The following is a 56,559-nucleotide window of genomic DNA, read 5'->3' on the forward strand; positions in this document are numbered from 1 at the left end:
GAAAAGGGGCCTCCCTTCCCCCGGACGCCCATCCCTCTCCGAAAACTTTTGTTCCGGTCCCTGACGGGCAACGTGGTGCGGGAGGATGTGTCCGTGGCTTCTGTCTCCCGCTGACGCTGAAAAAACAATCCATATGTTTTTTGCGCTTGTCTGCTCTCCCGCCGCTGCCATGCAAAAAGCCCCGCACTGTGCGGGGCTTTTTTGTGGGCGGGTTTTGGGGAAGGAGGGGGTACGGGGAGGGAACCCCTTTTTGCCGCGAGCAAAAGGGGTTCCCTCCCCCGTGTGCCCCTATGCCAAAATCTCCAGACGGCCCTGATGCATGCGCGCCCGGCGGTTGATGCAGGACGGCGCGTCGCCCTCGAAGTGGGAGACGAAGACCAGCGAGATGCCGCGGGCGGCCAGCTGGTCCAGCAGATCCAGATACTGGCGGCGGGAGTCTTCGTCCAGGGCGGAGCAGGGTTCGTCCAGCAGCAGGATGTCCAGTTCGCCCATAAGGGCACGGGCCAGGAACAGGCGGCGCAGCTGGCCGGTGGAGAGCAGGCGGATGGAGCGTTCCGCCAGATGGCCCACGCCCAGTTCGCGCATGACGCGGCGGGCCTGCTCCTGTTCGGCCTTGCTGTAGTCGCGGTAGACGCCCACGGTGTTTTCCAGACCGGTACAGACCAGTTCCAGCGCCGTGATGCTGTAGCCGTAAAGGGCCTGGGAGAGGTCGGAGACCAGACGCACGCCCTTGCGGATCTCTTCCAGCAGCACGGTCTCGCCGCCGTGATGGGGCAGATGACGCACCAGCGTACCGCCCACGGCCACGAATTCGTCCCCGGCCAGCAGACGCAGGAAGGTTGACTTGCCCGAGCCGTTCTCGCCCTCGATGCGCCAGTGCTCGCCCTTGCGCAGTGTCCAGTCCACATCGTGCAAGATCTCCTGTCCGTCGATGAAGACCGTGGCATGGCGCACGTCCAGCAGCGGCGCGGAGGGTTCCGGGGCGGACGTCACGGCGCCGGCCAGGCTGATGTCCTCATATTCGCCTTCCTGCGGCGGCAGGGTGCTTCCCGGGGCCAGCAGACGGCCCTGATGGATGACGCGCGTCTTGCGGCACCAGTCCGGCACCTGTTCCGGGCGGTGACTGCTCATGATGACCGTGCAGTGTTCGCGCACGCTGTCCAGCACTTCATAGAAGCGGCGGCTGTGGTCGGCATCCAGACCGTCGCTGCATTCGTCCAGCAGGAGCAGGTCGGGCTGCCGGACCAGGGCCCGGCCCAGCAGGAGCAGGCGGAGCTGGCCCTGCGAGACTTCCGGCACCATCCTGTCCAGCAGGTCCAGGGCGCGCAGGCGCCGTGCCATGTCTTCCACCTGCGCATGACGCTGCTCGGAAGTGTTGGTGTAGAGCAGGGGGGTATCTTCAAAGGCCGTGAGCAGCAGTTCCCGGCCGGTGATGTACCAGCGCTGGCGCTGGTAGTTCTCCTGCTGGTCGGGCGAGACCAGGGCGCTGACGGCGCGGCCCGCGATGGGCGAGGTCTCCGCGCCTTCGCTGGTGTGCCAGACGATGCGGCCTTCCGCCGGCCAGAGCAGGCCGTGCATGAGGCGCATGAGCGTGGTCTTGCCGGCACCGTTGTGGCCCAGCAGCAAATGGTGCTCGCCGCGGCACAGATGCCAGTCGATGTGGTGCAGGATCATTTTCTGCCGGGCATCGCCGGGCAGGAACAGGCTCAGGTCTTCGATGTCCACCAGGGGACTGCCGGGAAGGAGGGGAGACTGGGTTTCCATGAGAGGCTCGTAAAACTGGCGGTGCGTATCCGTCCTGCGGACCGCTGAGAGATGGGAACTGTCCGAAGCCCGGACAGACTGAAAACATATGCACGCAAGCGGGCGGGGCCTGTCCCCATCGGGCTCAGGGAGCCTGGAGACGGACGGATCATCGACCTGGCAGGGGAACGGGCTTGCCAGGGGTGACCGGGGAATCCGGGCTGAAGGAAAGTCCGGACCCTCCCGCACGCCATTATTGGATAAAGCGCGCTGGGGAAGGGACAGAGCTGGAGGGAAGGGAAACTCCTTTCGTGCGGGCGGTAGCCGAAGGCGGCCCACAGAGCCGTGCCCTTTAGCGACGAAGCAGCGTTACGGGCATCGACAGCGGAGAGGGGCTCCCCTTCCCCCGGAAAAATATCCGGGCGCCGTGTCCCTTCCTACAGCGGCAGCACGTACTGTCGGCCCTGTTTGTACCAGACGCTCTGGGTGAAACCAAAGGCGCGGGCGTAGCTTTCCAGGCGGGGGAAGGCAAAGGCCACGTCGGTGGTGATGTGGGCGTCGGAGGCGAAGGTCACGGGCACGCGGAGCTCGGCGGCCAGCTGCATGATGGGCGCGCAGGGATAGATCTCGCGGCAGGGCTTGCGCAGCCCGGCGGACGAGATCTCCATGGCCATGCCCGCATCGCGCAGCTCGGTGAGGGCCGTGCGGATGAGGTCGAGGCTGCCGGGCTTGTTGAGCCAGATGTGGAAGCGGTCCACGGAGAAGATCTTGATGAGGTCGGGATGGGCCGCGATCTGGAACATGCCCGAGGCGATCATCTCGCGCCAGCTCTGGAAGTAGCGCACATAGTTCCGCTCGCACTCTTCCTGCGAAAGGATGTCCCAGTCCGAGGCCTGGTCGTCGAAGCCCCAGTGACCGATGAAATGCACGCTGCCCAGCAGATAGTCGAAATCATAGGCGGTGCAGGCCTGGCGGGCAAAGTCCGTCTGTCCTTCCAGCCAGTCCATCTCCATGCCGAACAGCACCTGGCAGGCATCGGGAGCGGCGTTGTCGCGCAGCTCGCAGACCTCGCGGGCATAGGTGGGCATGAAGCGGCTCAGCTGTTCGCGGTATTCGTTGGTATAGTCGAAGCCCAGCGGACGCGGGGAATGTTCGGTGAAGCCCAGCAGTTTGAGCCCGGCCGTGCAGGCGGCGGCGTACATCTCCTGGGGCGTGCTGGCGCCGTGGGAATAACGGGTATGGCTGTGGAGGTCGGCGGTGATCATGATGGTCTCCGGGAGCGCCCCGGCCTGTCAGGGACAGACGGGATGGCCGTGATGACGGCAGGTCGCGGACGCGCTGAGATGGGGGCAGGGCCCGAGGGAAAAAAACGGGGAGGGCGGACCCTCCCCGTGATGTGCTGACGCTATGGACGTTTAGCCGAGCAGACGGCGGCAGATCTCCTGACCGGCCCGGCGTCCGGCGCCCATGGCCAGGATGACCGTGGCCGCGCCGGTGACGATGTCGCCGCCGGCGAAGACGTTGGGCAGCGAGGTCTCGCCCGTGGCTTCATCCACCTTGATGTAGCCGCGTTCGGTCTTTTCCAGGCCTTCGGTGGCTTCCAGCAGGATGGGATTGGAACGGGTGCCCAGAGCCACGATGGCCAGGTCGGTGGCCAGTTCGTAGGTGGCGCCTTCCACGGGCACGGGGCGGCGACGGCCGGAGGCGTCGGGCTCGCCCAGTTCCATCTTCTGCAGGGTCACGGACGTGAGTTTCATTTCGGCATCCCCGTTGAACTTCACGGGGGAGGCCAGCATCTCGAACTTCACGCCTTCTTCCTCCGCATGTTCCACTTCCTCGCGGCGGGCGGGCATCTCGGCCTTGGTGCGGCGGTAGACGATATGCACGCTTTCCGCGCCCATGCGCAGGGCGGTGCGGGCGGCGTCCATGGCCACGTTACCGGCGCCGAATACGGTCACATGCTTGCCGAGGTAGGCGGGGGTGTCCTGTTCGGGGAAGGCATAGGCGCGGCCCAGGTTCACGCGGGTCAGGTATTCGTTGGCGGAGAAGACGCCCACCAGGTTTTCGCCGGGCACGCCCAGGAAGACCGGCAGACCGGCGCCCACGCCGATGAAGACCGCGTCATATTCCTTGCGCAGTTCGTCCACGGTGAAGGTGCGGCCGCCCACGCTGTTGAGGTGGAAGTCCACACCGGAACGGCGCAGGCCGTCCACTTCGGTGGCCACCACGTTCTTGGGCAGACGGAAAGAGGGGATGCCGTAGATGAGCACGCCGCCGGGCTCGTGCAGGGCTTCGAACACATCCACCTTGAGGCCGTTGGCGGCGCAGACGCCCGCACAGGTCAGGGAGGAAGGACCGGAGCCGATGCAGGCCACCTTCTTGCCCTTGACGGGCATGGCACAGGAATTGGTGCCGGTCACCTGTTCACAGGCGCTGGTGGCGATGTAGGTGTCGGCCACGAAGCGTTCCAGGCGGCCGATGGCGATGGGCTGGCCCTTGGCGTTGAGGATGCACTTGCCTTCGCACTGGTGTTCCTGCGGGCAGACGCGGCCACACACGGCAGGCAGGCTGTTGGTGGTCTTGATGATGCGGTAGGCGGCGTCGAAGTTGCCGCGGGCCACTTCACCGATGAAGTCGCGGATGGGCACTTCCACGGGGCAGCCCTTCATGCAGAGGGGCTTTTTGCACTGCAGGCAGCGGGAGGCTTCCTGCATGGCCATCTCTTTGGTGTAGCCGGTGGCCACTTCGTCGAAATTGTGAGCGCGCACGTCCGCGGGCTGGCAGGGCATGTCCACGCGCGGAGCAATGGTCTTTTTGGGCTTAGTTTCCATGGGTGCTCCTGTACTGGTCGATGGAGACCTTTTCCTGATCGCGGTAGGCGCCCAGACGGCGGCGCAGTTCGTCGAAGTCCACCTTGTGGCCGTCGAATTCGGGGCCGTCCACACAGGCGAACTTGGTCTTGCCGTCCACGGTCACGCGGCAGGCGCCGCACATGCCGATGCCGTCCACCATGATGGGGTTGAGGCTGACGGTGGTGTGCACGCCGTAGGGACGGGTGGTGTTGGCCACGGCGGCCATCATGGGCACGGGGCCCACGGCCACCACTTCAAAGACGTCCTTGTCGGATTCCAGGCGGTCACGGAGCAGGTCGGTGACCAGGCCCTTGTGACCGTAGCTGCCGTCGTCGGTGGAGATGAGCAGCTCGTCCACGAAGCTGGCCAGTTCCTTTTCGAACAGGAGCAGGTCCTTGTTGCGGGCGCCGATGATGCCCACGACCTTGTTGCCGATGCGCGAATGGCCCTTGGCGATGTGGTGCATGGCGGCAATGCCGGTACCGCCGCCCACACAGATGACGGTGCCCTTTTTCTCGATGTGGGTGGGCTTGCCCAGGGGGCCGCAAACGTCCAGGATCTCGTCGCCGGCCTTGAGGTCCTCAAGGATGGCCGTGCTCTTGCCCATGACCAGATAGACGATGGTGATGGTGCCCTTTTCGGGGTCCGTATCAGCGATGGTCAGGGGGATGCGCTCGCCCGTGGGGCTCATGCGCAGCATGACGAAATGACCGGGCCGGGCGTGGCTGGCAATGGCCGGCGCATGCAGCACCAGTTTGCTGGTCTTGCCCGGGATGAGGCTTTCTTTTTCCAGAATGGGGGTTGGCATGATGTTCCTGCACTCCTGCTGCGGGATAATGGAAAGTGCCAGCTTACCCAAGCTTTTTGCCGCTTGCAAGCATTGCGGTATGAAATGAGGAATTGTGAAAAGAGGGGCGTCCTGTGGGCGTGGGGCATGGGTACCCTCAACATATGCCACGCAGGCTGGGCAGGGACGCGGCCATAGCACGCTGCCGTGCCTGGCTGGTGACGGATGGGAAGGAAGACTGAGAGAGGAATGATCCGGGAAAGGCCAGGGCACTTTCCCGGATCGTGTCAATCGTGATCGGTATGCGGGCCGCAGGTACGCGGCGCCGGGGCGTCTTCTCCCTCGCCGGGCAGGACGAGGACCACGGTCTGGCGGGAGAGGCCGTTCTTTTCGATAGTCTCGGCCAGCAGGTCGAGGCGGGTGCGGATGAGCTGCTGATCGGGCCAGCCCAGGCGGAAGGCGCAGATGACGGGCGTGGCGGCGGGCAGGGATTGTTCCAGTTCTTCCTGCATGGCGCGGGCCTGCATGGCGGAAAGGTAGACGGCCAGCGTGGTGCCGTGCTTGGCCAGATGGCGCAGGGCCTCCTGCTCGGGCATGGGCGTGCGGCCGGGCATGCGGGTCATGATCAGGCTCTGGGTGGCGCCGGGCACGGTAAAGCTGCATCCGGCAGCGGCAGCGGCGGCGCTGGCGGCCGTGATGCCGGGCACCACCTGCCAGGGGATGCCGTCCCTGTCCAGCAGGGCCAGCTGTTCGCGCAGGGCGCTGTAGACGGCAGGGTCACCGGTATGCAGATGCACCACGGGCTGACCGGCGCGGGCGAACTGGAGCATGAGGGAATGGCATTCTTCCAGATCCAGCGGAGCGGCGTCGATGACACTGGCCCGGGGCGATGCCAGATCCAGCAGGGCGGGCGGGATCATGGAACCGGCGTAGAGCAGCAGGGCCGCCTCTTCGATAAGGCGCTTCCCCTTGAGGGTGAGCAGCTCCGGGTCACCGGGACCCGCGCCGACGAAACTGACCATGCCTGGCTGCTTTTCCATAGTCTCCTCCAGTAGGCGGGGCCTGTTATCGCCCCCCGCGTTCCTGTCATGTCATGCCGGGGGAACGGCGTCCAGAAGGAGGGCTGCCTCCTTCATAAATATATGCCCCCAATGTCCTTTTCTAGGCTTCGTCCTTCTCCTGTTCGGGCTTGTCCACAGCCAGCAGGAAAACAGGGTTGGCGGCGGCCAGGAAAATGTCCTGCCCCAGTGGCCGGGAGTGGGCGGACTGTATCTGCATCACCTCGGCGGGCCAGCCCAGGCCCTCGAAGAAGGCACGGCAGCGGGCCAGCGTGTCCAGCAAGATGCAGCTCACCACCAGCCGTCCGCCGGGCAGCAGGCGACGGCAGACCTGTTCCAGCAGGTTGTGGGCCCCGTCGCCGGAAAGACCGCCGCCGATGAAGACCCGGTGCGGGTCGGGCAGGCGCGGCAGGCACTGGGGTACCGTACCCAGACAGACGTCCACCGAGGCGGCCCCGAAGCGGCGGCGGTTCTCCTGGATGTCCAGCGCGCGGGAAGGGGTCCGCTCCACGGCCACCACGCGGCCTTCGTGGGCCAGGCAGGCCGCCTCCAGCGCCACGGAACCGGAGCCGGCGCCCAGATCCCAGACCGTATGCCGGGGCTCGGGCCGCAACAGGGCCAGGGCGGCGGCACGCACGGCGGGCTTGGTCAGCAGGCCGTCCTCGTGCCGCAGTTCGGCAGGCAGCAGGCCGGGATGCGGACGGCGCATCTCGCCCGCGGGCGTCAGCAAAACGGTACAGACAGTGCCGAAGCGGGCAACGGCGGCTTCGGCCAGCGTAAGATGATGTTCCTGTTCCTCGTCGCTCCCCATGTGTTCAAAAACATGCATGGCGAACCAGTCCACGCCCCTGTCCAGCAGGTGACGGGCCAGCAGGTCGGGCGTCATGCGGGCATCGGTGAGCAGGCTGATGGGCCGCTGCCGGTGCACGGCGGTGTGGAGGGGCGTCAGATCGTCGCGGCCGTGCAGGGAAAGGCAGATGACGTCATGCCAGGGCAGGCCCAGACGGGCGCAGGCCTGCTGCAGGGAGCTGACCCCGGGCAGGATGCGCACGGCTTCGGGGCCCAGCTGGCGCAGGAGCGTGGTACCGATGCCGTAGAACAGGGGGTCGCCGTCGGCCAGCACCACCACTTTTTTGCCGCCGGCACGCAGATGGCTGATGCGGGCCAGCACCGGTTCCAGCGGTGCGGTCAGGGGCAGCTGCCGGGCGGGGAGATCCTCGAAGGCCGCCAGCAGGCGACGGCCGCCGCACAGGACGTCAGCCTGCTCGATAAGGCGCAGGCGTGCGGGGGCGAGCCCCTCGCGCAGGGGCTGGGCGCAGTCCAGGCCCAGGATCAGGACGGGTTCGGCCGCCGTACCGGCAGGTTCGAAAACGAAGGCGGAGTGCAGCAGGCTCTCCTGCGGGGACCAGGTATCCGTATCGGGCACGGCCGGAGCGGCCGGGGACGGTGCCGGCGGGGTATCGGCCGGACGGGAAGGACGGGGAGCGGGCAGGCTGATGCCGGGGAGGAGGTTCTGCTGTTTCATGTATCTCTGGTTGAAAAGGAGCGGAGACAGGACGCGCGAAGCGCGCAAAAAAGGGCAGCCGCAACGACCGGACGCGAGCCCGGCGGGCGGCCGCCCTGAAAAATCAGGCCTGCGCGTCGGGCAGCCAGACGCGGCCGCGGGCCACGAGGTCCACAGGGCCGTCGATGAAGGCCTTGCCCTGGTCATCGTCGGGGATGTGGACATGCAGGGAGCTGCCGCCGGGCTGCATGATGTCCAAAGGTTTGCGGTTGCCCTTGGCGGCCAGCAGCAGGGCCAGGGCCAGGGCGCCGGAACCGCAGGCATTCTCGATGCAGGTGGTGTGGGCATCGCGCACGTGGACCACGGGCAGCATGTCCAGCAGGCCTGCGCGGCGGCCCCACCAGATGACGCCGCTGGCCACTTCGCCGGTCATGCCGTACTGGCGGCGCAGCATGCGCGAGGCGGCGATGCAGTCCTCGGGCTGCATGTGGACCTCGCCGTCCAGCAGCAGGTGGCAGATGCCGGGCAGGCGCACCAGATGGATGCCCTGTTCCGGGTGGGTGATGGGGCAGGGCGGCAGCTGCAGCTCGGCGCGCACTTGCCAGGAAGGGGACGTGCCGCGTACCTGGAGCCGGATGGGGGTCTGCCAGCCGGAGACCTGCACCTCATAGCGGTGCTCGTTGGTCAGTTTCTGGCGGGCGATGCCCTGGAGCGTGGCTTCGGGCGAGGCACTCTCGCGGAAGGCCAGCAGGGCGCCGAAGGCCCGGGTGGCATTGACGCAGAACTCACCGCCCGCCATGCGCAGACGGCGTTCCTCCACTGAGACGAAACCGGCCTGTTCCGCCCCCAGGCTGTCAGGACGCATGGCCTGCCGGGCCAGCTCCGCCTGCCGGGCCGCATCCAGGCCTGCGGCGGGGAAAAAGAGCGTCGTGTTGCCGCCGGGGCTCCATTTGGAAAAATCGAGTGCTGGCATAACCCATCCTTTTGTATCTATTCAGTATGCTACAGGCGGGCCCGACTGTCCAGCCACCGGGCATGCCCGGCAGGTGCCGGGTGACTGCCGGGCGACTCCGCTCCCTGCCGGGAGCTGCGGTACAGAGGACGCTGAAAGAAAGAACGCTTGCCCTTTGCTGCGAAACGCGCTAATTTTTAAAGGTGTCAATACCCTTTCCCATAAAGGAAAAAGGTAGCTGGCGCATATTGCCTGGCATGTTGCAGGCAAAACAATAACTTTTTTGGGAGGCATCATGAAATCTTTCCGCCTGCTGGCCCTTACCGCCGCGGTTCTTCTGAGCTTCGCCGTGGCTGCCGTGGCCGCTCCTGTCTGCAGCAAGAAGGTCAACAGCTTCGACTTCGTCGTGGACTACTCCGGCTCCATGATGATGAAGAATGACAAAATGAAGCAGGACAAGATCGAAGTGGCCAAGATCGCCCTGAAGCGCGTCAACGCCGCCATCCCCGCCCTGGACTTCAAGGGCGGCCTGCACACCATCGCTCCTAACGGCACCGTCATCGAACAGGGCCCCTGGAACCGCGCCGCCATGGATAGCGGTATCGACACCCTGCGCAGCGGCTTTGCCACCTTCGGCCGCATGACCAACATGGGCGACGGCCTGCAGACCTACGAGCCCTTCCTGAGCTCCATGGAACGCAGCGCTGCCCTGATCCTGGTGACCGACGGCGACAACAACCGCGGTATGGATCTGGTGGAAGTGGCCCGTCAGGTGTACGCCACCCAGCGTAACATGGTCATCCACGTGATCTCCCTGGCCGACACCCCGCAGGGCGAAGCCACCGTCAAGGCCATTGCCGGTATGAACCCCGCCTCCGTGCTGGTTCGCGCTGAAGACCTGGCCACCAGCGACGCCGAAGTGGAACGCTTCGTGCTGGCCGTGTTCTGCCAGGAAGAAACCGTGATCGTGCTGCGCGGCGTCAACTTCGCTTTTGACTCCTATGCCCTGGACAGCAAGGCCATGGGCATCCTGGACGAAGCCGCCGGCCTCATCAAGTCCAAGCCCAACACCAAGATCGTGCTGACCGGCTGGACCGACTCCCGCGGTACCGACGCCTACAACGCCAAGCTGTCCAAGAACCGCGCCGAAGCCGTTAAGGGCTACCTGGCCAAGCAGGGCGTGCCCGCCAGCCGCATGACCGCCATCGGCAAGGGCAAGTCCTTCAAGTACAGCAACGACAGCGAAGAAGGCCGTTACATGAACCGTCGTACGGAGATCTCCTTCGACTAAACGGCGCCCCTTTCCCCCTTTGAATGAAACCCGGCGGAAACGCCGGGTTTTTCCATTAAGGAGTGATAACAGATGAAAAAGATCCTGGCAGTCAGCCTGCTGACCAGCCTGCTGTGCGGCGGCTGCGCCCTGTTCGGCGGGGACGAGGGCTCCAGCCCGGCCACGGCCGCCCCTGCTGAAGAAAACGCCACCGAGACCGCCAAAGCCCCTGAAAAGGCTCCGGCCAAGGCGGCCCCCGTGTCCCAGTCCAAACTGGAAGCCGATCTGTACAAGACCGGTCAGAGCCTGGTGGGCCGTGCTTCCCGCACGGTGATGCCCTCCAAGGCCCACAAGGAAGTCCGCAAGGTGGGCAAGGAATACGTGGCCACCTATGTGGAAGTGGATACCGACAGCCTGACCACCGAAGTGCGCAAGGGCTCCCGTGGCTATGTGGGCTTCATCCGCTATTCCGAGCATGTCTATGAATGCCGTGGTGCCAGCAAGAGCGGTGCCCTTTCCGCTCCCTGCGAAAAGATCAAGACCCGCAATCTGAATGAAATGATCCGTTACGACGGCAAGAAGTGGCAGTACTAGTCTGCCGCATCCTGTCTGATGCCACAGCCCTCTTCCCTGCATGGGAAGGGGGCTTTTTTTCTGGGCTGTGGGCGCCCTGCGGCGGCAGGAGGCCGCTTTGGCGCGGGTACCTCGGGCAGCGGGAAGCGTCCGGGCCGTGGAGTTCCGGCAAAACTTGAGGGCAGGAAGTCTGGGGAAAGAGGCCGGGAGCACGCGCAGCCAGGCGTAAGGCGGTACCCGCGCCTGGAAGGGGAGGAGACCAGCCGTTTTTTGCCGATGCATTCTGCACTGCCCTCGGCAGCTGGTTCCCGGCTCAGGCTCCTGTCTGTCCGCTGCCGGTGTCGATGCGGGTGATGACCGACATACCGGAGCGGATCTCCGGCAGACGCTCCTGCCCGGGCTCGAAGGCGATGCGCACCGGGATGCGCTGGACGACCTTGGTGAAGTTGCCGGATGAGGTGTCCTTGGGCAGCAGGGAGAAGGTGGCCCCGGTGGCGGGCGAGATGCTCTCCACATGGCCCTTGAAGGTATGGCCGGGGAAGGTGTCGATGAGGATCTCCACAGGCTGGCCTACCCGGATGTTGCCGATCTGGGTCTCTTTGTAGTTGGCCACGATATAGGGGGGCATATCCAGCACCAGAGAGACGACCTGCATGCCTTCCCTGACCAGATCGCCCACCTGTACCTTGCGGGCACCGGTGTGTCCGTTGCCGGGGGCGGTGATGATGGTGTGCCCCAGGTCGATAAGGGCGCTCTGCAACTGGGCTTCCGCAGCCCGGAGGTCAGCCTCGCGCAGCTGCCTGTCCGCCTTTTGCAGTTCGAGCTTGCGCTCCTGTACCCGGACTTCGGCCAGGGCCTCGCGGTGGCTGTGCTGGGCCGTGCGCAGGTTGATCTCGGCCGAGTCCGCCTCACGCGTGGAGACGGCATTGCATTTGAAGAGCTTCTGCACGCGGGCATTCTCGCGGCTGGCCAGATCGAGGCGGGCCGCCGCGTTCTCCGCAGCTACGCGGGCCTGCCGTATGCAGGCTTCCTGCAAGCCTATCTCCAGATCAAGACGCTCCAGGTTTGCGGCGCTTTTGTCCCTGACGGCCCGGGCCTGATCCGTACGGGCCCGGTAGTCGGCGTCCTGCACGCGCAGGAGCACGTCCCCGGCCTTCACCTGTTGGAAATCGCCAAAGCCCACCTGGGCCACATAGCCGTTGACCTTGGCCTCCAGCACCACACGGTCAAGCTGGGTGTAGGCATTGTCCGTTTCCTGGATGCGCTTGCCGCTCTCCAGCCGGTTGAAGTTCAACAGGAAGAAGAGGATGACGAGCAGCAGCATGCCCAGGATGATCCACGGCGAGAGCCGGAAAAGGGCCAGCAGGCGGTCATACAGAGCCAGCTTCAGCAGTTCGTCGGCAAAACCGGGTTTGAGGCTGTTCATGACGGTCCCCGTGCGTTCAGTTTTCCGGCGTGCCCAGATCCACGGGGCTGACCGGCGTTGGTTTCATGGCCTTGACGAAGGCCAGCAGCAGCATGGTGCCCAAAGCGATACAGACACAGAGGGCAAAAACATCGTTGATCCCCAGGATGAAGGCATCGGTCTGCAACTGTTGCCTGAGCTGGTCCAGCGAGCCGCCGCTGTCCAGAAAACGGGCCACGGCCGGGGCGTCGCCGGTCAGGCGGCTGCCTGTCTGGCTGAAGTACAGATCCTCCCGCTGCCGGATGAGCAGCAGGAACAGGGCATTGCCCGCGATGGGCGTGGAGATGCGTGAGACCTGGATATAGGCCAGCAGGCCCACGGCGGTCTTGGCCGTGAAGCAGGCCATGCAGAAGGCCATCAGGGAAAGGAAGACCAGCGGATGCCCGATGGCGAACAGGATGGCCATGGGGAAAAAGTCGGCGGCCACCCAGTCCGCGGTGATGAAGGTGCCCTGATAGCAGGCCAGCCCCATGAGCAGGACGCCCGTGGCGCAGAGCAGGCGTGTGTCCGCCTTGAGCACCAGAAAGGCGCAGAAGGGCGTGGCCAGCAGTTGCAGCAGGGCCACCAGCAGCAGGGGCAGGCCGCTTTGCAGGGGCCGCAGATCGTGCACCGTGTCCAGGAACAGGGTGATAAGCAGAGAATTGGCAGACAGGATGAATATATAGATGATGACCATCCCTACGGACATGATGATGTTGAAGTCCGCGAACAGCCGGGGCGGGGCCCAGGGGCGTTCCACCAAGGCCTCGTTGGCGAGGAAGAGGAGAAAGCTGACGATACCACCGGCCAGGAACACCGTGATGATGCCGGAATCGAACCAGCCCAGGCGTTCGCCCTGATCCAGCCCGGCATAGATGAGGACGGCGCTCAGGCAATAGAAGGCCATGCCGGAATAGTCCGGCTTGTGCAGCAGTTCCTTGATGGGCGTATCCGGGGGCAGATGGCGCTGGAGCAGGACGAAGTAGACGAACATGATGAGCCCGGACTGCCAGTAGATCCATTGCCAGCCCATATATTCCAGATAAAAGGCTCCCAGCGAGACGCCGGAATTGATGCCCAGGGAGACACGGAAGGTAAAAAAGGCCAGCACCACCACCCACCACGGCGGCGGCAGATGCTTGAGCATGATCTGTATGGTGGCCGTCACGAAGGAACCGATGAGCAGCCCCATGAGGGCATGGGCCACGAGCAGGTTCTCGTAGCCGGAGATGAAGGGGATGCAGAAAGCGACGCAGACAAAGCCGAGGGAAAGCGGCAGGAGCAGACGCCGCAGGCCCAGTGCTGTCAGGAAAAAAGGCAGTATGGGCGCAAGAATGAGCTGTGATGCTGATGCAACAGTACTGATGACGGAGCCTTCATCATAAGATAATCCCCATATACCACGCAAATCAGGCAGTGATGAGATAAGAAGACGGCCGTGAAATGTCGTCATGGCTGCGGCAAGACAGATGGCAACAAGTATCCCTGCCTGACTTCCGCTCAGTGGAGGAAGGAGATATTTGCGTGTATCCATATCTTTACATGGGTTCAAAAGGCTTCCTGCAGATAAAAGTGCCTATTGACCGATGATACATCGGAAACATGCGTCCGGAAAAATGTCAAGCGGAAAGTGCTATCAGCCCGTGGCGGACGTTGGAGGCAGGTCGGGGCGCAATGCGCCATCCCGGTCATGGGAAAAGGGCATAAAAAAAGCCTCCGCCCGGAAAGGCGGAGGCCCGTCATGCGAGGATGGTCGCGGAAAGCGGCAAAGAGGATCAGGCCGTGGGCAGGCCGGGCAGGGGAGGCAGATGCTCGGCGATCCAGCGGGCACACTGCTGGGGCGTCTTCTGGCGGGCGTCACAGCGCAGAGTGGCGTAGTGGTTGTAGAGGGCCTCGCGCTCATAAAAAATGTCGGCCAGGGTCTGCCCCGGGGCGATGGCCAGGCCGCGGTCTGGGTTGCGGGCGATGCGCTCTTCGATGGTCTCCAGCGGTACGTCCAGAAAGACCACGGGCCCCAGCGTGGCCAGATGCGCCATGGCCTGCGGCCGGTAGACGGCGCTGCCGCCCGTGGCGATGACCGTGCGCTGGACGCGGATGGAGCCCAAAACAACGGCTTCCAGATCCAGAAAGGCTTCCTTGCTCAGGGCGTCGGTGACGGCCTGCAGGCGGTCGGCGTACAGGGCTTCCATAAGATAGTCGCTGTCCATGAAGGCCCAGCCCAGGGTCTGGGCAAGGGCCATGCCCACAGTGGATTTTCCCGCGCCGGCCATGCCGATGAGGACCACACAGGGGCAGGCGGGCGGCGGGGGCAGCAGATGTTCTGGCGTGGACATGCGGTCTCCTTGGTGATAATGGAAGAAAAATTGTGCCGTCGCAGGCACATCCTGTCAAGGCGCAAAAGGCCTTTACCGACAGGCAGGGAGCGGTCCCGCCGGCGTTTTTTTGTTCATTGTCCCGCCCGGGGATGGTGAACAAGCCTTGACGGCGGGCCTTATGCCGTGTATGTAACCCTTTCAAATTTACAGGCTGCAAGGCGTATTCCGTGCAGCGACAGTGCTGCGGGCACGGGCAAGCCTTCCCGCTTATGTCGCGCAAAACTCGCGCCGGGCCACTTGGCCTGCTGTCCGTCGCCGCAGCCACACGCAAGGAGCTAGAGCAATGAAGAGAACATACCAGCCCAGTAAAGTCAGAAGAGCCCGCACCCACGGTTTCCGCGCCCGCATGGCCACCCCCAGCGGCCGCGCCATCCTGCGCCGTCGTCGCGCCAAGGGTCGCAAGCATCTGAGCGCCTAGTCGATTGGGGGCTGCGCCCCGCGATCCCAGAAGCGAGCCATCATGGCCGAACGCCTTTTTCTGCCCCGCCAGAGCCGCATCCGCAAACAAGCGGAGTATTCCGCGTGCTACGAGCGGGGCAGGCGTTACCATACGGAGCATTTCCTTGTTTTTGTACGGCCCCGCGAAAACGGGGCCTGTACGCGTATGGGCATGGCTGTATCCCGCAAGGTGGGCAAAGCGGTCACGCGCAACCGGGTCAAACGTCTGCTGCGGGAATTCTTTCGCCTGCACCGGGCACTTTTGCCCGAACATCTGGATATCGTCGCTGTGGCCAAAAAGCACACCGGCGCGGCGGACCTGAGCCAGGACCGCGTCAACGCCCAGTTGCTGCCGCTGCTGCAGCGCCTGCCGGGCCTGCACCCGGCCAGGAACAACGGCGGCCGGAACAGGGACTAGCCATGCTGCGCCGTCTCTTTGTCCTGCCCATCCGCTTCTACCAGCTGTTCATCTCTCCGGTCCTGCCCCCTGCCTGTCGTTTTTACCCCACATGTTCCGCCTACGCCCTGGAAGCCATCATGACCCATGGCGTATTGCGCGGCGGCTGGCTGGCCTTGCGTCGTCTGGCCCGCTGCCACCCCTGGGGCGGCTCGGGATATGATCCCGTGCCCCCTGCGCGGCGTCACCCGTAGTCTCTGCTTCATGGAGTACCTCCCCGCATGCAAGACGGCAAAAATCTTATCATGGCAATTGTCCTGTGTCTGCTCGTGGTCGTCGGCTGGAGCTATCTGGCCGACTATATGGGTTGGGTGGTCAAACCCGATCCGGCCGAGATAGCCAAGATGGAGGCTGCCCAGGCCGAGCAGGCCCAGAAGGCCCAGGCTGAAGCCGAAGCCAAGCAGAAGGCCCAGGCCGAGCCCCTGCCTGCCTTCACTCCCGCCCCCGGCGTGGACGTGACGGTGGATGCCCCCCTGTACAAGGCCGTGCTGCATTCCGGCGGCGGTGTACTGCGCTCCTTCGAGCTCAAGAAGTACACCACCGGCCTGGACGAGGATTCTCCCCGTATCAATATGGTGGACCCCCAGACCGCCGCTGTGGCGCCTCTGGGTCTGGTCATCAACGGTCAGCCTTCGTGGAGCACCGGCAAGTGGGCCCTGGAGTCCGACAGCGGTGTGACCGTGTCTGAAGGCGGCAAGGGCGTCGTCCGCCTGGTGGGCGAAGTCGACAACCTGCGCGTGACCCGTGAACTGACCTTCAATTCCGACAATTACCTGATTTCCGAAAAGGTGAGCCTGGCCACCCTGGGCACCGACACCCGCAGCGTGCGCGTGCGCTACACCGTGGCCGCCGACACCAGCAATGCCGCCAACACCAACTACGACGCCATGCGCGTGGCCTGGGACAACGGCGGTTCGCTGGGCGAAGAAAACTCCACCGACAAGCTGACCAAGGAAGGCGTGGAAGCCAGCGGCAAGCTCTACTGGGCCGGTCCCATGAGCACCTACTTCCTGTCCGCCGTCATGCCTGGTGACGCCGATGAGGCCCGCATGGTGGGCCGCATGCAGGGCAGCGTCTACCGTGTGGCCCTGGAGCCCAAGGAAGTGGTGGTGGCCCCCGGTCAGGAGACCACCCTCGAAGTTTCCTACTGGATGGGTCCCAAGGAACGCAAAATGCTGGCCGCCGTGTCCGATCAGCTGGCCCTCAGCGTGGACCTGGGCATGTTCAGCATCATCGCCAAAGGCCTGCTGTGGCTGCTGGAATTCTTCCAGCAGTACACCCACAACTGGGGTCTTTCCATCATCATGCTGACCATCGTCATCAAGGCCGTGTTCTGGCCCCTGACGGCCAAGAGCTATTCTTCCATGGAAAAGATGAAGAAGCTCCAGCCCATGATGGCCAACATCCGCGAAAAGTATAAGGACGACAAGGAAGCCATGAACAAGGAAGTCATGGCCCTGTACAAGACCTACGGCGTCAACCCCGCCAGCGGCTGTGTGCCCATCCTGGTGCAGCTGCCCGTGTTCTTCGGTCTGTATCAGGCGCTGCTGACCTCCATCGAGCTGCGTCACGCGCCCTTCATCACCTATCTGCCCGGCACGGACCTGATCTGGCTGGCTGACCTGTCCTCCAAGGACCCCTATTACATCACGCCCATCATCATGGGCATCACCATGTTCCTGCAGCAGAAGATGAGCCCGCCGGCCACCGATCCCACGCAGCAGAAGATCATGATGTTCCTGCCCATCGTCTTCACCGCCCTGTTCCTGAGCTTCCCCTCCGGTCTGGTGGTGTACTGGCTGGTCAACAACATCCTGTCCATTGCCCAGCAGTGGCGGATGGGCCGCAGAAGCAAGCTGCTGGCCCAGTAGGGTCACGGCCCATGACCGCGTGAGCGGTCTTGCGACACGGAAAAGAGTCCATATGTGGTGGCAGCGGGGTCTCCCCGCTGCCGCCCCTTTTGGGAGAGTTTATGGACGGATTCAAAGAGTTTCAGGGTAAGAATCTGGATGCCGCCATTCAGGAGGCCTGCAGCTATTACAATGCCGCCCGCGAAAAGCTGGAAATTGAGATAGTTCAGGACGCCAAGAGCGGCATTTTTGGTATCGTGGGGGCCCGCAAGGCCAAGATCCGTGCGCGCCGTGCCGCTCTGCGCGAAGCCGTGGAAAGCGTCCTCGGCAAGAAGCGCTGCGATGTCCGGCTGGAACGGCCGTCCCTGGGCCGTGAGGACGCGCCCCGTCGCCCTGCCGAAAAGATGTCCCCTGCCGCCCGTGAGGAAAGCGTGACCGCACCGGCCGCGCCCGCCCCGGAAGAGGCGCGCAAGGAGGCCGCTCCTGCTGAAGAACGGCCCGCCCGCAAGGACGAGAAGGCTGAGAAGAGCGAAAAGACCGAACGGGCCGAAAAGCCCGCCCGGGCCGACAAGGCCGAACGGCAGGAAAAGCCCGCCGAGAACGCCCGTCAGCCCCGTGGTCGCGGTCGTGGCCGTGACCAGGCCCGTGCCGCCGCTCCGGCCGAAGCCCCGGCCGAGGAAGCCCCTGCCGAAAATGCGGCTCCTGAAGCCGGCAACCGTCGCGGCGAGGGCCGCCGTGCCCGTCCCCGTCCTTCCGTGCGCGGTGAGGGCGAAGGTCGCCGTCGCCAGCGTCCGCAGGCCCCGGCCGTGTCCGCGCCTGTCGAGAACACCGAAGACGTGCTGGACGAAGTGGAGGAGAGCCTGCCCTTCACACCTGTGGAGGAACTGGATCCCCAGCGTCTCGAAGCCCTGACCAAGGAAGCCGTGCGCCAGCTCGTCCGCCCCATCGTGGGCGAGGAAGTGACGCTGGAAGTGACCGTGGCCGACGGCCGTGTGCGCGTGGCCGTGGACTGTGAGGAAGATTCCGGCCTGCTCATCGGGCGCGAGGGCCAGACCCTGGCCTCCCTGCAGTATCTGGCTTCGCGCGTGGTCTCGCGCGGCATGAACGCCGCCGTGCGCGTGCAGCTGGATGCCGGACGCTACCGCCAGCGCCAGGATGAGAAACTGCGTGAGATGGCCCTTGCCCTGGCCGAGAAGGTGCGCCAGACCGGCCGCTCCTATTCCACCCGGCCGCTCAGCTCCTATCACCGTCGCATCGTGCATCTTTGCCTGCAGGATGCCGAGGAAGTGCAGACCCGCAGTTCCGGTGATGGTCCCATGAAGCGGGTCGTCATCATGCGTCGCCGTCCCGAGCGTTCCTGATGCCTACCATCGCCGCCATAGCCACGGCTCCCGGTGCGGGGGGTATCGGCATCGTCCGCATCTCCGGCCCGCAGTCCCGGGAGATCCTGTCCCGCATGTTCAGCCCCGCGTCGGCAAAGTTCTCGGGCTTCCGGCCCTGGGTGCTGCACCGCGGGCGTGCCCTGGACCATGAAGGCGCGCCGCTGGACGATGTGCTGGCCGTGTTCATGCCCGGCCCGCGCACCTTCACCGGGGAAGACGTGGCCGAGATCCATTGCCACGGCGGCCCCTTCATCGTGCAGGCCATCCTGGAGACGGCCCTGCGCCTGGGGGCACGGGCCGCGGAGCGGGGCGAGTTCTCGCGCCGGGCCTTCGTCAACGGCCGTATGGACCTGAGCCAGGCCGAGGCCGTGGCCGAACTCATCGCCGCGCCTTCGCGCGAGGCCCTGCGCTACAGCCTCAACCGTCTGGACGGCCTGCTGGGCCGCAAGGTCACGGCCCTGCGTCAGCGTCTGGAAGAGCTGCGCGTGCAGATGAGCCTGGCCGTGGACTTTCCCGACGAAGAGGTGGAATGCCTCGCTCCCGAAGCTTTCGCCGCCGTGGTGGAGGACGTGGCCGCCGCCGTGCGCGGCCTGCTGACCGGCCAGCGCCGTGCGCAGGTCATGCAGCAGGGCGCCGTGGTGGTACTGGCCGGTGCCGTCAATGCGGGCAAGTCCAGCCTGCTCAATGCTCTGCTGGGCCGCAACCGCGCTCTGGTCACGGACATCCCCGGCACCACGCGCGATTTCCTTGAGGAAAGTTGCCAGCTGGACGGCCTGCCCGTGCGCCTGACCGATACGGCGGGCCTGCGCGAGACCGACGAGAGCGTGGAAGAGATGGGCGTGGCCCTGAGCCGCCAGAAGGTGCGTCAGGCCGACGCCATCCTGCTGCTGGTGGACGGCGGCCGTCTGGGTCCTGCCGGGGCCGCTGCCGACATCTGTCCCGATGAGGCCGTGCGCGAAGTGCTGGAACAGGCCGGCGACATCCCCGTGCTGCTGGTCTGGAACAAGGTGGACCTGGCCGAGCCCGCCGTCTGGCCGCCTGTCTGGGGCCATGGCCGTCCCTGCGTGCGCATCAGCGCCAGCACCGGTCACAACGTGGATACCCTGGCCCGCCGTCTGCGGGCCCTGCTGTTGGACGACGGCAGCCATACGCCGCCCTCCGACGGGTTGGCCCCCAACGCGCGCCAGTCGCTGGTGCTGGAGCGTGCCCTGCACGAGCTGGACGCCCTGCTGGCGGACATCGCCGCAGGCAGTCCTTATGACTGCTGCTCCGTCCGTCTGGACGCCGCGGCGGCCCTGCTGGGCGAGGTCACCGGCCTGGACAGCCCGGAAGAGGTCTTGAATCGCGTCTTTTCAAGCTTTTGCATCGGCAAGTGATTTGTGTTATAAGGAGCAGGTATGCGCGTGCCGCAGGTACGCGGTACCTCCCTTAGGACACAAACCCCCGAACGGCATGAATCTGGAAAGTCTGCGTCGCCGCCTGAGCAGCGACGAAATCAACGCCCTGCCCCTGTGCCATTACGAAGGGCCCATCCATCTGGTGCGCAGTCTGGAAGACTGGGAAAAAGCCCTGCCGGATCTGCGGCAGGAACAGGTGCTGGGCTTCGATACCGAGACCCGTCCTTCCTTCCGCAAGGGCCGGGTCAACACCCCTTCCCTGGTGCAGCTGGCCACGGCCCGGGCCGTGTATCTGGTGCAGCTTTCCTGGTGGCCTTTCGGGCCCGAACTGGCGGGCCTGCTGGCCGACCCCGCGGTCATCAAGGCCGGGGTGGCCATCGGCGACGACATGCGCGAACTGGCCCGTCTGTATCCTTTCAAACCTGCGGGCATGGTGGATCTGGGCATGGTGGCCCGGGCCCATCAGTTAACCACGCAGGGCCTGCGCACCCTGGCCGCCAACCTGTTCGGGCAGCGCATCTCCAAGGGGCCCCAGTGTTCCAACTGGAGCGTCATGGAGCTGAGCAAGCGCCAGGTCATCTACGCCGCCACCGATGCCTGGATCGGCCGCGCCATCTACCTCAGGATGCGCGAACTGGGCATGACCGGAGAAGCGGCGTGAGCGTCCTCCTGCCCGCCCTTGGTCCCCGGCTGGTCTTCTTCACCGGCGGTACGGCCCTCAGAGGCCTGAGTCGCAGTCTTACCCGTTACACCCACAATTCCGTCCATCTGGTGACGCCCTTCGATTCGGGCGGCAGCTCCGCCGCCCTGCGCGAAGCTTTTGCCCTGCCCGCCGTGGGGGACATCCGCAATCGTCTGGCCGCCCTGGCAGACAGCATGATCCCGCAGAGCGTGCTGGACTTCTGGGAGATGCGCCTGCCCGCGGAAGGAGATTCCGAGGCCCTGCGTGCCCGTCTGCGCGCCATGGGCAGCGCCGGGCATCCCTGCTGGCGTCCCCTGCCGTCGGTCATGGCCGATGTGATGCGGGTGCATCTGGGCTATTTTCTGGAGCGCATGCCCGATGATTTCCGCCCCCAGAAAGCCAGCATGGGCAACCTGCTGCTTGCCGGGGGCTATCTGCATTTCCAGCGCAATTTCACGCCGGTGCTGAGCCTGTTCAGCCGTCTTTTGCAGGTGCGCGGCGTGGTCCTGCCCATCGTCAATGCCTGCCTGCATCTGGCTGCCGAGCTGGCCGACGGCTCCGTCCTGGTGGGACAGCACCACTTCTGCCGCCTGACCCAGCCGGTACGGCGCCTCTACCTCACGGTCCACGAACCGGGGCGCACCTCCACGGCCCTCACGCCCTGCCGTCCGCCCCTGTCGGCCACGGCGGCCACCTATCTGCAAAGCGCCGGGGCCATCTGCTATCCCATGGGCAGTTTTTACACCAGCGTGCTTTCCAATCTGCTGCCCGACGGCGTAGGCCGTGCCGTGGCCGCGGCGCGCTGCCCCAAGATCTACATCCCCAATTCCGGCAAGGATACCGAGGCCCAGGGGCTGACCCTCACCGCCCAGGTGGACATGCTGCTGCGCCATCTGCAGCAGGACGCGCCGCAGGCGGGCCCCGGCGACCTGCTGCATGCCGTGCTGCTGGACAGCCGTCACGGCCGCTATCCCGGCGGCATCGAATGGAAGGAACTGGAACGCCGCGGCATCGAGGTGGTGGATCGTGAGATGGTCTGCCCCGGCGACCCGCAACACCACGACCCCGAGCGGACGTCCGTGGCCCTGCTGGAACTGGTGGAAGAGTTGCGTGCCCGTGAGCGTGCCCCGGAAGTGGAGACGGCCGTGATCCCGGAAGAGGATGCCTGATGGACGCCCTGCACCAAGACTGTCATGTGGCCGATGCCGCTCTTGCCGGCCAGCGGCTGGACGCGGCCCTGGCTGTGGTACTGGAGGCCCTGGGCCAGCCCGTGCCCGGCCTGCGCGGCCGTCGGCGCCTGCTGGAAGAAGGGCGGGTGCGGGTCAACGGCCGTCAGGCTCCCGCGGCCTACCGTGTCCGCCAGGGCGACAGTATCAGCCTGTCTCCGGCTTTCCCGGAAGTTTCTCCTGATCCTTCTGCCGATGGGGACGCTCCCCGGGCCCTTTCCCGTCAGGGGCGCTGGCAGGCTTTTTTCAAACCCGCAGGCTGGCACAGCGTCAGCCTGGCCGGGGGCAGCGGCCGCAGCCTTGAGGCCGCCATCCCTTCGCTGTGGCCCGAGGGCGCCGTCCCTTCGGCCTGGACTCTGCTGCAACGCCTGGATGCCCGGACGTCGGGCATCGTCTGTGCCGCCGTGGCGGATGATGCGGACAGCCTGGCCGCCACGGTGCAGGACTTTCGTCAGGCCGAAGCCGGGGGGCGGTGCTGCAAGGGCTATCTGGCTTTGTTGTCCGGTTCCCTGGAGCAGGAAGCCTGCGTGCGCCGGTCCCTGGATATGGCGCAGCGCCGTGTGGTCCGTGTGCTGGACAGCGAAGCCGCTGACGCTGCCCGCTGGACCTGGTTCCGGCCCCTGTACCGCTGGCAGGGCGAGTCCTGCCGTGCTTTCGCCCGCGAACTGTGCCGACGCTTTTCTTTGTCCGTCCCCTCTTTGCCCGACAGTCTGACCCTGGCGGGCTGCACCATCCACCGAGGCGCCCGACACCAGATCCGGGCCCATGCTGCCGCTCTGGGCCATGCCTTGTGGCTGGATGGCCTGTATGCTTCCTCCCTGCCGCAGTCCTCAGAAGACGGGCAGGGATATTTTTTTCTGCACCACGGCGCCCTGCATCTGCCGGAGGCCCGCTGGCTGCTGTCGCCTGACTGGCTGCCGGAAGGGGAAATCGCAGCAGCAGGCCGGAAATGGCTTGAAAACGATTTCATGGACACCGTATAATCACTACAAAGATAATAAACAGGTATCATTATCTATTGTAACAAAAGGCGGTACCCGCCCGGGAACAGGTATGCCGGGCGTACACGATAAGGAATGAAGTCAGGGGATCCCGATAATACAGTCCCTTATGGCCGTCTGCCGCAGGGACAGGGAACCCCGTCCAGGGATCTTTCACATCAAGAGGAGGGCGCATGTTCGCATCCCTGCTTCCCAAATCCGCTCCGTTCTTTGAAATGCTGCTGGAGCAAAACAGCCATTTGCGCCACATGTCGCGACTGTTGCTCGACATGCTGGAGGACCTGTCCAAGATGGACGAGGCCCACAAGGAGATCGCCCTGATCGAGGAAGAGGCGGACAAGCTCCATGTGCGCATCATCCGCGACCTGTCGCAGACCTTCATCACGCCCATCGACCGTGAGGACATCCTGCGCATCAACCAGGAACAGGAAGAGGCTCTGGACGGCCTGCACACCCTGAGCACCCGTCTGCACATCTTCGAGTTCCCCACCATGCGCTTCCCCGCCGTGCAGCTGGTGCGCACCATCTGCTCCATGCTGGAGCTGACCGGCGAGATGCTGGACGGCCTGACCCGGCGTGAGGACTGCCACAAGACGCGCGCCTTCCGCTACCTGCGCGGCGAGTGCGACATGCTGCTGGCCGTGGGACTGGCCGAGCTCATGGACGACCAGCAGGAGATCACCCCCGCCCGGCTCATGAACATCATGAAGTGGAGCCAGGCTTACGACCGCATCAGCATGCTTCTGGAAAACGTCAATAATCTGGCTGAAACCATCGAAGAAGCGGTGCTGAAGAATGTTTGAGATCCCTCTCCTGCTCATTCTGATCGTCCTTGTCGCCCTGGTATTCGACTTTACCAACGGCGCGCACGACTGCGCCAATGCCATCGCCACCGTGGTCTCCACCAAGGTGGTGACGCCCCGCTTTGCCGTGGGCATGGCGGCCGCCCTCAACCTGGCCGGGGCCCTGCTGGGCACCGAGGTGGCCAAGACCCTCGGGGCGGGCCTTGTCCTGCCCGAAGTGGTCCAGGGCAGCCATATCCTCGTGCTGGCGGCCCTGCTGGGCGCCATCTTCTGGAACTGCCTCACCTGGTATTTCGGCATCCCCTCGTCGTCCTCCCATGCGCTCATCGGCGGCCTGGTGGGTGCCGCTTTGGCCCATGCCGGGCCCGAGGCCCTCAATTTCGCCGGCATCGTCAACAAGGTGCTGCTGCCGCTGGTGCTCTCGCCGTTGGCGGGCTTTGGGGTGGGTTTCCTCATCATGTGGCTCATCTACTGGATCTTCGCGCGGGTCATGCGCAGCAAGGTCAACCGCATCTTCCGCAAGATGCAGCTGGTGTCCGCGGCCTTCATGGCCACCAGTCACGGCCTCAATGACGCCCAGAAGACCATGGGTATCATCACCTTGGCCCTGTTCATCTTCGGCGAGATCGACGAAGTTGCCGTGCCCCTGTGGGTCAAGCTGGCCTGCGCCATGGCCATGGCCGCCGGTACGGCCATCGGCGGCTGGAAGATCGTCAAGACCATGGGCCACCGCATCTTCAAGCTGGAGCCCGTGCACGGCTTTGCCGCCGAGACCTCGGCCGCTCTGGTCATCTCCGGGGCATCCGTGCTGGGCGCTCCCGTGAGCACCACGCACACCATCTCGGCCTGCATCTTCGGTGTGGGTTCCACCAAGCGCCTTTCCGCCGTGCGCTGGACCGTGGCCGGACAGCTGGTCACGGCCTGGGTGCTGACCCTGCCCGCTGCGGCCACCGTGGGCTTTTGTTCCTACTGGTTGCTGCACCTGATCTGGAACTAAACGGATACCGCCTTGCGGGCCTGTTGTTGAAAAGCCCCGTGCTGTCGTCATGACGGCGCGGGGCTTTGGTCGTTTCGGGGGCAGGGGGGCGCATCTCGGGACGCGGCCCGGTTGCGGTCAGGCTTTTTTGCGGCGCAGGGGCAGACGGCCTTCGGAGATGACCAGACCGAGGATAATGAGGACCATGCCGGTAAGGGCCAGGCCGGTCAGGCGCTCGCCCAGCAAAAGGGTGGCGGTGATGACCGAGACCACGGGCACGGCGTAGATATAGACGCTGGTCTTGATGGCGCCCAGGATGCGGATGGTGAAATTCCAGGTGGCGAAGCACAGGGCCGAGGCTCCCAGACCGAGGAAGAGCAGGTTGGCCAGCATCTCGGGCTGCGCCAGACGCTCCAGGCCCCAGCGGAAGCCGGACAGCGGCAGGGTGGGCAGCATGAAGATAAGGCCCCAGCAGAAGATACGGCGTGTCACCTGCAAGGTATTGTAGCCGTAGTCGCCTATCTTGCGGGTCAGGATGGAATAGAAGGCCCAGGTCAGGGCCGCCAGCAGCGCCAGGACATCGCCCAGCGGATTGAGCCGGAGCACGGCATTGCTGTTGACGGCGATGCAGATGATGCCGGACATGGCGCAGACGAAGCCCACGAAAAAGCCGGGATGCAGGCTCTCTCCCAGGACGATGCGGGCCAGCAGGGCCGTCAAAAAGGGCGATATGCCCACCAGCACGCCCACGTTGGACGCCGTGCTGTAGCTCAGGGCGATGTTTTCCAGCAAAAAATAGAGGGTCACGCCGCACAGGCCCGCCAAGGCAAAGGTCACTTCCCGGCGCCGGTCACGCACATGCAGCAGGCGGGGACAGGCCAGCAGCAGGGCACAGGCCCCCAGCAGAAAGCGCAGGAAAAGGATCTCGATGGGCGCAAAGGCCTGCAGCAGCACCTTGGTGGAGGTGAAGGTGGCGCCCCAGATGAGGATGGTCAGGATGGCGGCCGCGTGGGCGGCAAGAGTGGGATTCATGGGGCTGCCTCCTTGGGCAGACGTGCGCCGGGGGCGCTCGAAACAGGGGCGCTCCCGGACGGGCCGGAAACGAAAAAGCGCGCTGCCCGGGGACAGCGCGCCTGAAGGCAAACAGTGGGGGCAGGGATCAGGCTTTGGCGTGCTGTTCCATGCCCAGCTCGATGAGTTTTTCCAGCAGCTGGCCAAAGTCCATGCCCAGCTGGGCGGCCTCCTGCGGCACGAGGCTGGTGGGCGTCATGCCGGGCAGGGTGTTGACCTCCAGCAGGTGCAGGCTGTCGTCGGGGCCGAGGATGAAGTCGGCGCGGCTGTAGCCCTTGAGGCCCAGGGCCTTGTGGGCGGCCAGGGCCAGGCGCTGCACCTCGGCGGTGACGGCCGGGGAAACGGGCGCGGGGCAGAGCTCGCGTGCGCCGCCGCTGGCGTACTTGCTCTCGTAGTCGAAGTAGTCGCCCGCCACGGGCTCGATGAGGATGGGCGGCATGGCTTCTTCGCCCAGGATGCCGCAGGTGATCTCCTTGCCGGGCAGCTGGGGTTCGATGAGCACACCTTCACCGGCGGCGAAGATCTCGTCCATGAGGGCATTCAGTTCCTGCCGGTTGGTGGCACGGCCCAGACGCAGGGAAGAACCGCCCGTGGTGGTCTTGACGAAGAGCGGCCAGGGCAGGCGCGGTTCCCAGCCTTCGGCGGGACGCACGGGCAGGAATTCCCAGTCGGCCGTGGGCAGGCCTGCCATGCGGAAGATCTGCTTGGCGGCGGCCTTGTTCAGGGCCAGGAAGGAACCGGAAGGCCCGGAGCCCTGGTAGGGACAGTCGGCCTTTTCCAGCATGGCCTGCACCAGACCGTCTTCGCCCGGCGAGCCATGCAGGTTGATGAGGGCAAAGTCATGCTGCCGGGCGGTCTCCAGCAGCTCGTCGAAATTTTCCAGCAGGTCGAAGAAGGTCACGGCATGGCCGCGTTTGAGCAGGGCTTCCTGCATGCCGCGGGCACCGGTCAGGGAGACCTCACGCTCGCTGGACCAGCCGCCCGCTATCAAAAGAATCTTCATGGATGGCATACCCCAAATGCGCCTCGAAGGCGCGTTCGATACATTCGCCCTGCTGCCACGAAAGGCGGATGCCCTTGCGGGCTTTTTCCGTATGGCCGTAACGCACCAGCAGGTCTTCATAGCGCTGGCGCAGGGGCACGCACTGGTCGTGCTTGACCCGCTTGTCAGCGTAGATCACGAAAAACGGGATGGAGAACAGGCGCTCGGGCTCCTGCTCCGGGACGGCCCAGGGCCAGTGGACGTGCAGCAGCACGCCCTGCGCCAATGCATGGTTGCGGGTCTCGGCCACCACCCAGCTGGCCCCCAGCTGGGCATGGCTGCCGCCGTGCAGGACGCTGTAGGTCTTGGCGATGTCGTGCAGCATGGCGCTGGCGCGCACGGCGGCCACATTGACCGGGAACCCGGCCGCGCGGGCCCGCTGGGCCAGCTCGGTGGCGATATGGGCCACCATGCGCGAATGGGCGCGGATATTGTCCAGCATGCCATATTTGTCCCAAAGGGCCATGCAGGCGGCATCGTCGGGGATGCTGCCCTGCGTGGGGGACTCCAGGGCCGGTTCGGGCAGGCAGGCCAGCGGGTGCACCAGAGGCCATTCGCCGTTTTCCGGCGCGCCGATGACGGGAGTGGATGTGGTGAAGATGGACATGGCGGCAGTATGCCACCGGCCCGGGGGGAAGGCAACGTAAAAGAGGTTCGTCGCTGCGGCAGGAGGGGCCGGGGAAGATCCGCAATTTTTTATCTGCCCCGCAGAACAGAATAAAACGCGCTGGGGAGGGGAGTTTGAGGGGAGGGGGAAGCCCCTCTCGCGTCAGTAGAGGGGGTCCCCCTCCCCTCATCCATCTTTTACAGCACGTCTTTTTCCGACTTGAGGCGCAGCAGGCCGTCGAGGATGCTCCAGGGGCTGGGCGGGCAGCCGGGCACGAAGAGCTGCACGTCGCACAGGGGCGGCAGACCGCCGCAGCATTCGTCGCTGTCGTCGAAGAGGCCGCCGGAGATGGCGCAGGAGCCCACGGCGATGGCGATGCGCGGCTCGGGCACGGCGGCCCAGGTGGCCAGCACGGCTTCGCGCATATTGCGGCTTACGGGGCCGGTGACCAGGATGCCGTCGGCATGACGGGGCGAGGCCACGAAGTTGATGCCGAACTTGCCCAGGTCGTAGACCAGGGTGCCCAGCACGTTGGTATCGGCTTCACAGGCATTACAACCGGCGGCGCTGATCTCGCGCAGCTTGAGCGAGCGGGAGAACAGGCCGTTGCAGGCCTTGGGCTTGTGCAGGGGGCGGGGCTGGGCCGTGACGATGAGGTCCTCACGGGCAAAGGCGGCCACGCGATAGTCCTTGGTGAAGCGGATCAGGCCCTCACCGCGTGCCGCGGTACAGGTACGGGCACAGGCTCCGCAGAACAGGCAGCGTCCCATATCCAGGGCGATGCCGCCGGTCTCGCCGGCAGGGCCGGGCTCGGCGGGCGAGAGTTTGCGCAGGGCCCCGGTGGGGCAGACGTCGAGGCAGGCGCGGCAGGAGCCGCAGTCCCCGGCCGCGATCTCGGGGCGTCCCATGTAGCGGGGCGAAAGGCCCGGCGCCTTATGGGGGAAATCCAGCGTCCTGTATTTCTGGTGCAGGCGTTCCTTGAAGATGTCCAGCATATCAGTCCTCCTGCCTACAGGTCGTGGCCGCAATAGGAAAGGTTGAAGCTCTTGTTGCAGAGCGGGAAGTCGGAGATCTGTTCACCGCGCAGGGCCATCTCCAGACCGCTCCAGTTGTGCCACGAAGGATCGTAGATCTTGTAGAGGCCGAAGCGGCCTTCCGCATCCGTGACGGCCACATGGCACAGCTCGCCGCGCCAGCCTTCCACCTGGGCCACGGCCAGCATGCCGCCGGGCAGGGTATCGGGCATGGGCGCACGCCAAAGGGCGGTATCGCTTTCGCCTTCGTTGAGCTTTTCCTCCTCGCCCAGACGGGCCAGATGCTGGAGGTCGGCTTCCACCAGACGCACGGAGTCGGCCACTTCCAGACGGCGCACCGTGGCGCGGCCCAGCACGTCGCCGCCCTGGGCGGTACGGATGTCGGTATCTTCCAGCGGCAGGCGGGAAAGGGGCGCATGGCGCCGGGCATCACGCGGCAGGCCGCAGGCACGCGCGGCCACGCCCACCATGCCGAAGTCCTCGGCGGTGCGCAGGCTGACACAGCCCGTGCCGGTCAGACGGTCCAGCACGCTGGGCGAGGCGAACATCACGTCCACGGCGCCCTTGACGTCACGCCAGCCCGCACGCAGGCGATCCAGCAAGCCGCGGCAGGCAGCGGGGTCCAGATCCCAGTTGACGCCGCCGGGGCAGACCAGGCCGCGCCCGAAGCGGTTGCCGCAGATCTCGGCGGTCATGTTGAGGAAGTCGCCGCGGATGCGGCCGTTCCAGGACGAGGTGGGCAAAAAGCCCGTATCGCCCGCGATGGCGCCCAGATCGCCGGTGTGGTTGGCCAGGCGTTCGAATTCCAGGCCCATGCGCCGCAACAGTTGGGCGCGCAGCGGTACGCTGACGCCCGCCAGTCGTTCCAGCACCACGCTGTAGGCCGTGCAGTGGCCCACGCTGGTATCCCCGGCCACGCATTCCATGAGCGCGGCATCACGCAGATGCGGGCCGCCGGCCAGCATTTTTTCCACGCCGCGGTGCTGGAAGCCCAGGCTGATTTCCAGATTGAGCACGTTCTCGCCGTAGCACTGGAAGCGGAAGTGGCCGGGCTCGATGATGCCCGCGTGTACGGGGCCCACGGCCACTTCGTGGACCTGGCCGCCTTCCACACGGTAGTGGTCGCACTGGGCCGGGCCGGGGCGTTCCGCGCCCGAGGCGGGCGTGGTGTAGCGCACGGGTTTGAGCCAGGGGTGGCCCTCGGGCATGATGCCCCAGGCCTCGTAGACTTCACGCTCGAAGCGTTGGAGCTGCGGGCATTCCTGGCTCATGGACGCATAGCGTTCCAGCGGCAGGCAGCGGGAGGCCCACAGTTCCTGCTGCTGGTCATGGGCCATGACGCAGCACAGGCCGGCGGCGGCCGTATTGCCCGCCACCAGCGCCAGTTCGCCCTGGGCGTACAGGGCCCGGGGCAGGCCAAAGAAGGCCAGCACGCGCCAGCCGTGCGCCACCTGCGTCAGGATGGCGGCCCGCAGGGAGGCCGCGTCAAGACAGGGGATGTCGGCCAGTCTGGCCGGGGAAGCATAGGAAAAACGCATGGTCTAGCCTCCAATGAGGGCCGCGCTGGCGCGCAGCAGCTTTTCGACGCCGTCGGGCATCCAGAAACCCAGCAGCAGCACGCACAGGCCCAGGGCCATGGGCGGCAGCACGCTCAGGGCGGACTCACGCGGGCACTCGGGCATGTCGGTGGGGCGGGTGCCCTGGAACATGCGCAGCACGGCCACGGACATGCCCACGAAGATGATGGCCAGGGCCAGCATGTACAGGGCGGCCACCAGCCACTGGCCCTGCTGCAGGATGCCCTTGAGGATCAGGAACTCGCTGACGAACAGGCCGAACGGCGGCGAACCCACGATGGCCAGGAAACCGCCCATCCACAGGGCGCCGGTGACGGGCATGGTCCAGCGCAGGCCGTGCACGTCGTAGCTGGAATAGGTGTGGTAGCGGGCCAGGATGTTGCCGGCCAGCAGGAAGAGCATGCACTTGGTCAGCGAATGGCACATGGCGTGCAGCATGCCGCCGAAGGCCGCGGCGCCGCCCAGGCCCACGGCCAGGGCCAGGATGCCCATGTGCTCCACGCTGGAGTAAGCCAGCATGCGCTTGTAGTGGCCCTGTCCCACGATGAAGATGGCGGCCACGAACATGGAGACCAGGCCGAAGAAGACCAGCAGCGTGCCGCTGAACCCGCCCAGGCCCGCGCCCAGCATGATCTGGTGACCGCGCAGGATGCCCAGGAAGGCACAGTTGAGCAGGGCGCCGGACAGCAGGGCCGAGACCAGCGAGGGGGCCTGGCTGTGGGCGTCGGGCAGCCAGTTGTGCAGGGGGGCCAGGCCCATCTTGGTGCCGTAGCCCACCAGCAGGAAGATGAAGGCCGCCTTGAGCCAGGGCAGGTAGGTGGCTGCGCTCTGGGGCGCATCCAGCACGGCCAGGGCTTCGGCGCGCTGCTGGGCCAGATGGCGGAAGGCCTCCACCTGGTCCATGCTCTCCACCGGCGGCACACCGGGCTCGTAGAACGCCACGGAAAGCAGGATGTTGCCCAGCAGGGCCAGGGCGATGCCCACGGAACAGATGATGAGGTATTTCCAGGTGGCTTCCAGCGACTGCTTATGGCGATGGAAGTAGATCAGGGGCGCGCTGGACAGGGTGGTGATCTCGATGCCCACCCACAGGGCGCCCAGATGGCGCGTGGTGGTGACCAGCGTCATGGCCGAGAGGAAAAAGCACAGGCAGGCCGTGAAACGGCGTTCCGGGGCATTGGTGAAGGCCCGGCCGTCCAGGATGCTGGTGCGTTCGGTGATCAGGGCCTCGTCGCGCAGGTAGCCCACGCCGTAGATCGAGGCCACCAGGAAAAGCACGCTGGCCAGCACGAGGAAGAGCGTGCCCAGCGCGTCAGGCGCCAGCAGACCGGCCAGGGCCTGCGGATGCAGGCCGCCGTTCACGTCGGCAGCCAGTTTGACGGAAAGGACCGTGTGCAGCACGGCGGTGAGCACGAGCAGGCCGCGGCAGACGGTGGTATTGCCCAGCAGCAGCATGAGCAGTCCGGCGCACAGGGGCGCAAACAGCAGACATTCCAGCATGGTCGCCCCCTAGTCGCGCAGGTCGTGGAAGCCCACGTCGATGGATTCGAACGTGTGGCTGATGTGGTTGATGGCGATGCCCATGACGAAGACCGCCACGAAGATATCCAGCAGCAGGGTCAGCTCGAACCAGACGGCACCGGCCGTCATGAGCGGGATGCCCAGCAGGAAGATGCCGTTTTCGGCCACCAGATAGCCCATGACCTGCGAGAGCGCCGTGGCACGGCCCACTACCAGCAGCAGACCGCAGAACAGCGTGGTCAGGCCGGCGGGCAGGAGCAGGGGCGGGAAAAGGCCGGGCGTCATGGGCAGGCGGCCTTCTAGCCAGAGCGAGAAGACCAGGCAGGCCAGACCGGTGAGCACGGCCAGGCCAAAGCCCAGACGGGGCTTGATGTGCGGATCGGCACCGATCTGGCGCCGGGTGCGGTGCAGCAGCCAGGGCAGCAGGCCGCCCTTGATGAGCAGCACGGCCACGGCCAGCAGAGCATGGTCATGGATGAGCAGCAGGCCGCCCAGCAGGATGCCCTGTGCGGTCACCAGATTGATGAGCGTGCGCAGGCGGCCCATGCCCAGCAGGGCCAGGTTGTTGAGCGTCAGCAGGAAGAGGAAGAACTGGAAAAGAGCGCTCATGATTTACCTCACCTGGGTCAGGATCAGGGCCAGGGCCGAAAGCACGGCCGCGCCGCCCAGCAGCACGGGCACCTTCTGCATGCGCAGACGGGCCATGACGGATTCCACGATGCCCACCAGCACGGCCACGGCAAAGATGCAGGCCAGCCAGCACAGGCTCTGCTGCCACAGGGGCAGGTCGGGCACCAGGATGCCCGCGGGCAGGGCCGCGAAGAACCACAGCTTGAGGGCCGCGCCGTACTCGATGAAGGAGAGGCTGGGGCCGGAGTGGTCCAGGATCATGACTTCGTGGATCATGGTCAGTTCCAGATGGGTGGTGGGGTCATCCACGGGGATGCGGCTGTTTTCCACCAGCAGCAGCACGAAGAAGACCACCGGCACCAGCAGCAGCTCGGCACGTCCCAGCAGCCATTCGTGGGCCGGACGGCCGCCCAGCATGCCGGAAAGGGAAAGCGCATCGTGCATGCCCAGGGTGGAACCCACGCCCACCAGGGTCAGCAGACAGAGGAAGAGCACCGGCTCGGACAGGGCCGAGAAGGCCGCCTCGCGGCTGGCACCCATGCCTTCAAAGGACGAACCCGTGTCCAGGGCGGCCAGCATGGTCAAAAAACGGCCCAGGCCCAGCAGGTAGGCGGCCAGCAAAAAGTCGCCGGAAAAACGCAGCGGCGAGGCCATGCCGCCCAGGGGCAGCAGGGCAAGGGCGCAGAGCACCGTGGCCAGGCCCACCACCGGGCCAAGGGTGAAGACAGGCGTGGTCACCTGGCTGATGACCTCGCCCTTGCGCAGGCCCTTGAAGATATCGAAGTACAATTGCAGCACAGGCTTGCCGTGCCTGCCTGCCACCTTGGCCTTGATACGGGCTATGATGCCCGGCAGCAGCGGCGCCAGCACCAGGGCCAGCGCATACTGGAAACAGTAGAAGGCGAGATCGCTCATGCGTGCAGCCCCCAGGCCAGCAACGCCACCAGCGTGGCGAGGATGTAAAGGATATAGAGATGGATCTTGCCGTGTTGCAGGATCTTGCACATGTTGCAGAGCTTTTCCACGCCTTCGAACAGCGGCGTGAACAGGCCCGTACGCAGACGGTCAGGGGCGGAGATGGCCACGGACGCCTTGCCGGGGAAGTAATGGGCATCCAGCTCCTGATGCACCTTCAGGCCCATGGCGCCGCCGAAGATGCGGCCCAGCGGCTCGGAGAAAGAAGCGTCCGTGTACTGCACGCGCGGGGTCCCGTACTGGTAGCCGCAGCCCCAGGTCTCCTCACGGCGCAGGCGACCGGCGATGCAGACCTTGCGCAGCAACCACAGGGCGGCCACCAGGGCCAGCAGCACCATGCCCACCAGCGAGACCGTGCCCAGCATGTCGGCCACACGCAGCATGACCTGCTGTCCGGCTACCGGATCGGGCAGGGGCGCGTTGACCGTGCTGATGAGCCAGCGGAAGCAGTGGCCGGAGGCCAGACCGCCGGCCACGCAAAGGAAGGCCGGGATGGCCAGGGGCCAGAGATCGCGGGGACGGGGGCGGTGCGCCTCTTCCACGCAGCGGCTGCGCGGCGCGCCCAGGAAGGTGATGCCGTAGGCCTTGGCATAGGTGGCGGCGGCCAGACCGGAGACCAGGCCCAGCACCACCAGCGCCATGAGCAGGCCCAGCTGCTGTTCCACACCGGGCAGGCTGGAGCCGTCCAGCAGGGAAAGGGCCAACACGAACTCACCGGCAAAGCCGTTGAAGGGCGGGAAACAGGCGATGGAGACCGCGCCGATGCCGAAGGCGGCGCCCACCAGGGGCATGCGCTGTTGCAGGCCGCCCAGCAGTTCCATGCGCACGGTGCCGGTGGCGTGCAGCACTTCACCGGCGGTGAGGAAGAGCAGGCCCTTGAAGGCCGAGTGGTTGAGCATGTGGAACATGGCACCGGCCAGACCCAGGGTACCGATCCAGCTGTTGCCGCTATGGCTGCCGATGAGCCAGGCGCCCACACCCATGAGCATGAGGCCCATGTTTTCCACGCTGGAGTAGGCCAGCAGGCGCTTGAGGTTGCTCTGGGCCAGGGCCTTGAGGATGCCCATCAGCGCCGTGCCCAGACCCAGGAACAGGGTCAGCCAGCCCCACCAGGCCGGAGCGGCGCTCAGGGGAGCCACGAATTCGCAGCTGCGGATGATGCCGTACAGACCGGCGTTGATCATGGCGCCGGAGAGCAGGGCCGAGATGTGGCTGGGCGCGGCCGGATGGGCCTCGGGCAGCCAGACGTGCATGGGCGCGATACCGGCCTTGGCGCCGAAGCCCAGCAGGGACAGCACGAACAGGACCGAGGCCAGCGGCACCACGGGGCCTTCCTTGAGGGCCAGGGTCGCAAAGGCCGTATCGCCCGAGTTCTGCCAGAGCAGGCCGAAGAAGGCCAGCAGCAGCACGGCGCCCAGATGGGCGGCCACCAGGTAGACCCACGAGGCGTCGCGCACGTTGCGGTCGCTGTCGTTGAAGTCGATGAGGAAGAAGGGCGACAGGGACATGACTTCCCAGGCCAGCAGGAAGAGCACGGCGTCACGGGCCATCATGACCACGGCCATGCCCAGCACCAGCAGCAAATAGAAGAGCCAGTGGGCGGCCAGGTTATGTTCGCTGGCGCGGGTATGGCGCAGCGAGATGCCCCCGGCACAGGCACAGACGAAGCCCAGGCCGAAGACCGGCAGCAGGAAGACGCGGGAAAGGGCGTCCAGCCCCAGACTCAGACTGCCCACGGGCAGGCCCCAGGCTTGGGTCCACAGCAGGCTGCCTGTCCAGCTGTCCGTGAACAGGCCCGCCATGCCCAGGGCGCAGCCGCAGGCGGCCCCCAGAGGGCCGAACAGATCGGCCAGCCGGGTCGTGGCGGGCGTGGGGCGGGCAAAAGCCAGCAGCCCCAGACCGGCGGCACTGACCGCCAGTACACACAGAGCCAGTAAAATCAAAAACATGAGCACACTCCGACATTCAGACCGTCAAAGTACACGATGCGGCCCTGCCGTGGGCAGGACCGCATCTGTGAAAACTTTTCTGGCGGCATGGTCCGAGCGCTCCTTCCCCGGAGACTTGCAGCGCCCATGCCGGACGGACAGACGGACTCCCTGTCCGTCAAGGGTTGTGGTTGCGCGTCCGTACCGGCCGGTACGGATTCCCCCTTGCGTCGCCTTCCCCGGGCGGCGCATCCATATATGAGTTCGACCGGAACAGGGCGGCGACGCACTGTCCGCCCAAAGGCGGTTTTGCGCTCGTCGGTATTCCCTGCTCCGGACACGGGCGTTTAGGCCAGACCCTTGCGGATCTGCTCGTCGAAATAGGCGATGGTCTTTTTCAGGCCTTCTTCCAGCTGGACCTTGGGCTCCCAGCCCAGGACCTCGCGGGCCAGGCTGATGTCGGGACGGCGCTGTTTGGGGTCGTCGCCGGGCAGGGGCTCGCAGATCAGCTTGGAGCTGCTGTTGGTGAGCTCGATGACCTTTTCGGCCAGTTCGCGGATGGTGAATTCACCGGGATTGCCCATATTCACGGGGCCGGTAAAGTCGTCGGGCGTGGCCATAAGGCGGCACATGCATTCCACCAGGTCATCCACATAGCAGAAGGAGCGGGTCTGGCTGCCGTCGCCGTAGATGGTGATGGGCTCGCCCTTCAGGGCCTGCACGATGAAGTTGGAGACCACGCGGCCGTCGTTGGGATGCATCTTGGGCCCGTAGGTGTTGAAGATGCGGCCCACCTTGATGTTCACATTGTTCTGGCGGCGGTAGGAGAAGAACAGGGCCTCGGCGCAGCGCTTGCCTTCGTCATAGCAGGAGCGGATACCGTTGGGGTTCACATGGCCCCAGTAGCTCTCGGGCTGCGGATGCACGTCGGGGTCGCCGTAGACCTCGCTGGTGGAGGCCTGGAAGATGCGCGCCTTCAGGCGCTTGGCCAGGCCCAGCATGTTGATGGCGCCGTGGACGCAGGTCTTGATGGTCTGCACGGGGTCGTGCTGGTAGTGGACGGGCGAGGCCGGACAGGCCAGGTTGTAGATCTCGTCCACTTCCACGAACAGGGGGAAGGTCACGTCATGGCGCAGCAGTTCGAAGCGCTTGTTGTCCATGAGCTCTTCCACATTGGAGCGGGCGCTGGAAAAGAAATTGTCCACGCACAGGACCTCGTGCCCCTCGTCCAGCAGACGCGCGCACAGATGCGAGCCCAGAAAACCCGAACCACCAGTGACAAGAACCCGTTTTCGCAAATGCATGATAGCCTCTCAACGTAAAATGACCAATAGGCGCAGAGAGTGTACGCCCTTGTTTCGGGACTGGCAATGCCTGAAACAGGGCTTTTTCGCGGCGGGGCAGGGGCTTGCGTCCCGTGCCTGCCCCTGCTAGAAGCCATGCCAGACGGGCGCCCGGCCGGGGATGGGGCGGTGCCCGTCCACGGGGCAGTTCTGCCCGCATCCCGCATCCTCTCCATCCCGGATCCGCCATGAGCCACAAGAAAGTTGAACGTATCGATCCCCTGACCCAGGCCCTGCCCTGCGTGGGCTGCGACAGCCACGCCCACCTGGACGGCGAAGAATTCGACGCCGACCGCGAAGACGTGCTGGCCCGTGCCCGTGCCGCCGGTGTGGCCACCATCGGCAATATCTTCCTGCATCCCGATACCTGGCGGCAAAAGCGGGCGTATTTCGCAGCGCATCCCGAAGTCTTTTTCGTGCTGGGCATCCATCCCTGTGACGGGCAGCAGTGCACGCCCGAGGTGATGTCCGCCATCCGGGACGCCTTTGCCGAGGATGACCGGCTGCGTGCCGTGGGCGAGATAGGGCTCGATTTCTACTGGGACGATTGTCCCAAGGAGATCCAGTACCAGGCCCTGCACGACCAGCTGCAACTGGCCCGCGAGCTGGAAAAGCCCGTGGTCATCCATTGCCGCAACGCCGAGGCCGAGACCCTGACGACCCTCGAAGCCCGCGGCTTTGCCGGGTATCCGCTGCTGTGGCACTGCTTTGGCGGCGATGCCGACATGGCCCGGCGCATCATCCGCAACGGCTGGCACATCTCCATCCCCGGCCCGGTCAGCTATCCTGCCAACAAGGCCGTACGCGAGGCCCTGGCCGTCATCCCCGACGACCGCCTGTTGCTGGAGACCGACAGCCCCTATCTTTCGCCCGTGCCCTGGCGCGGCAAGCGCAACGAGCCCGCCTTCACGGTCTTCACCGTACGCCATATGGCCGCCGTCCGCGGCATGGAGCCCGAAGAGCTCTGGCAGCTCTGCGGCGACAACGCCCGCCGTTTCTTTGGGGTCTAGCCGGACACTGTTGCCGGGCACAGCCCTCCGGGCTGCCTTACGGTCCTTGTTCATGAGGAAAGAGCCTTCCCCGGCCCCTTTCCCGGCGAACTTGGCAGGGAGGCTGGGCGATCTGCCGTGGACGGTTGGCACACGATGCTGTTCCCCGGCCTTACGTAAAAATGGTATTTGAAAAAAAGGCGGGCGGTCGCTCAACTGGCGGCCGCCCGTCTTTTTTATGTCTGGGTGATGCGGGCCGGAAAGAGAGGACCGCCAGTTTTTGTTCTTGCCATTATGTATAACTAACATGTTATTATTGCAGAACAAATTAGTTGCGACGAAGGGGGGAAACATCCCTTTATCCGTGTGTGGTTTCCCCTCCCCTTAAAAATCCCTTTCTAGTCCCAGCTGTAGGGGATGTCCTTCGTATCGGCGGGCAGGCGTTCGCCTTCCTCGGGATCGTGGGGCAGGTCGGCGCAGTTGCAGATCAGGGCCGGTTCGTCCGTGGCGGCGGTGAAGCCGTACCAGACCCCCGTGGGGATGCGCAAAAGGCCGTAATGGTCGGGGCGGCCCAGATATAGTTCCCGCAGCACGCCACAAGTGGGCGAATCGGGGCGGGTGTCATAGAGCACGAGCTTCAGCAGGCCGTGGGGCACGGTGTAGTACTGGGTCTGGCGGCGGTGGCGTTTCCAGGCCTTGATGGCCCCGGGCAGGACCTCGGAGAAATAGACCTCGCCCAGATGCAGTTCTCCGTCCGCCGTCTCGGCGTGGGGGCGCAGAGGAGAGTCGGGGCGCAGCATGTGCAGAACCGGGCCGCCGGGAGTGTCAATGACCTTCAGGGGCTGGAAGCTGACACCGTCGATGCCCAAGTCCGGGCATGAAGTTTCGGAACGTTCCATGGGGATGTCCTTTCTGGACAGCGGACCCGCCCGGAAGACCGGGCGGGCGGCCTTATTTCGTCCAGAGCTGCTCGCGCTGTTCGGCGGCGTTCACATAGGCCGCGATCTGGCCCAGGCTGAAGTCCAGCATGGAGCCCTGCTTGGCGCCGTCGCCGCGATAGAAACGGTGATACCATTCGGCGGTGAAGCGGATGGTCTCTTCAAAGGTCAGGGTGGCTTTCCAGCCCAGATGGGCCAGGGCCTTGTCGCAGCAGAGTTTGAGCAGGGTGCATTCTTTCATGCCCGCCTGTCCGGCCTTGTCCATCTCGCTGCGGAAGCCGGGCCAGTGCAGGGCCAGGGCCTCCACCACTTCCGCCACGGTATTGTTGACGTTGGCGGCAGGGCCGAAGTTGTAGGCCTCGCCGCGGGTCTCGAAGGGCCCCTTGCGCGCACCCAGCAGATGGGCGCCCAGCCACAGGTAGCCGGACAGAGGCTCCAGCACCAGCTGCCAGGGACGGGTGGCCCAGGGGCTGCGGATCTGCACGGCCTGACCGGCGGCCCAGGCGCGGGCGCAGTCGGGCACGATGCGGTCGGCGGCCCAGTCACCGCCGCCGATGACGTTGCCGGCACGCACGGTGGCGCAGGCCGGGCCGTCCTTGAAAAAGCTCTTGAAATAGGAGTGGGCGATGATCTCGGCGCAGCCCTTGGAGGCGGAATAGGGGTCATCACCGCCCAGATGGTCGGTCTCGCGGTAGCCCCAGACCCACTCGTCGTTGCGGTAGCACTTGTCCGAGGTGATGAAGACCGCGGCTTCCACGCTGGGGCACTGGCGCACGGCCTCCAGCATGTTGAGGGTGCCCAGCATGTTGGCTTCGAAGGTCAGGGGCGCGTCTTCGTACGATTTGCGCACCAGGGCCTGGGCGGCCAGATGGAAGACCACATCGGGGCGGAATTCCTTCATGGCGCGGATCACGGCATCACGGTCGCGGATGTCGCCGCGCATGTCCTGCACATGCTGTTCCAGATGCATGGCCTCGAAATGGGACGGGCTGGTGGGCACGCAGTCGGCAAAGCCGCAGACGGTAGCGCCCATCTGGCTCAGCCACGCGGCCAGCCAGGAGCCCTTGAAACCGGTATGGCCGGTGATGAAAACACGGCGGCCTTTATAGCAGTTGGCAAACATGGTCTTCTCCTGCCGGTCGTGTTCGCGCCGGCGTCATGACGGGAAAAGGGAGGGTCGCCGGACGGCGCCCTGAAGGAAGGCGGGGCCGCAGCCCCGCCGGGAGGATCTATTTCCAGAAGGCCTTGCCGCTGTCCCACAGCTCGTTGAGCTTGATGGAGTCGCGCAGGGTGTCCATGCACTGCCACTGTCCGGGATGCGGGTACATGGAGAGCTGGCCTTCGGCGGCCAGGCGCTGCAGGGGCTCTTTTTCCAGATCGCAGGATTCGTCTTCGTCCAGATAGTCCAGGAACTCGCGCTTGAAGACGAAGAAGCCGCAGTTGATGTACTCGTTGAGCACGGGTTTCTCTTCCCAGGACAGGATCTTGCCGTTCTCGTCGGTGCGCACGGTACCGAAACGCGAAGGCATGCGCACGCCGGTGAAGGTCCCGATGGTGCCGGACTTCATGTGGAAATCGATGAGCTTGTCGATGTCGATGTCGGCCACGCCGTCACCATAGGTGACCATGAAGCGGTCGGTATCGATGTAGCGGGCCACGCGCTTCAGGCGGCCGCCCTTGAGGGTCTCCTGGCCGGTGTCGCACAGGGTCACGCGCCAGTCCTCGATCTCGCGGGGATGGTGGGTGATGGCGCCGCTGCGCAGGTCCACGGTGAAATCCGTATTGCGGATGTTGTAGTCGTGGAAATATTGTTTGATGTATTCACCCTTGTAGCCCAGGGGCAGGATGAAGTCCTTGAAGCCGAAACGGGCATAGATGTTCATGATGTGCCAGAGTACGGGCCGCCCGCCGATCTCGACCATGGGCTTGGGTTTGATGACGGTCTCTTCCCGCAGCCGGGTGCCCTTGCCGCCGCACATGATGATAACTTTCATACAGCCTCCGCCTGTCCGCCACGGGGCGGGACAGCAGTTGCCAAAGGTTTCGTATCCCGACCGGCCGGGATGGCACGGTCAGCCGGCGGCGATGCTAGCAAAAGGCGTGACGGAAAAAAAGCCCTTGTTTCCCGGCCATTGGCGGCGGGACGAACGCTTGGCAACCACCGGCGTCTGCGCTATCTTGTATGTCGCCCAAAAGTCATTTTCTGCATGGAGGCTCCTATGCGCAAGAATTGCAGATCCCTGTTATTGGCGTCGCTCGCCCTGACCTGCGGCCTGCTGGCGTCCTGCCTTTCGTCCGGCCCGGAAAAACCGCTCGGCGCCATGGCCGACGCCATGGAAAAGAACGACAGCGCGGCTTTCCTGGCCCAGATGGACATGCCCCTGTTCGCCGCCAACGAGGCGCGGAACATGACCAATGAGAACGAGGCCCTTAACATGCTGGATTCCCTGGGCCAGGACCTGGGGCTGGGCGGTATGGACCAGCTGCTGGGCAGCGCCCTGAACATGGAGGACAAACTCCGCAAGAGCCTGACCCGCGGTGTCTCCACCGGTGAGCTCATGGCCCATTGCCGCAAGGCCGAACGCCCCGACTGCCCGTGGGTGCCGGAATCGCTCAGGAACGCCAAGGTAGTGGAGCTGGGCCCTGATGCGGCCGTAGCTTCCGTGACCACGCCTGCCGGCATGACTTCCTGGCTGGCTCTGCGGAAGCAGGGCGAGACCTGGCGCGTGGTGGGGCGGGCCGTCATGGAAAATATGGCCCGCGCCTTTGCCCAGGCGGGATCGCAGACCAAGGCCGCGCCCGCCGCTCCGGCCAAGACGCAGCAGCCCGCCGCCAAGCCTGCGCCTAAGCCCGCCCCCAAGGGAGACGGCGCTGTCACTTTGTAGACAAGCAAGATCACCGTCGTGTGACGGCAGAACATCGTTATGATGCCATAAGGGCCGCTGGGAAGCGGCCCTTTTTTATGGCGTCGGCACCTTGGATGCCACACACGAAAAAAACAAAAATACCGTGCAGCGACAGCGCGTTGCACTTTGCCTGTCAGGAGGGATGGCCGATCTCGGAAAGATGGCGAAAGAAGATCCGTAACGGCAGGCCGTACGACGGTCGCCCCAGTGCGGGGCACAGCATCGGTCGGTATGTCGGGGGGGCTACTGCAGGACGGGGCCTTCTTCTTCGAAGGGGATGAGCAATTGGCTCTGCTGGGTGCTGAGCAGCATGTTCTCCAGCACTTCCAGCAGGCGCTTGAGGCCGTCGCCGGTACGGGCGGAGACAGGGATGGCGTGCGGGAAGGCATCGGCCAGTTCGGCGCGGGCGGGCACGTCCAGCAGGTCCCACTTGTTGAGCAGCAGGATGCGCGGCATATGTTGCAGCTCCAGCTCCTCGAGGATGGTCTCCACAGAGGTGATCTGCTGCAGCAGATCGGGATGCGAGGCGTCGGCCACATGCACCAGCAGGTCGGCGGACTCCAGCTCTTCCAGCGTGGCGCGGAAGGCATCCATGAGCTCCTTGGGCAGATTGCGGATGAAGCCCACGGTGTCGGCCAGGATGATTTCGCGTTCGGCCGGGAAGCGCAGTCGGCGGGTGGTGGGGTCGAGGGTGGCGAAGAGCTTGTTCTCGGCCAGGACCTCGGAGCGGGTCAGGTTGTTGAGCAGGGTGGACTTGCCCGCGTTGGTGTAGCCCACCAGCGCGGCCATGGGGATGCCGCGACGGGCGCGACGAGAGCGGGTGAAGGCCCGCTGGCGGCGCAGCTGATCCAGTTCCTTGCGCAGACGGGCCATGCGTTCGCGGCTGCGGCGGCGGTCGGTCTCCAGCTTGGTCTCGCCGGGACCGCGTCCGCCGATGCCGCCCATAAGGCGGTCCATGGCGCGGTTCTTGCCGGTGAGGCGGGGTTGGGTATAGCGCAGCTGGGCCAGCTCCACCTGGAGCTTGCCCGCGCGGGTCACGGCATGCTGGGCGAAGATGTCCAGGATGAGCTGGGTGCGGTCCAGCACCTTGCGCTCGGTGATGTCGGCCAGGTTGTGGAGCTGGGCCGGGGAAAGCTCGCCGTCGAAGACCAGGGTCCCGGCGCGGCCCTCCAGGGCCAGCACTTCCAGCTCGGCCATCTTGCCCTTGCCCAGGATGAACTTGGGATTGACCTGGGCCACGCGCTGCACCATGCGTCCGGCCACGGCCAGACCGGCGGTGCGGGCCAGCTCGGCCAGCTCGTCGAGGTTGCGTTCCTGGATGATGCGGGGCTGGGCCGCCACGGAGACCAGCAGGGCACGGGGCGCGTCCGAGGCCTCGCGCGTGTCGTCGCTCCTGCGGGCCAGCTCTTCTTCCAGAGCTTCGGCGGTGGCGGTGAAATGGGCGCTGGTCTGGTCCCAGGGGCGGAGCTGCTCCACACGGTAGGGCTGCCCGGCCACGGGTGTGGGCAGCAGGTGGGCCTCCTGCCACTGCACGGGGTCGCCGTCAGGATTGACGGTCAGCACGATGATGGCGTCCAGACGCAGGAAGAGCAGGTCCATGAGGTCTTCCTGACTGAGGCCGTCGGGCGTGAGGTGGGTGTGGAGCAGACGAAGGCCGCGCAGACGGTCGGCACCGGAGCGGGCGCGGGGCAGTTCCGGGATCAGGATCCCGCCTGCCTCGCCCACCAGTACCATGTCCACGCGGCCTTTACGGTCGATGAGCATGCCCAGTTGACGCCCCAGGGCGCGCGACAACAGCGACAGTTCCCGGGCCTGGTCGATGGTATAGACATCGGTGGCCGGGAAACGTCGAGTGGTCAGCCGGTTGAGGGCCTTCAACTGGCTGGGCTTGAGCCCCTGCAGGTTGCCTTCGAGCCTGGAAATGGCTAGGCCCCCGGACGCAGGTAGGAGGTGATGAGGGCGTCGTAGCGCGAGGTGGCTTCAAACGCACGCGAGGCCATGGCCTGACGGAAGTCCAGGCTGACCTTCATGTCGTGTTCCTTCATCTCCTGCATGGCGGTGGCGTACCATTTGGTTCCGGGCAGCACCAGGATGCTGTGGAAGTTCTTGGCAGCGGCGCGGATCATGCAGGGACCGCCGATGTCGATTTCCTCCACGGCCTGTTCGAGCGAGAGCTTGCGCTCCACGGCACCGGCAAAGTCGTACAGGTTCACGCAGACCAGGTCGAAAGGCTTGATTTCCTTTTCTTCCAGCGTGGCCATGTGCTCGGGGATGTCCTTGTTGGCAAGGATGCCCCCGTGGATCTTGGGATGCAGCGTCTTCACGCGGCCGCCCAGGATCTCGGGGAAGCCGGTGACGTCACTGACGGCCGTCACGGGCAGACCGGCAGCCTGCAGGGCCTTCATGGTCCCGCCGGTGGAGACCAGCTCCACGCCGTTCTGCGACAGGAAGGTGGCAAATTCCACCAGTCCGGTTTTGTCCGTCACGCTCAGGATGGCGCGGCGGATAGGAAGCATATCCATACGGATTCTCCTTGGCTCATGTTGGCATTATTGCCGCAGGCGATTTTGCCAGAAAAACGGCCCGTTCGCAATGCCGAGCTTGCGGCCGGCACCACCTGCCGCTATGCTGGCGGCGGAGGTCCTATGTCCATCAGACTCGTATCCTGGAACGTCAACGGCCTGCGTGCCGTGTCCGCCAAACCTGAATGGCGCTGGTTCGCCGAGAACACCTGCGATGTCATCGGCCTGCAGGAGACCAAGGCCATGCCCGAGCAGCTCAAGCCCGAAGTGGCCAACCCCGAAGGCTGGGAGGCCCACTGGGCATCCAGCGTGGTGAAAAAGGGCTATTCCGGCGTGGCCGTGTTCAGCCGCATCAAACCGCTGGCCGTACGCTGCGAACTGCCCCAGCCGGAGTGGCAGGGCGAAGGGCGCATCCTGCATCTGGAATTTGAAAAGTTCCACTTCTTCAACGGCTATTTCCCTAACGGCGGCGCCGAGGAACTGGACGAGAACGGCAAGCCCATCCCCGGCCGTTTCAAGCGTGTGCCCTACAAGATGGGCTTTTTCGACGCCTTCACGGCCTATGCGGAAGAATGCCGCAAAAGCAAGCCCATCGTGGTCTGCGGGGACTTCAATATCGCCCACAAGGCCATCGACCTGGCGCGGCCCAAGCAGAACGAGAAGAACACCGGCTTTTTGCCCGAAGAACGCGCCTTTCTGGACCGCTTTACGGCCCTGGGCTATGTGGACACCTTCCGCCATGTGCACGGCGACGTGGAAGGCCGCTACTCCTGGTGGTCGTACAAGATGCGCGCCCGTGAGAAGAACGTGGGCTGGCGCATCGATTATTTCTTCGTTTCGGAAGAGCTGAAGCCGTACATCCGTGACGCCTGGATCGAGGACGACGTCTACGGTTCGGACCACTGTCCCGTGGGCCTGGAGCTGGACATCTAGCCCGGCATCCGGATGCATCCCTGCCGGGAACGCTGATACCACAGAAGGCGCGGCCTTGCCGTACAGGGGCCCCGCCGCCATGTCCGGGGCATCGTACCGGGCAGGGACGTTCGGCAGACAGCGCATCATTGAAGCATCAGAGGTGAAGCCACATGAAAACCATCGGTCTTCTGGGCGGCATGAGCTGGGAAAGCACGCTGACCTATTATCAGATCATCAACATGGTGACGGCCCAGACCCTGGGCGGTCTGCATTCGGCCCGCTGCCTGCTCTACAGCGTGGACTTTGACGAGATCGAACGCTGCCAGCAGGCCGGGGACTGGGACAAGAGCGCCCGCATCCTGGCTGATGCCGCACAGGCCCTGGAGCGGGGCGGGGCGGACTTTCTGGTCATCTGCACCAACACCATGCACAAGGTGGCCCCGCAGATCGCCGCCGCCGTGGGCATCCCGCTGATGCACATCGCCGACGTGACGGCCCGGCAGCTGCATATGGCGGGCGTGCAGCGCGTGGGCCTGCTGGGCACCCGCTACACCATGGAAGAGGATTTCTACACCGGCCGCCTGAAAGCTAACGGCCTGCAGGTGCTGGTGCCCGAGGCGGAAGATCGGGCCGAAATCAACCGCGTCATCTTCGAGGAGCTTTGCCGGGGCGTGATCAAGGACAGCTCGCGCGAGACCTTTTTGCGGGCCATCCGGGATCTGGCCGCCCGGGGCGCGCAGGGCGTGATCCTGGGCTGCACCGAGATCGGCATGCTGGTGCAGCAGGAGAACATCGCCGTGCCCCTGTTCGATACCACGCTCATCCATGCCCGCACGGCCGCGCTGGTGGCCATCAACGAGACGCCGGTGGATACCGAGCCGGTGAAGGTGAAGAAGTAGCGGCCGCCTGGACGCTGCCACCTGAGAGCAAACAAAAAAGCCTCCCGTCATGGGAGGCTTTTTTGTTGCGCATACGCCGGGACAGAAAAAGGGGAAAGCGAACGCTTTCCCTTCTTCATCTAAAAATGCAGTACGGGCATGCCCAGCTGGCGGACGTGACGGATGAGCTCCTTCATTTCCGGGCCCAGCAAAAAGCCCAGCAGGACGAGCATCACGCCCAGAAAGACATATTCGCCCACGCTGCCGGTGGAGCAGACCTTGAACGAGAGCTTGTTCTTGCGGGAGAAGGGATGCAGGGGGATGCCCGAGGGGGTCAGCATGTCCAGCACCACATGGCTGATGCCGCCCAGGCCGATGCCCAGCAGGGCGGGCTGCCAGTGCGGGGGCACCAGATGGCTGCAGGCCACCAGCAGGATGGCGACCCACCAGCCGAACCAGTGGGTGGTGCCGCGGTGGATCTGGTTGAAGGTGCGCTGCGGGTTGCGGGAGCGCTTGGCGATGGCCTGGTCGAGCTTGTCGGGCAGGATGGCGCCGAGACAGGCGGCGACCACGCCTTCCAGCGGCAGATGCAGGGCCAGGGCGGCGCCGACGCCCGCCGTCTGGTGGGTGATCCATTTCATGGGAGCTCCGTAAGACTGGGGATACCGTCCCGGAAGGCCGGGCGCGGGCTGCGGTCAAAGGGGCGGGCGGAGGCTGTCTCCGCTTGTCCTGTTCCGGTAGCGGGCGCGCACTGCCGGGCTCAGGCGGGGCTGGGGATGCAGGCGTCGCGGCGCGGCATCCGTCCTTGCCGTGGAGCGGCAGGCAGCGAAAAGAAGGGGCCGCCGGAAGGCCTTCCCGTCGCATTGCGACAGGAGTGTCCGGCAGCCCCTCCGTGCAGATCGTTCTAGCCGCAGCGGGAGAAACCGCAGGCGGGGCAGATCAGGCAGCCTTCCTGGAAGACCAGGGGCTCGTCACATTCGGGGCAGCGGTGTTCCTCGATATCGGCCACACCGGAACCCAGATGTTCGTCCTTGAGGTAGCGGCGCTCCAGCACCCAGGCGATGGCGTCCGGGATGGAGAGCAGCAGGCCCTTGCCGCGGAACACGGGGTGTTCGCCGCCGATGCCCTTGATCTGGGCCACGATGTCGCGCACCTCCACGCCGGAACGCAGGGCCAGGGACACCAGACGGCCGATGGCTTCGGCCTTGGCCGTGATGGAGCGGCCGGACTTGCCGATGGTGGCGAAGACCTCGAAGGGCTTGCCGTCGATCTCGTTGACGGTCAGATACATGGCGCCCAGACCGGTCTGGATCTTCTGGGTGAAGCCCTGCACCACTTCGGGACGCTTGCGCACCACGCCCAGGCGGGGCTTTTCCGCAGGCGCGGGGGCTTCGCCGTCCATCTTCTTCTGGCCTTCGCCGGTGGCCAGCACCTGCAGGCTCTTGCAGCCGTCACGGTACACGGTGACGCCCTTGCAGCCTTCCTTGTAGGCCAGCCAGTAGATGTCGTGGATGTCCTGTTCGGTGGCGCTGTGGGGCAGGTTCACGGTCTTGGACACGGCATTGTCAGTATGGCGCTGGAAGGCGGCCTGCATGCGCAGGTGCCAGACGGGATCGATGTCCATGGCCGTGACGAAGACCTTGCGCATGGCGGCGGGCAGGGCATCCAGGGACTGGATGGAGCCTTTTTCCACCACCTGCTCCATAAGTTCGGGCGTGCCCAGACCGGCTTCCTTGAGGGCGGCCTCGAAATAGGGGTTCACTTCCACCAGGCGTTCGCCGTCCAGGATGTTGCGGGTGAAGCAGAGGGCGAACAGGGGCTCCACGCCCGAGGAGCAGCCGCCGATGATGGACAGGGTGCCCGTGGGCGCGATGGTGGTGACGGTGGCATTGCGGTAGGGGCCCTCGCCGCGCTGGGGGAAGACGGATTCCGCATAGGCCGGGAAGGGCCCGCGCTCTTCGGCCAGACGGGCCGAGGCGGCGTGGCCTTCGGCATTGATGAAGCCCATGATGCGTTCGGCCAGGGCGATGCCCGCCTCGGAATCATAGGGAATGCCCAGCTGGAAGAGCAGGTCGGCAAAGCCCATGACGCCCAGGCCGATCTTGCGGTTGCGGCGCACGGTCTCGTCGATGCGGTCCAGGGGGAAGCGCGAGGCGTCGATGACGTTGTCCAGGAAGCGCACGGCCAGGTGCACCACCTGCTTCAGGCCGTCCCAGCCGATACCGGCCGCGGCGGGATCTTCGTCATGCTCGTGGCCGGGCACGAAGAAGCAGGCCAGATTGATGGAGCCCAGGTTGCAGGCCTCGTAGGGCAGCAGGGGCTGTTCGCCACAGGGGTTGGTGGATTCGATCTCGCCCTGGGCGGGCGTGGGGTTGTCGCGGTTGATGCGGTCCAGGAAGACGATGCCGGGGTCGCCCGTCTGCCAGGCGCGGCAGACCAGCAGGTCAAAGATCTCGCGGGCGCGCAGGCTGCCGGTGACCTTGCCGGTGTGGGGATCGGTCAGCTCGTAGTTCTCGTCGCGCTCCACGGCCTGCATGAAGGCTTCGGTCAGGCCCACGGAAAGATTGAAGTTGTTGAATTCCCCTTCCTTTTCCTTGGCCCGGATGAATTCCACGATGTCGGGATGGTCCACGCGCAGGATGCCCATGTTGGCACCGCGCCGGGTACCGCCCTGCTTGATCTGTTCCGTGGCGGTATTGAAGATGCGCAGGAAGGAGACCGGGCCGGAAGCCACGCCGCCGGTGGAGCCCACGCGGCTGGCCTTGGGGCGCAGGCGGGAGAAGGAGAAGCCCGTGCCGCCGCCGGACTTGTGGATCATGGCGGCGAACTTGACGGCATCGAAGATCTCTTCGATGGAGTCGCCCACCGGCAGGACGAAGCAGGCGGAGAGCTGGCCCAGCTCGCTGGCGGCGTTCATCAGGGTGGGGGAGTTGGGCAGGAAGCGCCAGCTGGTCATCAGGTCGTAGAACTGGCGGGCCAGGTCGTCGGCGGTGAAGGGGGAACGCTCGTATTTGGCTTCTTCAGCGGCGATGGCACTGGCCACACGCCAGAAGAGGTCACGGGGCGTCTCGGTGCTGCCATCTGCTTTTTTGTGCAGATAGCGTTTCTGCAGCACCACTTCCGTGTTGGGCTTGAGCTGCGGCTCGGGCAGATCGTGAGGCATGGGAGGGATCATGGCAGACCTTTGGGTAAAAAGAAAAGCGGCTGGCCTCCCGCAGGGGGAAAGTCGGCACGCTGGATCGATCGGCTTCACAGGCCGGGCGGTCTGGAACCGCACGGCGAAAGCCCTTTATACGCGTTCCCCTGGGGAAAATAAAGGGCCTCTTCCAGTGGAGAAGAAAAGCCCGCTTTGATCTTGTTCAATAAAATCAGGATGTTTTTTGAAGAAAACGGCTCTTGTCACCGGCGGAGGGCCCACGGGGGAAAAATCCCCGCAGGGCCTTGACCTGCAAAGAAAAAGGCGGGGAAAGAAAAATTTTTCCGGGCCCGGAAAAAGATTTTTGTCACAGAGCGCCGGAAAAGCCGCTCCGGCAGAGCCAGCCGGGCTTGCCCGCAGGCGTCGTGCTGCTGCCGGTGGCGGGATCGGGCGCCGGGCAAAACAAAGGGGAAGGGGCGCGGGACCCCTTCCCCATATCTTTTATTTCATGGGCATCCGCCAGATCACAGGCAGCAGCGGCGCGGCCGCTGCCGGTCAGACGGAACGCCCGTGCAGCAGGCCTGCGGACATGCGCATGGAGGCACTTTTGCCCGTTGCGGGCCCTTCGCAGGAAGGGCGGCTAGTCCTCCCCGCGGCCACGGCCTCGTCTGGGGGCATTGCCCTGACGCCTGTCTCCGGAGCGCCGGTCAGAGCTCCGGTCAGGGCGGCGTCCATCGGGCCTGCGGTCGTTCCGGGGGAAGGCACGGGGATCGTCGTGCCTGTCAGAACGGCGGCCGTCTTCATACCGCCCGGGACGCCGATCCTGAGGATGGGACGGACGTTCCGGGGCCCCGCGCCGGTCGTCACGGCGGGGCTGGCGGTCATTGCCGTTGCGGCGGTCGCGGAAGGCGCCGTCGGCGGTGTCGCGTTCGTCGGAGCGCCTGCCGAAGCGCTTGTCCCCGTATCTGTCCTCCTGCTGGTCACGGAAGTTTCGGTGCTGTTCTTCGGATTTCACGAAGCGTCCCGGGCCGTGGCTGCCGCCGGGGACGGCGGGCAGGGCCAGCATCAGGGCGCCGCTCTTGCGGTCACGGCGGGGCGTGCCGGGCCGTTCGTCCGCCTGGGCCCGGGCCGTGAGCTGCGCGCCAGAGGGCAGGGCGGCGGCATCGGGCACCACGGCCAGACCGGCGGCACAGCAGGCATAACGGGCCTGGCCGCGCAGACCGGGCACGACGAAGGGCGAGGAGAGCACACGCACGGGCGTGGGCCGGCGCAGCATGGCCGCAGCTTCGCGGCTGTTGTCCGGGGCGTCGTCATCAAGGTCGTCCAGATCGTCGAACAGGCTTTCCCCGGCGGCCGGATCGGCCCGCAGCAGCAGGGGGGCCAGACTCAGGGCGCTTTTGGCCAGACCGGCGGCGGAGGACAGCTCCTGCAGCCATTGCGGCGCGCCTTCGCAGTCGAAGGTGAAGTGGCACCAGCCGCGCCCGGCATGGGCGTGGGCCAGCGGACAGGGGGCCCGGTGCGTGCAGGGGGCCATCGGCATCAGGTCACGCTCCAGCGCGGCATCCCGCAGGCGGCTGATGGTCTTGCCGCCCAGACGGGTGCCGGGCTCCACGAAAAGGGCCGCGGGCAGCAGGGCCTCGTCGGCGCTGCCGGTCTCGTCCTCGTTCAGGGGCGCGGGCCAGCACAGGGGCTCCAGCTCATCCAGAAGGTTCTCCAGACGGCGCACGCCGCCGGAGCCTTCCTCGTCCTCGTCGTCTTCACGGTTCATCTGGCGGCTCTCGGCGCTCAGTTCGTTGAGCACGTTGGCCGCCGTGAGCAGCCAGGGGCGCAGGTGGCGTTCCTGACGCTCCAGCGTATCGGCCAGTTTGCGTTCCAGGCGCGGCATGTGCTCCAGCGAGCCCCGCTCCACACGCACCTGCCAGACGGGCTGGCCCAGAATGTCGCCCCAGGCGGCCATGACGTCGCGGCCCAGTTCCATGGGCTGCACGGCATTGTCCACGGCCAGCACCTGGATGGGCAGGGCACGCCATTCGGGACGGGCCAGCCACAGGGCCAGCGGCACGCTCAGGGGGCCGGAACCGCCGTCCAGCAGCAGGGGCGTCTGGCCTTTCTCCAGCCAGAGGCGGGGATCGGGCAGGGGCAGGGAACGGAACAGACGCGCCAGACGCAGCACGTTCCAAGGCAGGAAATAATACAGATAGGCGCTGGTGCTGGCCGGGGAGCTCCAGTAGGGCCGGTAGAGGCCGGAGCGTTCGCAGGTCAGCAGACGGGAAAGGGCCTCGATGTCCGCAGGCAGGTTGCGGTAATGGGCGCTGCGCAGCGGGCGCACCGTACGCAGGGCCTGGCCCAGGGCATCCAGTTCCCGCCGGACCACGTCAGGCAGGGCGGGCAGGAGCTCGGACTCCATCTGCCACGGGGACGGGCGACCGTCACGGGGCGCGCGGGCCTCCCGCTGGCCGGGGCGGTTCCAACCGGAGAATTCTTCCTGACGCCGCGAGGGGCGTTCGACCTGTTCTCCGGTAAAGGAGGAGTACTGGCGGCGCGGTGCTTCGGGACGGCGGCCACGCTCGCGGTCGTTACGGGATTCTTCATGGAAAGAACGGCGTTCCGTCGCGCGGCCTGCGGGGCGCGGACCGCGAGGGGCCGGAGCTTCGCCGTATTTTTTCTGTCGGGTATCGGACATTTATACTCCAAAGCGCATATGGCGCAGGTAATCGGCATGGAAGCCGGGATCTTCAGCAACAGGGACGAGCGTGGCCGCGGCGCACCAGCGTGCCAGCGCGGGCAGGCGCCAGGGCTCGGCGGCCAGCAGGGCGGCGCCATCCAGCGAGCTGTTGCCCACGGCACGCACACGCCGCCCCATACCGGAGGGCAAAAAGCCCAGCTCTTCCAGACAGGCGGGCGGACAATGTTCGCCCAGAGCACCGGCCAGTGCCAGACAGGCCACATCGGCGGCGGCCAGCCCCGCGGCCCGCAGAAGGGCCTCCAGAGCCTGCGAGAAGGCGGCCTTGACCTTGAGCAGTTCCTCCACATCGGCGGCGGCCAGCCATTGCCCGTACGGCAGGGGCAGGCGCAGCCCCATCCGGGCCTGCTGGGGCGGCGGGGCCACACGCCGGGCCAGCGGTGAGGCGGGCGTGCGGAAATGCCCGTCCGCATCCAGGCAGCCCAGCCGCAGCAGCAGGGCCAGCAGGGAAAGATAGCCCGTGGCGCTGATACCCTGCACATCGGCCCCGGCGGCCAGGGGGCCGTCCACACTGTGGCAGGCCAGTCCCAGGGGCGAGACCTCGAAACGGGTGATGCTCCCCGGCCCGGCCATGCGGCCGCACTGGGGCCCGATGCCTTCCAGAGCCGGGCCCAGCGGGACGCTGGCAAGCCACAGGCGGCCCCGGGCATCCACGAGGGCCAGCTCGCCGTTGGTGCCCAGGTCGGCCAGCAGCAGCGGGCGCGGCAGGCCGTCGGCCAGCAAACGGAGCAGCCCGGCGCTGATGTCGCCGCCCACGAAGGGCGCGGGCAGGGGCGGGATCAGCAGCGGCGGCAGCCCTTCCACGGTCAGGCCGCAGCCGCCCGCATGGCTGCGCCGGTAGGGCGCGGCGCACAGGCCGCGGATGTCCCTGTCCAGAAAAATGTCGGTCATGGCCGTGTTGGCCGCCAGTACCAGCCGCTCCACAGGGATGCCGGGCAGGGAGGCCGTCTGCTGCCGCAGCAGGGCCGTCAGATGGTCGCGCACCAGTCGGGCGAGCCGGGTCCGGCCTTCGGGCGCACTGGCTACGGCCAGGCGGGACATGACGTCCGCGCCTGCCCCGGCCTGCGGATTGAGGTCGTGCCCTTCGGCCACCACGGACACCGGCAGGGGCGGACGGCAGAGCAGGGAAAAATCATCAGGGGCCGGTTCTTCCCGGACATCGGGGACGGCGATCAGGCGCCAGTACAGCGACGTGGTGCCCAGGTCCACGGCCAGGGCCAGATGGTCCTGTTCCGGGAGGGAGGGCGCGGCCGTGGTCATGACCGTCATTTTTTCCGGTGCGGGCACATCAAGATGCAGCTCCGGGCCCATGGCGTCAGTTATCTGACGACGGCAGGCCAGACGCCAGCCCCGGGCCAGCAGGTCGGGGCCCAGGATCTCTTCTTCTTCCGGCAGGGGAGCGGGCGCCACGGACAGGTCATGGAAACGGACCCGGCAGCGGCCGCAACGACCCAGACCGGAACAAAGGGGCACGGGCGCCGCCAGCCCGCCCAGCCAGACGGCCCGGGCCAGATCGTCGCCGGGGGCCGCATGGCCGTAACGCGGGGGCGCGGCAGGGACTTCATCCTGCCCTGCGCTCGTGCGGGGCAGTTCGTGGACACAAAGTTTCATGCCGCCACACTGCCTCAAGGCGCCGGGCAAGGCAAGCCTCGGAGGCCCGGGCGTTTGGCCTCGTTCTTGCATTCTTTGTCGCAAACTACGGGAAATCGACAGTCATGAGCAGCATACTTTCACAGGAAGAGATCGCCGCCCTGTTGCACGGCCTGCCTGCCGCCGGAGGGAATGACGTTCCGCCGGCCGGAGCGACCGCCCCTGCGGACGACGAAAGCCGGCTGGATGCCCTGGCCGCGCGCTGCGCCCGTCTGTGCGCCGCCAGCATGGAGGAGCAGCGGGGGCGCCTGCTGGAGCTGACGCCGCAGCCCGTGCGCCGTCGTCCTTTCGGCAGCGTGGCGGACAGCATACGCGAGGCCTCCTGTTGCTGTGCCGTGGAGCTGGAGGGCCTGGAAGAGCCCGCACTGCTCGTACTGGACAGAGCCTTCGTCTTCAGCCTGCTGGAAGAATTTTTCGGCGCGGGGGGCTTCGAACGCCCGGGCCAGCGTCCCTTGACTGCGCTGGAGATCATGCTGGCCCGCAAGTTCGCGGACCGCTTCCTGGCCGCCTTCGATCTGGCCAGCAAACCGTCGTCCTGGCATCCCCGCTGCGGCCACAGCTCCTCCCTGCCGCGTCTGGCCGTCTTGACCCCCGATGAGCAGCCGGTCTGGCATCTGGCCTTCCGCAGCCTGCTGGGCGGCCGTGCCGGGGCCCTGTATCTGTGTCTGCCCGAGGATTTCAGCACCCACCTTGCCGTACGCTCGGCCTTGCCCGGTTCCGGACGGGAAAAAAATATCCCGGACGCGGCAGGCGCATCCGGGATCATCTAGCAGGGATATCTTCGGGCCGGTCTAACAGCCGCGTATCCAGTAGGTCTCGAAACCGTCTTCCAGCCAGCCGTCTTCCAGATGGCGGAAATCAGCCTTGCGCAGCAGTTCGCGGTATTCGTCGCGGGTACGGCGCCAGCCCCAGAACTGTTGGCGGCGGATGCCCAGGAAGTGCAGGAAGCCGCGGATGACGATCTTGAGGGCGTTGACGAAACTGCCGATGAAGCTGTCTTCCTGCAGCAGCGAGGCCGAAAGGCAGATGAGCTGGCCGCCGGGCACGAGCTGCGCCCGCAATTCGCCCAGCAGGTGCTGGAGCTCGCGGGTGGGGATGCTGTAGTCCACGGCAGAAAGATAGATGACGTCATAAAAGACGTCCGGCGGCAGGCAGGCCGGGGGCATGCCGATATACATGCGCTCGTTGGGCACATGACGGCGCAGCCAGCGCATGCTGACGGTGCTGGGCTCGTTGACGTGCAGCTCCAGCTCGTCGGCCGACATCTCCTCCACCAGACAATGTTCCATATAGCCTACGCCGCTGCCGATGGAGAGCACACGCAGCGGGCCGGAACCTTCAGGACGCAGGGCGGCCTGTTCGCGCAGGCGGGCGGCCAGCCACTGGGCGTCCTTGCGCTTGTTCTGCCGCCAGACGGCGGGCAGATCGTCCCAGTCCTTGAAGCGCCGGAACAGCTCTTCATAGAAGGTGGCGTAAAACTTGGGTTCCGCCAGATGGAAAAAAGAAATGTGCGAGAATGACGTAAACGGGATTCCCTGCCAGCTTTCCTGATAAAAACGCCGCACATTTTCCTCCATAAAAGACAAAAGAGGGGGCGGGCCCGGGGCCCGCGGACGGTGGTTCGGCAAAGGGGCTCCCCCTGCCGGACGCAGCGCGATGATACCCCAGCCGGGCCGTCCGCGCAACGTGCCGGAGGCATTGGCGGGGCCGGAAGACGAAAAAAACTCGTTCGGGGCAGAAAAAGGAAAGGCCGGGAAAGCTTTCCTTCATCATTTCAGGGCAGGGAAACTTGCCGGGGGAGGGGCGGCAGGGCGCCAGCCTTGTGGGCGCTCTGCGGGCCAGGCGCGCCGGACTCGCGGGCTGGTCAGCGTCCGAGTCCCGGGCCGGAGACAAAAAGATCCCGGAGGGGACGGGCCCCTCCGGGAAAAGCGTCAGTTATTCGCCGCGATCCTGCAAGGCGGCCACGGAGGGCAGCAGTTTGCCTTCCAGCAGCTCCAGGGAAGCACCGCCGCCGGTGGAGATGTAGCCCATCTTGTCGGCCAGGCCGTAGCTTTCCACAGCGGCCACGGAGTCGCCGCCGCCCACCACCACGAAGGCGGGGGAAGCCGCCAGGGCTTCGGCCAGGGCCTTGGTGCCCGCGCCGAAGGGATCGGTCTCAAAGGCGCCCACGGGGCCGTTCCAGACCACGGTGGCAGCCTTCTGCAACAGACCGGCGTACAGTTCCACGGTCTTGGGACCCACGTCCAGGATCATTTCATCAGCGGGCACCTTGTCCACGTCGCAGACCGTGGCGGTCTGGCCGGGAGCCAGTTCCTTGGCCGTGACCACGTCCACGGGCAGAGGCAGGGTCTTGCCCAGTTCCTTAGCCTTGGCCATGACCTTCTTGGCGTCGTCCACCAGCTCGGGCTCATACAGGGAGGTGCCCACGCCGTAACCGGCAGCGGCCAGGAAGGTGTTGGCGATGCCGCCGCCCACGATGAGGGTATCCACCTTGCCCAGCAGGTTGTCCAGCAGGCCCAGCTTGGTGGAGACCTTGGAACCGCCGATGATGGCCATCAGCGGACGGGCGGGAGCATCCAGCACCTTGGCGAAGGCGTCCAGCTCGGCGGCCATGAGGGGTCCGGCGCAGGCCACCTTGGCGGCGCGCACGGCCCCTTCGGTGGAGGAGTGGGCGCGGTGGGCGGCCCCGAAGGCGTCCATGACATAGATGTCGCCCAGAGCAGCCAGTTTGGCGGCCAGTTCGGGATCGTTCTTCTTTTCGCCCTTAAAGAAGCGGATGTTCTCCAGCAGCACCACTTCACCGGGAGCGGCCTTGGCGGCGTCGAAATCGGCGGCCAGTTTCACGGGACGGCCCAGCAGGCCGGAAAGGTGGGCAGCCACCGGCGCCAGGGAGAACTTTTCTTCCACCACGCCTTCGGTGGGACGGCCCAGATGCGAGAGCAGGACCACGCCCGCGCCCTTGTCCAGCGCCATGCGGATGCCGGGCAGGGCCGCACGGATACGTTTGTCGTTGGTGATGCGGCCATCCTTCATGGGCACATTGAGATCCTGGCGGATGACAACGGTCTTGCCGCTGCACTCCATGTCCTGCAACAGTCTGATGGGCATGTCTGCCTCCTTTTTGTCAGGGAAGGGATCACCGGGAAGGGCCGGGACACGGCGTCCGGTTTGTCAAAAAGATATGTTCCCCGAAGAGGAAAGTCCAGCCCGGCCCCAAAGGTCAAGGGGAATGCCGGTAGCGTAAGATCCGGCAACCGCTGTCCCGCCTCTGGTCAGGCAGAACCGTATGGTGCGATGTCCTCAGGAGGATGTCTGTCTGTTCTGTATGTCGGGCCCGTCAGGGGGATACGGTCCGGCATCTCTCGGGGCTAGGGGCACGCAAGG

49 protein-coding genes are annotated in these 56,559 nt (G+C 65.6%); 18 read left to right on the top strand and 31 right to left on the bottom strand.

All coding sequences use genetic code 11. From position 1 onward, the window contains the following. Positions 1-288: 288 nt before the first annotated feature. The 7 genes from ACQRBR_RS09850 to ACQRBR_RS09880 form a co-directional block, all read right to left on the bottom strand. Positions 289-1,764 carry an ATP-binding cassette domain-containing protein gene (locus ACQRBR_RS09850; RefSeq protein WP_427812886.1) on the bottom strand — a complete coding sequence of 492 codons (1,476 nt, stop codon included), beginning with the start codon at positions 1,762-1,764 and terminating at the stop codon, positions 289-291. Positions 1,765-2,180: 416 nt separating this feature from the next. Further along, positions 2,181-3,008, bottom strand: coding sequence for a histidinol-phosphatase (locus ACQRBR_RS09855; RefSeq protein WP_427812887.1), 828 nt, complete (start codon positions 3,006-3,008; stop codon positions 2,181-2,183). Between the two features lie 150 nt (positions 3,009-3,158). After that, positions 3,159-4,574: an NADPH-dependent glutamate synthase gene (gene gltA / locus ACQRBR_RS09860; protein WP_303881303.1), complete on the bottom strand. Its 1,416-nt coding sequence runs from the start codon at positions 4,572-4,574 to the stop codon at positions 3,159-3,161. Continuing rightward, positions 4,564-5,403 carry a sulfide/dihydroorotate dehydrogenase-like FAD/NAD-binding protein gene (locus tag ACQRBR_RS09865; RefSeq protein WP_303881305.1) on the bottom strand — a complete coding sequence of 280 codons (840 nt, stop codon included), beginning with the start codon at positions 5,401-5,403 and terminating at the stop codon, positions 4,564-4,566. Before ACQRBR_RS09865 ends, gltA begins: the two co-directional genes overlap by 11 nt. Before the next feature lie 266 nt (positions 5,404-5,669). After that, complete coding sequence (cobM, locus tag ACQRBR_RS09870) at positions 5,670-6,422, bottom strand: precorrin-4 C(11)-methyltransferase (protein WP_303881307.1); 753 nt, start codon at positions 6,420-6,422, stop codon at positions 5,670-5,672. Between the two features lie 121 nt (positions 6,423-6,543). After that, positions 6,544-7,965: a precorrin-6y C5,15-methyltransferase (decarboxylating) subunit CbiE gene (gene cbiE / locus ACQRBR_RS09875; RefSeq protein ID WP_427812888.1), complete on the bottom strand. Its 1,422-nt coding sequence runs from the start codon at positions 7,963-7,965 to the stop codon at positions 6,544-6,546. 103 nt (positions 7,966-8,068) lie between these two features. Beyond that, entirely contained in the window at positions 8,069-8,917 is an 849-nt protein-coding gene (locus tag ACQRBR_RS09880; RefSeq protein ID WP_303881312.1) for a hypothetical protein, read from the bottom strand. A gap of 274 nt (positions 8,918-9,191) precedes the next feature. Here ACQRBR_RS09880 and ACQRBR_RS09885 point away from each other — a divergent pair, with 274 nt between their 5' ends. Continuing rightward, a complete protein-coding gene (locus ACQRBR_RS09885; protein ID WP_303881314.1) occupies positions 9,192-10,187 on the top strand; it encodes an OmpA family protein in 996 nt (331 codons plus the stop codon). Between the two features lie 72 nt (positions 10,188-10,259). Next, the gene (locus tag ACQRBR_RS09890; RefSeq protein WP_427812889.1) at positions 10,260-10,760 is read left to right on the top strand and encodes a translation initiation factor 2; all 501 of its coding nucleotides are present in this window, start codon (positions 10,260-10,262) and stop codon (positions 10,758-10,760) included. 292 nt (positions 10,761-11,052) lie between these two features. Here ACQRBR_RS09890 and ACQRBR_RS09895 read toward each other — a convergent pair whose 3' ends face one another. The 3 genes from ACQRBR_RS09895 to thrB all read right to left on the bottom strand — a co-directional run bounded on the left by ACQRBR_RS09895 (position 11,053) and on the right by thrB (position 14,516). Next, positions 11,053-12,165, bottom strand: coding sequence for an HlyD family secretion protein (locus ACQRBR_RS09895; protein ID WP_303881318.1), 1,113 nt, complete (start codon positions 12,163-12,165; stop codon positions 11,053-11,055). 16 nt (positions 12,166-12,181) lie between these two features. Further along, on the bottom strand, positions 12,182-13,717 hold the full coding sequence (locus ACQRBR_RS09900) for an MFS transporter (protein WP_427812890.1): 1,536 nt from the start codon (positions 13,715-13,717) through the stop codon (positions 12,182-12,184). A 241-nt stretch (positions 13,718-13,958) separates the two neighbouring features. Next, complete coding sequence (gene thrB / locus ACQRBR_RS09905) at positions 13,959-14,516, bottom strand: homoserine kinase (protein ID WP_303881324.1); 558 nt, start codon at positions 14,514-14,516, stop codon at positions 13,959-13,961. Positions 14,517-14,841: 325 nt separating this feature from the next. Here thrB and rpmH point away from each other — a divergent pair, with 325 nt between their 5' ends. The 11 genes from rpmH to ACQRBR_RS09960 all read left to right on the top strand — a co-directional run bounded on the left by rpmH (position 14,842) and on the right by ACQRBR_RS09960 (position 24,791). Beyond that, positions 14,842-14,976, top strand: a complete 135-nt coding sequence (gene rpmH / locus ACQRBR_RS09910; RefSeq protein WP_006007995.1) for a 50S ribosomal protein L34 — start codon at positions 14,842-14,844, stop codon at positions 14,974-14,976. A 42-nt stretch (positions 14,977-15,018) separates the two neighbouring features. After that, the gene (gene rnpA / locus ACQRBR_RS09915) at positions 15,019-15,414 is read left to right on the top strand and encodes a ribonuclease P protein component (RefSeq protein ID WP_168935642.1); all 396 of its coding nucleotides are present in this window, start codon (positions 15,019-15,021) and stop codon (positions 15,412-15,414) included. Between the two features lie 2 nt (positions 15,415-15,416). Next, the gene (gene yidD / locus ACQRBR_RS09920) at positions 15,417-15,647 is read left to right on the top strand and encodes a membrane protein insertion efficiency factor YidD (protein ID WP_006007998.1); all 231 of its coding nucleotides are present in this window, start codon (positions 15,417-15,419) and stop codon (positions 15,645-15,647) included. A 27-nt stretch (positions 15,648-15,674) separates the two neighbouring features. Continuing rightward, positions 15,675-17,324: a membrane protein insertase YidC gene (gene yidC, locus ACQRBR_RS09925; protein ID WP_303881327.1), complete on the top strand. Its 1,650-nt coding sequence runs from the start codon at positions 15,675-15,677 to the stop codon at positions 17,322-17,324. Positions 17,325-17,425: 101 nt separating this feature from the next. Then, positions 17,426-18,664, top strand: a complete 1,239-nt coding sequence (locus ACQRBR_RS09930) for a R3H domain-containing nucleic acid-binding protein (protein WP_427812891.1) — start codon at positions 17,426-17,428, stop codon at positions 18,662-18,664. After that, positions 18,664-20,061 carry a tRNA uridine-5-carboxymethylaminomethyl(34) synthesis GTPase MnmE gene (gene mnmE / locus ACQRBR_RS09935; RefSeq protein ID WP_300705971.1) on the top strand — a complete coding sequence of 466 codons (1,398 nt, stop codon included), beginning with the start codon at positions 18,664-18,666 and terminating at the stop codon, positions 20,059-20,061. The genes ACQRBR_RS09930 and mnmE overlap by 1 nt, the downstream gene beginning before the upstream one ends. A gap of 76 nt (positions 20,062-20,137) precedes the next feature. Continuing rightward, positions 20,138-20,743, top strand: coding sequence for a 3'-5' exonuclease (locus ACQRBR_RS09940; protein WP_427812892.1), 606 nt, complete (start codon positions 20,138-20,140; stop codon positions 20,741-20,743). Continuing rightward, complete coding sequence (locus tag ACQRBR_RS09945; RefSeq protein ID WP_303881331.1) at positions 20,740-21,933, top strand: GAK system CofD-like protein; 1,194 nt, start codon at positions 20,740-20,742, stop codon at positions 21,931-21,933. The genes ACQRBR_RS09940 and ACQRBR_RS09945 overlap by 4 nt, the downstream gene beginning before the upstream one ends. Further along, positions 21,933-22,973, top strand: coding sequence for an RNA pseudouridine synthase (locus ACQRBR_RS09950; protein WP_427812893.1), 1,041 nt, complete (start codon positions 21,933-21,935; stop codon positions 22,971-22,973). The genes ACQRBR_RS09945 and ACQRBR_RS09950 overlap by 1 nt, the downstream gene beginning before the upstream one ends. 191 nt (positions 22,974-23,164) lie before the next feature. Continuing rightward, positions 23,165-23,794 carry a DUF47 domain-containing protein gene (locus ACQRBR_RS09955; protein WP_300705975.1) on the top strand — a complete coding sequence of 210 codons (630 nt, stop codon included), beginning with the start codon at positions 23,165-23,167 and terminating at the stop codon, positions 23,792-23,794. Then, positions 23,787-24,791, top strand: a complete 1,005-nt coding sequence (locus tag ACQRBR_RS09960; RefSeq protein ID WP_006008020.1) for an inorganic phosphate transporter — start codon at positions 23,787-23,789, stop codon at positions 24,789-24,791. Before ACQRBR_RS09955 ends, ACQRBR_RS09960 begins: the two co-directional genes overlap by 8 nt. A gap of 117 nt (positions 24,792-24,908) precedes the next feature. On the opposite strand, the gene ACQRBR_RS09965 is transcribed toward ACQRBR_RS09960, so the two are convergent. The 10 genes from ACQRBR_RS09965 to ACQRBR_RS10010 form a co-directional block, all read right to left on the bottom strand. Continuing rightward, entirely contained in the window at positions 24,909-25,802 is an 894-nt protein-coding gene (locus ACQRBR_RS09965) for a DMT family transporter (protein WP_303881337.1), read from the bottom strand. A 127-nt stretch (positions 25,803-25,929) separates the two neighbouring features. Continuing rightward, complete coding sequence (locus ACQRBR_RS09970) at positions 25,930-26,844, bottom strand: D-alanine--D-alanine ligase family protein (RefSeq protein ID WP_427812894.1); 915 nt, start codon at positions 26,842-26,844, stop codon at positions 25,930-25,932. Next, positions 26,801-27,490 carry an HD domain-containing protein gene (locus ACQRBR_RS09975; RefSeq protein ID WP_427812895.1) on the bottom strand — a complete coding sequence of 230 codons (690 nt, stop codon included), beginning with the start codon at positions 27,488-27,490 and terminating at the stop codon, positions 26,801-26,803. The genes ACQRBR_RS09970 and ACQRBR_RS09975 overlap by 44 nt, the downstream gene beginning before the upstream one ends. Positions 27,491-27,687: 197 nt before the next feature. Further along, positions 27,688-28,485: a 4Fe-4S dicluster domain-containing protein gene (locus ACQRBR_RS09980; RefSeq protein WP_427812896.1), complete on the bottom strand. Its 798-nt coding sequence runs from the start codon at positions 28,483-28,485 to the stop codon at positions 27,688-27,690. Positions 28,486-28,499: 14 nt separating this feature from the next. After that, on the bottom strand, positions 28,500-30,062 hold the full coding sequence (locus ACQRBR_RS09985) for a hydrogenase (RefSeq protein WP_427812897.1): 1,563 nt from the start codon (positions 30,060-30,062) through the stop codon (positions 28,500-28,502). A gap of 3 nt (positions 30,063-30,065) precedes the next feature. Then, positions 30,066-31,601, bottom strand: a complete 1,536-nt coding sequence (locus ACQRBR_RS09990; protein WP_427812898.1) for a proton-conducting transporter membrane subunit — start codon at positions 31,599-31,601, stop codon at positions 30,066-30,068. Positions 31,602-31,610: 9 nt separating this feature from the next. Then, entirely contained in the window at positions 31,611-32,231 is a 621-nt protein-coding gene (locus ACQRBR_RS09995; RefSeq protein WP_204625602.1) for a hydrogenase-4 component E, read from the bottom strand. A 3-nt stretch (positions 32,232-32,234) separates the two neighbouring features. Further along, on the bottom strand, positions 32,235-33,167 hold the full coding sequence (locus tag ACQRBR_RS10000; protein ID WP_303879144.1) for a respiratory chain complex I subunit 1 family protein: 933 nt from the start codon (positions 33,165-33,167) through the stop codon (positions 32,235-32,237). Beyond that, on the bottom strand, positions 33,164-35,176 hold the full coding sequence (locus tag ACQRBR_RS10005) for a proton-conducting transporter membrane subunit (RefSeq protein ID WP_300705976.1): 2,013 nt from the start codon (positions 35,174-35,176) through the stop codon (positions 33,164-33,166). Before ACQRBR_RS10005 ends, ACQRBR_RS10000 begins: the two co-directional genes overlap by 4 nt. Before the next feature lie 326 nt (positions 35,177-35,502). After that, a complete protein-coding gene (locus ACQRBR_RS10010; protein WP_297158735.1) occupies positions 35,503-36,459 on the bottom strand; it encodes a UDP-glucuronic acid decarboxylase family protein in 957 nt (318 codons plus the stop codon). A 227-nt stretch (positions 36,460-36,686) separates the two neighbouring features. Here ACQRBR_RS10010 and ACQRBR_RS10015 point away from each other — a divergent pair, with 227 nt between their 5' ends. Next, positions 36,687-37,508 carry a TatD family hydrolase gene (locus tag ACQRBR_RS10015; protein WP_427812899.1) on the top strand — a complete coding sequence of 274 codons (822 nt, stop codon included), beginning with the start codon at positions 36,687-36,689 and terminating at the stop codon, positions 37,506-37,508. A gap of 377 nt (positions 37,509-37,885) precedes the next feature. On the opposite strand, the gene ACQRBR_RS10020 is transcribed toward ACQRBR_RS10015, so the two are convergent. From ACQRBR_RS10020 to rfbF, 3 genes are all read right to left on the bottom strand, one after another. Next, on the bottom strand, positions 37,886-38,386 hold the full coding sequence (locus tag ACQRBR_RS10020; protein ID WP_427812900.1) for a dTDP-4-dehydrorhamnose 3,5-epimerase family protein: 501 nt from the start codon (positions 38,384-38,386) through the stop codon (positions 37,886-37,888). Positions 38,387-38,438: 52 nt separating this feature from the next. Then, complete coding sequence (gene rfbG, locus ACQRBR_RS10025; RefSeq protein WP_204674556.1) at positions 38,439-39,548, bottom strand: CDP-glucose 4,6-dehydratase; 1,110 nt, start codon at positions 39,546-39,548, stop codon at positions 38,439-38,441. 106 nt (positions 39,549-39,654) lie between these two features. Then, positions 39,655-40,419: a glucose-1-phosphate cytidylyltransferase gene (rfbF, locus tag ACQRBR_RS10030; protein WP_303879153.1), complete on the bottom strand. Its 765-nt coding sequence runs from the start codon at positions 40,417-40,419 to the stop codon at positions 39,655-39,657. A 225-nt stretch (positions 40,420-40,644) separates the two neighbouring features. On the opposite strand from rfbF, the gene ACQRBR_RS10035 reads away from it, so the two are divergent. Next, entirely contained in the window at positions 40,645-41,310 is a 666-nt protein-coding gene (locus ACQRBR_RS10035; protein WP_297230858.1) for a hypothetical protein, read from the top strand. A gap of 264 nt (positions 41,311-41,574) precedes the next feature. Here the strand turns inward: ACQRBR_RS10035 and hflX are convergent, their stop codons facing one another. Together hflX and ACQRBR_RS10045 are read right to left on the bottom strand one after the other, a co-directional pair. Then, entirely contained in the window at positions 41,575-43,209 is a 1,635-nt protein-coding gene (gene hflX / locus ACQRBR_RS10040) for a GTPase HflX (protein WP_321126834.1), read from the bottom strand. Positions 43,210-43,256: 47 nt separating this feature from the next. Continuing rightward, the gene (locus tag ACQRBR_RS10045; RefSeq protein WP_006008060.1) at positions 43,257-43,853 is read right to left on the bottom strand and encodes an IMP cyclohydrolase; all 597 of its coding nucleotides are present in this window, start codon (positions 43,851-43,853) and stop codon (positions 43,257-43,259) included. A gap of 123 nt (positions 43,854-43,976) precedes the next feature. On the opposite strand from ACQRBR_RS10045, the gene ACQRBR_RS10050 reads away from it, so the two are divergent. After that, positions 43,977-44,786 (top strand): exodeoxyribonuclease III, encoded by an 810-nt coding sequence (locus ACQRBR_RS10050; RefSeq protein ID WP_168935541.1) that lies wholly within the window; start codon positions 43,977-43,979, stop codon positions 44,784-44,786. A 152-nt stretch (positions 44,787-44,938) separates the two neighbouring features. Next, a complete protein-coding gene (locus ACQRBR_RS10055; protein ID WP_427812901.1) occupies positions 44,939-45,667 on the top strand; it encodes an aspartate/glutamate racemase family protein in 729 nt (242 codons plus the stop codon). A gap of 119 nt (positions 45,668-45,786) precedes the next feature. Here the strand turns inward: ACQRBR_RS10055 and ACQRBR_RS10060 are convergent, their stop codons facing one another. The 4 genes from ACQRBR_RS10060 to ACQRBR_RS10075 form a co-directional block, all read right to left on the bottom strand. Beyond that, entirely contained in the window at positions 45,787-46,287 is a 501-nt protein-coding gene (locus ACQRBR_RS10060; protein ID WP_006008068.1) for a metal-dependent hydrolase, read from the bottom strand. 263 nt (positions 46,288-46,550) lie between these two features. Further along, positions 46,551-48,809, bottom strand: coding sequence for a vitamin B12-dependent ribonucleotide reductase (locus ACQRBR_RS10065; protein ID WP_427812902.1), 2,259 nt, complete (start codon positions 48,807-48,809; stop codon positions 46,551-46,553). A gap of 613 nt (positions 48,810-49,422) precedes the next feature. Then, on the bottom strand, positions 49,423-51,465 hold the full coding sequence (locus tag ACQRBR_RS10070) for a small ribosomal subunit Rsm22 family protein (RefSeq protein ID WP_427812903.1): 2,043 nt from the start codon (positions 51,463-51,465) through the stop codon (positions 49,423-49,425). Continuing rightward, positions 51,466-53,136 (bottom strand): ASKHA domain-containing protein, encoded by a 1,671-nt coding sequence (locus ACQRBR_RS10075; RefSeq protein WP_427812904.1) that lies wholly within the window; start codon positions 53,134-53,136, stop codon positions 51,466-51,468. Positions 53,137-53,240: 104 nt separating this feature from the next. Here ACQRBR_RS10075 and ACQRBR_RS10080 point away from each other — a divergent pair, with 104 nt between their 5' ends. Continuing rightward, positions 53,241-53,945: a hypothetical protein gene (locus tag ACQRBR_RS10080; RefSeq protein ID WP_427812905.1), complete on the top strand. Its 705-nt coding sequence runs from the start codon at positions 53,241-53,243 to the stop codon at positions 53,943-53,945. 21 nt (positions 53,946-53,966) lie between these two features. Here the strand turns inward: ACQRBR_RS10080 and ACQRBR_RS10085 are convergent, their stop codons facing one another. Both ACQRBR_RS10085 and ACQRBR_RS10090 read right to left on the bottom strand, forming a co-directional pair. Further along, positions 53,967-54,740: a methyltransferase domain-containing protein gene (locus ACQRBR_RS10085; protein WP_168935535.1), complete on the bottom strand. Its 774-nt coding sequence runs from the start codon at positions 54,738-54,740 to the stop codon at positions 53,967-53,969. Positions 54,741-55,110: 370 nt separating this feature from the next. Continuing rightward, positions 55,111-56,283, bottom strand: coding sequence for a phosphoglycerate kinase (locus ACQRBR_RS10090; RefSeq protein ID WP_321030942.1), 1,173 nt, complete (start codon positions 56,281-56,283; stop codon positions 55,111-55,113). Between the last annotated feature and the right edge of the window lie 276 nt (positions 56,284-56,559).

This window comes from Desulfovibrio sp. SGI.133 (assembly GCF_050313955.1).
Taxonomy (GTDB): domain Bacteria; phylum Desulfobacterota; class Desulfovibrionia; order Desulfovibrionales; family Desulfovibrionaceae; genus Desulfovibrio.

Coding starts and splice junctions, on each gene's coding strand:
- ACQRBR_RS09850 (WP_427812886.1), bottom strand. CDS start 1,764: ATGGAAACCCAGTCTCCCCTCCTTCCCGGCAGTCCCCTGGTGGACATC.
- ACQRBR_RS09855 (WP_427812887.1), bottom strand. CDS start 3,008: ATGATCACCGCCGACCTCCACAGCCATACCCGTTATTCCCACGGCGCC.
- gltA (WP_303881303.1), bottom strand. CDS start 4,574: ATGGAAACTAAGCCCAAAAAGACCATTGCTCCGCGCGTGGACATGCCC.
- ACQRBR_RS09865 (WP_303881305.1), bottom strand. CDS start 5,403: ATGCCAACCCCCATTCTGGAAAAAGAAAGCCTCATCCCGGGCAAGACC.
- cobM (WP_303881307.1), bottom strand. CDS start 6,422: ATGGAAAAGCAGCCAGGCATGGTCAGTTTCGTCGGCGCGGGTCCCGGT.
- cbiE (WP_427812888.1), bottom strand. CDS start 7,965: ATGAAACAGCAGAACCTCCTCCCCGGCATCAGCCTGCCCGCTCCCCGT.
- ACQRBR_RS09880 (WP_303881312.1), bottom strand. CDS start 8,917: ATGCCAGCACTCGATTTTTCCAAATGGAGCCCCGGCGGCAACACGACG.
- ACQRBR_RS09885 (WP_303881314.1), top strand. CDS start 9,192: ATGAAATCTTTCCGCCTGCTGGCCCTTACCGCCGCGGTTCTTCTGAGC.
- ACQRBR_RS09890 (WP_427812889.1), top strand. CDS start 10,260: ATGAAAAAGATCCTGGCAGTCAGCCTGCTGACCAGCCTGCTGTGCGGC.
- ACQRBR_RS09895 (WP_303881318.1), bottom strand. CDS start 12,165: ATGAACAGCCTCAAACCCGGTTTTGCCGACGAACTGCTGAAGCTGGCT.
- ACQRBR_RS09900 (WP_427812890.1), bottom strand. CDS start 13,717: ATGGATACACGCAAATATCTCCTTCCTCCACTGAGCGGAAGTCAGGCA.
- thrB (WP_303881324.1), bottom strand. CDS start 14,516: ATGTCCACGCCAGAACATCTGCTGCCCCCGCCGCCCGCCTGCCCCTGT.
- rpmH (WP_006007995.1), top strand. CDS start 14,842: ATGAAGAGAACATACCAGCCCAGTAAAGTCAGAAGAGCCCGCACCCAC.
- rnpA (WP_168935642.1), top strand. CDS start 15,019: ATGGCCGAACGCCTTTTTCTGCCCCGCCAGAGCCGCATCCGCAAACAA.
- yidD (WP_006007998.1), top strand. CDS start 15,417: ATGCTGCGCCGTCTCTTTGTCCTGCCCATCCGCTTCTACCAGCTGTTC.
- yidC (WP_303881327.1), top strand. CDS start 15,675: ATGCAAGACGGCAAAAATCTTATCATGGCAATTGTCCTGTGTCTGCTC.
- ACQRBR_RS09930 (WP_427812891.1), top strand. CDS start 17,426: ATGGACGGATTCAAAGAGTTTCAGGGTAAGAATCTGGATGCCGCCATT.
- mnmE (WP_300705971.1), top strand. CDS start 18,664: ATGCCTACCATCGCCGCCATAGCCACGGCTCCCGGTGCGGGGGGTATC.
- ACQRBR_RS09940 (WP_427812892.1), top strand. CDS start 20,138: ATGAATCTGGAAAGTCTGCGTCGCCGCCTGAGCAGCGACGAAATCAAC.
- ACQRBR_RS09950 (WP_427812893.1), top strand. CDS start 21,933: ATGGACGCCCTGCACCAAGACTGTCATGTGGCCGATGCCGCTCTTGCC.
- ACQRBR_RS09955 (WP_300705975.1), top strand. CDS start 23,165: ATGTTCGCATCCCTGCTTCCCAAATCCGCTCCGTTCTTTGAAATGCTG.
- ACQRBR_RS09960 (WP_006008020.1), top strand. CDS start 23,787: ATGTTTGAGATCCCTCTCCTGCTCATTCTGATCGTCCTTGTCGCCCTG.
- ACQRBR_RS09965 (WP_303881337.1), bottom strand. CDS start 25,802: ATGAATCCCACTCTTGCCGCCCACGCGGCCGCCATCCTGACCATCCTC.
- ACQRBR_RS09970 (WP_427812894.1), bottom strand. CDS start 26,844: ATGAAGATTCTTTTGATAGCGGGCGGCTGGTCCAGCGAGCGTGAGGTC.
- ACQRBR_RS09975 (WP_427812895.1), bottom strand. CDS start 27,490: ATGTCCATCTTCACCACATCCACTCCCGTCATCGGCGCGCCGGAAAAC.
- ACQRBR_RS09980 (WP_427812896.1), bottom strand. CDS start 28,485: ATGCTGGACATCTTCAAGGAACGCCTGCACCAGAAATACAGGACGCTG.
- ACQRBR_RS09985 (WP_427812897.1), bottom strand. CDS start 30,062: ATGCGTTTTTCCTATGCTTCCCCGGCCAGACTGGCCGACATCCCCTGT.
- ACQRBR_RS09990 (WP_427812898.1), bottom strand. CDS start 31,601: ATGCTGGAATGTCTGCTGTTTGCGCCCCTGTGCGCCGGACTGCTCATG.
- ACQRBR_RS09995 (WP_204625602.1), bottom strand. CDS start 32,231: ATGAGCGCTCTTTTCCAGTTCTTCCTCTTCCTGCTGACGCTCAACAAC.
- ACQRBR_RS10000 (WP_303879144.1), bottom strand. CDS start 33,167: ATGAGCGATCTCGCCTTCTACTGTTTCCAGTATGCGCTGGCCCTGGTG.
- ACQRBR_RS10005 (WP_300705976.1), bottom strand. CDS start 35,176: ATGTTTTTGATTTTACTGGCTCTGTGTGTACTGGCGGTCAGTGCCGCC.
- ACQRBR_RS10010 (WP_297158735.1), bottom strand. CDS start 36,459: ATGCATTTGCGAAAACGGGTTCTTGTCACTGGTGGTTCGGGTTTTCTG.
- ACQRBR_RS10015 (WP_427812899.1), top strand. CDS start 36,687: ATGAGCCACAAGAAAGTTGAACGTATCGATCCCCTGACCCAGGCCCTG.
- ACQRBR_RS10020 (WP_427812900.1), bottom strand. CDS start 38,386: ATGGAACGTTCCGAAACTTCATGCCCGGACTTGGGCATCGACGGTGTC.
- rfbG (WP_204674556.1), bottom strand. CDS start 39,548: ATGTTTGCCAACTGCTATAAAGGCCGCCGTGTTTTCATCACCGGCCAT.
- rfbF (WP_303879153.1), bottom strand. CDS start 40,419: ATGAAAGTTATCATCATGTGCGGCGGCAAGGGCACCCGGCTGCGGGAA.
- ACQRBR_RS10035 (WP_297230858.1), top strand. CDS start 40,645: ATGCGCAAGAATTGCAGATCCCTGTTATTGGCGTCGCTCGCCCTGACC.
- ACQRBR_RS10045 (WP_006008060.1), bottom strand. CDS start 43,853: ATGGATATGCTTCCTATCCGCCGCGCCATCCTGAGCGTGACGGACAAA.
- ACQRBR_RS10050 (WP_168935541.1), top strand. CDS start 43,977: ATGTCCATCAGACTCGTATCCTGGAACGTCAACGGCCTGCGTGCCGTG.
- ACQRBR_RS10055 (WP_427812901.1), top strand. CDS start 44,939: ATGAAAACCATCGGTCTTCTGGGCGGCATGAGCTGGGAAAGCACGCTG.
- ACQRBR_RS10060 (WP_006008068.1), bottom strand. CDS start 46,287: ATGAAATGGATCACCCACCAGACGGCGGGCGTCGGCGCCGCCCTGGCC.
- ACQRBR_RS10065 (WP_427812902.1), bottom strand. CDS start 48,809: ATGCCTCACGATCTGCCCGAGCCGCAGCTCAAGCCCAACACGGAAGTG.
- ACQRBR_RS10070 (WP_427812903.1), bottom strand. CDS start 51,465: ATGTCCGATACCCGACAGAAAAAATACGGCGAAGCTCCGGCCCCTCGC.
- ACQRBR_RS10075 (WP_427812904.1), bottom strand. CDS start 53,136: ATGAAACTTTGTGTCCACGAACTGCCCCGCACGAGCGCAGGGCAGGAT.
- ACQRBR_RS10080 (WP_427812905.1), top strand. CDS start 53,241: ATGAGCAGCATACTTTCACAGGAAGAGATCGCCGCCCTGTTGCACGGC.
- ACQRBR_RS10090 (WP_321030942.1), bottom strand. CDS start 56,283: ATGCCCATCAGACTGTTGCAGGACATGGAGTGCAGCGGCAAGACCGTT.